Consider the following 43428-nt stretch of genomic DNA (forward strand, 5'->3'; position numbering starts at 1 on the left):
ATGCCAAGCAACTTGAGTCAAAGGCCAGAAAGCATATGCGGCATTTACAGAACAACCGAACCAAAGTGAAAAAGTTCTTCGAGCACCCCTGTGCTGCCTATGCATCTTAATTGCTCTGTTTATTTGCCGGAGTAATATTTACTCTTAAATATTCTGAACGTTGCTGTGGAAGAATTTCAAAATGTACTTGATGTCCTTCCCCCTTTAAAATCCCCTGAGGTCCAGCAATACCTTCCTCTAGTGGCATTGTTTTTACAACCTCTATCTCGGCAATGAAAGATACATCTTTCTTGTAATTATCTGTTATTGCCAATTTATTTCTAGCTACTGATTGAGTAGCAATAGTATCTTGCGACCCCCATCCACCGAGGCCTCTCATATCGTTATCCATCAGCTTAGCTGCTTGATCCGAATCGAGAACCATGTTGTATCTTTCCCCAGGCAGTGCATCACGGTTGACAACCTGTGTCCCTGGCATCCATGCTGGGTCATCTCCCATTTCCTTCATTTTGGCATTAACTGCTTCAGCCGTTCTAACTTTTCTAATGCGAGCATCAATTCCAGCAGCTTGAGTCTCAGCCTTCGTTGTGCTTGCTAAAGCGGTATCATGTTTATGACCGCTATCTGCTTTCTTTGATCGATTGCCACCGCCAAAGTCCTTCCCTCTCGAATTCAACTTCGGATTCTCAACCAGCGCCTTCCAATTCCTCTCCACATACTCCGCAAGCCGCACCCCCAGCTTGCTCGCCCGAAGCTTCGCTCCCACGTCCGACACGCGCTGGGCGGTGATTGCGGCGCCCTTCTCCAGAAGATACAGCACGATCCCTTCCAATACCAGGCGGATGAATACCGCCACCGCCCGGGCCAGGGTGCGGGATGCGTTGTTCACCTTGGTGCTGGTGGAGATGGCTGAGGAGGGAGCGTTCCAGGCCTCTTTTACCCCCTGGGTGGCCAGATCGAATACTTTCGTTATGTGCTGGGCAATGTAGACGGCGAGAAACCCGATCCCCAAGGCGTTAAGGAGCAGCATCCCCAGCTCCGCTCCCGCTGCTGCGCCTGCGGCGGCACCGGGAATGGCGCCGACGCCGCCGGCGAACGAGCCGATCAACGCGCCGACGGCCCCCCCCAGCGCAGCGGAAGCCGCCAAGCCTCCCACCATGAGCACCACACCCGGAAGTATGCCGGAAAGGGCTTCGTCGAGGGCACACCCCGTCTCTTCCTTGATGGCCGGACCGACCCACGACTGCGCCTTGCACAGGGCATCATAGACGCATTTGGCACGACGCAGAGTGTCGGCGCGCTGATGGTCTTGGGGGGTCATGCGCCTTGCGGCGGGTGAGCCATGGGCCGGCACGGCAGTGTGCGCATGACAGCTCATTGTGCTGGTGGATTGGCGGAAATAGCCTGGTCCACCACCGCCCGCCGGCGCATCGGGGCTCACGAAGAGCCGTCCTTTGTTGTGCGGGTCAGGCGGCGGCGCCATGTCGACGTGTCTCCTGGATTTGTGGGGTTGAGGTACGATTCACACGATTACTCGATAAAGAGAAATATGGGGTTTGGTGGCAGAGCCGTGGAGTAAATCCACCCTCCCCGTCACCGGGGAGGGCATCACATTAAACATCCACCTACAGCATCTTCTCCAACGCATCGGCCCGGTCGCCCGGGGCGGGGTGGCTGGAGAAGAGGCTCTTGTCGTTGCCGAACATCTTTTCCAGTTTCCGCAGCGCCGTTACCGAGGCTTTGGTGTCGTATTTGTTCGCCTTCATCAGGTTCAGGGCGTACTGGTCGGCGTCCCGTTCCTGGGACTGGGAGAACTGGGCGTTGACGAGGCTCTCGGCCAGATCGCCCAAGGCCGATTCGGACAGGGCGGCCGCGGCGTTGCCGCTGGCGGCCCCCACTTTACGGGCGGCAGAGGCGGCGAAGGCGGTCTGGAGGGCCTTCTTGCTGTGGCCGAGGCTCACATGGCCGATTTCGTGGCCGATGACGTAGCGCACTTCGTCGTCGGTCATGGCGTCCATGAGGCCGCTGTAGACCCGGATGGTGCCGTCGGCCATGGCAAAGGCGTTGATGTCTTTGGTCATGTAGACCTTGTAGTTGGGCTTGACGCCCCCTTCCATCTTGATCCCCTTGGTGAGCTTGTCGAGGCGCTTGGCGTAGGCGCTGGAGGCGGGCGCCACCTTGTGGGACTGGTCGTACTGGCTGCTGGCGTTGGCGGCAACGGCCTTCACGTCGGCGTCGGAAAGGACGGCGGCCTTGGCCAGATCCTGGCCGGCGTCGAGGAGGCCGCTCAGGCTGAAGCCGGCGTGGGCTGTCTGGCCGAGGGCGAGGGTAATGGCTGCGATTACGGCGAGTTTCCGGTACATCAACTATCTCCTTGGCAGGTAATAAAATCTGCCCTCCCCGTTGCCGGGGAGGGCATTGCATCACACAATACTAACTGCTTACTTGGGCACGCTCCAGGAATCTTCGGCCTCGATGCCGTTGGGCTCCCAGGTCCACTTGATCTTGCGGTAGGTGTAGGCCACTTCTTCCATGTGGCGGTAGGGCTCGTTCTCGGCCAGAAGCGTTACGGGCATGTAGGGCTTGATGCTGACCACGATGGCGTCTTCAAGCTTGATGGTGTAGTAGTGCTCCTCGGTCCCCTGCTTGGTGATGCGATAGAACTTGAGGGTGACGTCTTTGAGGTGCTCGCCGGTGCAGAGGGCCTGGTACATCTTGGGGGAGCTCGCGTCGAACTCCTTGACGATGCTCAGGGGGCCGTGGATCCGCTTGCCGGTGGGAAGCCCGGAGTGGGGATCCTTCGGCATGTGGATATCGTGGTTCATGGAGAAGACGAGGATGGTTTTCTCACGCCCCTGCAGTTCGCAGGAACCGTCGATTTTCCCCTGTTTTTCACCGGTGAGGGTGAGATGTGCGGGCATTGCCATTGATTACTTCCTCCTTGTGGTGTGGAATACGCGGCCCGTTATGGGCCGCATGCAAAACAATTCATCAAATTCCATCGCGCCCGGATTTGCGGCAGATTTGCCCTGGACGACCGAGTGCAACCGCAGGCGTAGCAGCGCTACGTCGAGGATTGCACGACAGGGGACAGGGTGAAGATGCCGTGAAGACGGGTGCGAGCCTATTCCTTGTCGAGTTTGCCGACCAGCGACAGCGTAAAGTACGCCCCCATGTACTTGAAGTGGGGGGTGACCTTGAGGCCGACCCGGTACCAGCCGGGCTCGCCGGGGACTTCCTCCACGGTCACCTGGGCCTGGCGCAGGGGCCTTCTGCTCCGCACGCCCGGCATGGGATTGTCCATCTCTGAAACGTACTGGCGGATCCAGAGGTTCAGCTCGTTTTCCAGATCGCCCCGCTCCTTCCAGGTGCCGATGTGCTCCCGCTGGATGACTTTCAGGTAGTGGGCGAGGCGGCTCACGATGAACATGTAGGGGAGCTGGAGCCCCAGTTTGTAGTTGAGCTCGGCCTCTTTCCCCTCCTTGCTGGTGCCGAAGTATTTCGGCTTCTGCACGGAGTTGGCGGAGAAGAAAGCGGCGTTGTCGCTCCCTTTGCGCATGGTGAGGGCGATGAACCCTTCCTCGGCCAGTTCGAACTCGCGCCGCTCGCTGACCAGCACCTCGGTGGGGATTTTGGTCTGGATGGCTCCCATGGCCTCGTACTGGTGGAGCGGCAGGTCGTGCACGGCGCCGCCCCCCTGGGGGCCGATGATGTTGGCGCACCAGCGGAAGTTGGCGAAGCTGTCGGTGAGGCGCGTGGCGAAGGAGAAGGCGGCGTTCCCCCAGCAGTAGCGGTCGTGGCTGTCGGAGACGCTTTCCTCGTAGCTGAAGCTCTTCACCGGCTTGGTGGCCTCGCCGTAGGGGAGCCGCAGCAGGAACCGGGGAAGGGCCAGCCCCACGTAGCGGGCGTCCTCGCTCTCGCGGAACGACTGCCACTTGGTATACTGGGGCCCTTCAAGGATCGACTTGATGTCCTTCAGGTTCGGCAGGGCGGTGAAGTCGTCGCAGCCGAAGAACTGGGGGGCCGCTGCGGCTATGAAGGGGGCGTGGGCCATGCCGGCCACGGCGGCCAGGCTCTGGAGGAGCTTGATGTCCTGGGGGCCGGGTCCGAAGTCGTAGTTGCCGATGATGGCGCCGTAGGGCTTGCCGCCGAACTGGCCGTACTCGGCGGAGTAGACGGTCTTGTAGAGCCCCGCCTTGGCCACCTCGGGGGCGTCCTCGAAGTCGTCCAGGAGCTCGTCCTTGGTGACGTTCAGAATCTCGATCCGGTTGTTCTCCCGGAAATCGGTCCGATCCACCAGGAAGTTGAGGGAGCGCCAGGAGGACTCCAGCTTCTGGAACCGGGCGTGGTGAAGGATCTCGTCCATCTGGAGGGAGAGCTTTTTGTCGATCTCGGCGATCATGTCGTCGAGCACCGCCTTGGAGACCTTCGGGGTTTCGGTCCCCGGCTCCAGGAGCTGGGCGATGAGGGCCTCGACCCCCTTCTTGGTGATGGAGTATGCCTCGTCGGCCGGTTGAAGTTTCGTGGCCTGGACGATCTCCTCCAGGAGCGATACCTCGCCCGTGGCCTGATCCTGAAGCGCTGCCGCGTTGTTTGTTTCAGTACTCATTGCTGTTCCTCCTTACCCTTCGATGCCGATTTCGGCCAGGAGCTTTGCCCGCGCGGCGTCGTCGGTGATCAGTTCCTGGATCTTCTTGCGGAAATCGGGGACGTTGGAGAGGGGCCCTTTGAGAGCCCGCAGGGCCTCGCGCAGCTCCAGCAGCCGCTTCATCTCGGGCACCTGCTCAACGACCGCCTCGGGGCCGAAGTCCTTGAGGGATTCCACCTTCAGGCTCACCGGCAACTCCTCGCCCGCCTCGACCGCAAGCCGGTTGGGGACTGCGATGTTCAGGCTGATCCCTTGGGCCTTCATGACATCGTTGAAGGTCTCCTTGTCAATGGCGATGGGGTCCCGCTTCTCCACGGGGCGCCCGTCGGGGCTACCGGTGAAGTCCCCCATGACGAGCATTTTCAACGGCAGTTCAACCTCTTCGCTAGCTCCGTCAGTGGCCGGACGGTAGACGATGTTGACCCGTTCCTTCGGTGCTACGGATGCTTCTTTCGACATGTCGTTCTCCTTTCGTACGATCGTAACGATGACTGTTTCTCCATCCGTGGAGGCTGCAATCAGCGTAAGGGTCTTGCAAATCTTGTGGGGGCCATTTCTACCCCTTGGCCAGCCGCACCATCTCCACCGGGTCGAGGCGGGCGATGCGGTGAAGGGTATCGGCGGCCTTCTCCTTGAAGCGGGGCTCGGACTGGGAGTCGAAGCCGAGCCAGGCCAGCTTGAGCCCCCTTAGGGCCAGGGCCGGATCGTACTCTTCGAGGCCGAAGTCCCCGATGTCGGCAATCACCTGCTCCAGATGGGGGAGCGCCAGCCGGGCCCGGTTGGTGTTCACCAGAAGCTGGGCCAGGGCGAGGCGCCAGTGGAGCTTCTCCTTGCGGGAAGCGCCGTTGCCGAGCTGCTTCTGGAACCGCCCCACCGCCTCCAGGAGCTTGCCGCTCCGGATGAGGGCCTGGGCCTCCTCCACCTCCCGGGCGATGGCCTCGGCGCGGCTGTTGCTGTCGGTCACGACAGCGCACCCTGCATCGGAAGTCTCCCGCGAGACGATTCCGGCCAGCCACTGGCGGGTCTCCGGATCAGCAAAGGGGGTGCCGTCGGCAAAGGAGAGGATATCGAGCCCCGGCAGCCGCTGGAGGAGCACGGCAGTCTCGCGGCAGATGGTTTCGCGGGCCTCGGTAAAGCGATCGCCGAGACGTGTCATGCCATCGACGGCAAAGCGGTTCAGGTCGAGCCAGAAGATGAATTCGGGCAACCGCACCTCAGCCGCCTTGAGGAGGGCCTCTCCATCGCCGTGGCTGGCCAGTTCCTGGAGCAGGGTCTGAACCTGGCGGTCGGGTGCCGGGATCCGGGTCCGGCCGTCACTGGCCGGAGGCAGGTCCGTCACCATGCTCCAGGCCGCGAGACGCGATAGCCGATATGCCAGGGGGTTGACCGGATCCTGGCGCAGCAGGGCACCGGCCGCCTCACTCACCTGGCGGAGCCCCGCCTCAAGCACCTGCGCGGGGGTGCCGGCAGGTAGAGGCTCTGGAGCGGCTGCCGACACCGGTCGGGATGGTGGGGTAAAGAGGTCGCGGGGGACTTCCTCTAGGAGGGGGCGTGGCGGCTCCGGTACGGCAGACTGGGACTCGTCAACGGCGGCGCTCACCTGCTGTCGGAGTGGAGCAAGGGAGGGGGCACCCTCCAGATTGTCCCGCAGGAAGCGGTCGATGGCGTCAAAGGACTCCCCGATGAGCGAAAGCTGTTCCGGCGGAAGCGAGAGGTCGCCGAACTGGCGCAGGGCCATGTCGGTCCGCTCCAGCCACCACTCGACGGAGCGCTGCCGGCCCCGTGCTCGCGTGGGAAAGAGGTCGTTCCAGAATCGGTCCAATAGATCGCGATAGACCCGAAGCCCAAGGGCAAGGCCATCCCCCTTGCGGGTCTGGATGAGCCCCACCGCCAGATAACTGGCCACAAGGAGGTCCTTTGAACGGGTAGCGAGAATGTCGACCGATAGTCGCACCACCTTTTCCCAATCGATGGTCCCGGCCACGGACGGGGAGGTCAGTTTGTCCACCTCCGCCTGAAGAGTGTCGAAGAGGGGGTCGTAGCGGACATCCTCCCCTACCGGCTGGTCGGGGCGAACCGGCTCGCGCCCGAGGGTTGCTATATCCATGGCATACTCCGTTCCTATGCTGTTCTTCCATCCTCCCGCCTCTGAAGCGGACCAGAGGTGGAGGAAATCCCCCGGTGCCAACGCCCGCCGGTAGAAGGCGAGAAAGGAGCGCTCCAGGGTTCCCCCCATGAAGAGGGCGTTGGGCACCCCCTTCGCTCCCCCCTTGGTCAGCAGATGCCAGAGGCTTACGAGAGTGATCTTGTCGTTGACCGGTCCCCGGTCGAGGGAAACATGGAGCTCGCCCTTGCCGCCATGGGCCGCGGCCAGCCGCTCCAACTCCGGCAGGTCCAGGAACGAAGCGTAGGGGTCCACGGGTGAGCCGAGCCTGTTGAGCCCCTGCCGGCGCGATGCCAGTTCATCCCAGTCGCTGGTGGGGGGACGGATGGTCTGAAGCTCTTGTGCCAGCTTCTTCAGGTCGTCGAAGGTATTCGTTGCCAGGTACTCGATCTGGCACCAGCTCTGCTCGCAGGCGAAGGGGAGAAGATCCCACCGCGCCTCCCACCCTTCCAGCGGTCCGCTCCCCATGATGAGGAGCGGATAGGGACGGCCGAGGCTGTCGCTGGAAACCCGCACCACCCCCACCAAAAGCCCGTCTTTTCCGTATCCCCGCCCCCAGAAGCGCCAGGAGCAGAAGGAAGACGGCTCCTCTACCCGCTCCGCCAGGAGACGATAGCCGCTTTCAACCCATTTCGTGAGTCCCTCCACGAAGGGGGAGTCCACCCCAAGCCGGAAGTAATCCGCCGCGGCCGGGTGCTTGCCGAAGGCTGCCCAGCGCCAGTGTGCCGTAGTGTCAGTTGTGCCGAGCATCAGTCGTGCTCCTTCTCTTCCGTGAGTTGAGGTCTTAAGGCCGTCACCAGCACCGCGCGATCACCCGTGGGGCCGTGGCTCCTGCCATGGCGCTCCCCTGCTTGACCACCTGGCCGCCTCCCATGATCTGGTAGTTCACGCGGATATGTTTGATGCCCATCCGCTCCAGGGCTTCCTTCTCGCCGGGGAACTCCCGGGCGGGGAAGCTCCGGGAGCCGCCGGCAAATTCCCGGAGAAAGTCGGGGAAGGCCTGGGGGCCGCCGTAGCGCTTGGTGAGCACCTGGTCCCCCACCTCGATCTGGAAAATGACATCGCCGCAGGTCTCAGGGGACCAATAGAAGGTCTTGCCCACCGGGAAATTCTGGTTCACGAGGGTCTGAGCACTGCCGGCACACTGGAGCTCCAGCCGCGTACCGTGGGGCTTGATCCGGGCATCGGCGTTGGCGTCGGTGGGGAGCCCCTTGACGGCCACGGTGTAGTTGGGCTGGCGTCCCGCCGCCGAAGCCTGAACCTGGGCGCCCTTAGAGAGGAAGGCGAAGAGGGAGCCCTCCAGCGGTAGCGCCCCCCCGAGGACCTGCCGGGGGGCGTAGCCGGCGGCGGTCCCCCGGATGAAGGGTGCGGCGGGCCCCTTGACGAAGCGCCAGGCAAGGCCGTCGGGGCCGAGGAGCATGGGGCCTGCCTGCTGGGGGGGCATGCCGAGGGTTGCGGCGATCACCTGCTCCTCCCACAGGGTCTGGAGTTGGCAGCCGGCCTCACGCCGGACGTAGCTCCAGAGGTAGTCGAGGGGGCCGGTCACGAGCCTCCAGAAGGCTTCGTCGGGCCCGCCCCCGGCGACTCCGGCCCGAAGCCGGCCTGCAGCGCCCCAGGCGGCCATGAAGGGGGTCTTTCCCGTGGCCGGGTCGTCGCCGAAGGTCTGGGAGGCGAGGAGGAAGGCCTGCTGGCGCGACGAGGCGACTGGCGCAATGGCCGCCAGGGCCGTCTGGTACTCCTGCCACGACTTGGTGGCAAGAAGGGGTGTATCGATACCTCTCGCCACCGCGTCGGGGTGTATTTTTTCTCCGAGGGAGTTAAGGAAGCGCTTGCCCCCCTCGGCCGCCTTCCCCACGGTTCCGGGAACGGCTCCCCCTGCCCGGGCCACCTGGAAGGCGTAGAGTTGGGCCACGAAAGGGGGCACCCCCTCCTTACCCACCAGGGTATCCAGTTCGGCGGACATCCGGTTGATGAGGGCGAAGTAGGGGCTCTGGTCCGTGGCCATCCGGGCGGCCGCCTGCTGCCAGTCGCGGATGGTGCGGAGCCGGTCGGACCCCGACGGGAATGCTGCCGCCAGGCGCTGCCACGCAGCGAGGCAGCTCCCCCGGTACCAGGTTGCGAGGCCCCCCTTTGCCGTGGCCACGATGCGCGGGTCGCCGAGGGCCGTTTCCAGTTCGGCCACGAGACTATCCAGCTCCCCCTTTCCCTTGCGGGTGAAGGAGGCGGGAACCGCCGGCTCTCCCGGAAGCGGTGCGCCCCCTCCCCAGAATTCGGCCAGGGTCACCGCCGGAAGCCCCGACTGCCGGTCAATCCACGGGGCGAGCCAGGCGAGGCTTCCCCCCTTGAGGCCGATGATCTGGCGGAGCCATCCCTGGAGCTGCGCCGTCTCCTTGGCCAGATCGGAGGAATCGGCCCGCCAGGCAAGGTAGTGGAGGTAGAGGGTGCCGAAACGCTTGCGGGCATCGACCCCGGCGCTGGTTTCGGCAGACAGGAAGGAAACCGATGCGGGCTGGGGCATGGCAGTCAGTTCAGCCAGTTTTTTCCCGTTCATCCCCGCATTGAGGATATTAATTCTCCGGGCCAGGTGAATGGCGTACTGGGCGTAGAGTTCGTCGGGGGTTACTGAGGAAAGGCCCGCAACGCCGGCGGCCAGCTGCCGGTCGTAGGGGGCGAGGAAGCCGTCCCTGAACTGGCGGCAGAACTTTTCCTTGAGTGCCCGCTCCACCTTGACGCTCTCCGTGAGGCCGAAGCGGGGGATCCACCAGGCGCGGTTCCGTTCCTCCACCTTGAAAATCCCCTGCCGGAAGGCATCGAGGACCAGGAGATCGTTGACGGAGTTGCCCGCCAGCCGCGGGGTGCGCTCAAACTGGCGGGAGACCTCCCGGATGGTGGTCATGTTCTTCACAAAGGAGAAGGAGAGGAGGCCGCAAAGGGCAACGCCAAAGAGCATCCAGGAGACGAGCCCCAGGTTGCCGGTGAGGGCGCGCCATTCCACGGCCCGTCGGGTCGGCGTCAGGAGCGCCCGGTCGGCGGGGAGTATCCTGGCGAAAAAGTCGTGGAGAAAAAGCCCCTTGCTGGTGCCGGGGAGGGTGGCCCTTTCCCCCGCCAGCCCCAGGGCCTCGGAGAAGCGGGAGTGGGGGTTCCCCTCCTGGCGGCCGCTGGAGAAGAAGAGACCCCGCAGGACCGGGGTTTCCTGGTAGGGATTTTCCCGGAACGCCCCTTCCATGAACGCGCCGAGGGCCTCGCGAAGCGCCGCGAATTCCTCGGGGAAAAGGACAAGACCCGGGTCAGCCTCCCGGGCCTCGGGCTGGTGCAGGAGGAGGAGCCGCAGGGTCCGGAGTCGTTCCACCACGGCGGCAACCGCCTTGTCGGTGAACGATGCCACGTCGGTGGCCAGTTCCTGGTTGACCATCCCCATGGGCTGCTGCAGGGCCTTTTCCGGCAGAAGGCCGGCGAAGCGGTTCATCCCCTCCACCAGATCGCACTTGGTGACAAGCACATAGACCGGGAACCGTACCCCCAATGCCCGCATCAACTCATCGATGCGGCTGCGCATGGTGCGCCCCTCTTCGGCATTCTCCTCACGGCCCGCCGCCAGGAGCCGGTCCGCTGCCACGGTGACGATGAGGCCGTTCAGGGGCTCCTTCTTCCGGTACTTGACGAGAAGCGACAGGAATTTCTGCCACTCGTCCCGGTCCTTCTCACCGTCGACGGGGACCGCATAGCGGCCGGCCGTGTCGATGACGATGGACTCCTCGAAGAACCACCAGTCGCAGTTGCGCGTACCCGACACGCCGGAGGTGCGGCAGACATCGATGAAGGGGGACGAGAGCCGGGCGCTGTTGAGGGAGGTGGTCTTCCCGGAGCCGCTCTCGCCGATGACTAGGTACCAGGGGAGGACATAGAGGGGGTTGCCGTGCTTCTTGAGGTGGGAGTTCCGCAGGGTGCCGATGGCGTCCTTCCACCGCTCCTGGAGCTGGGCCAGGTGCTCCCGCTCTTTACCGGTGAGAGACTTCAGGAGCCCCTTGTCCTGGGCGATCACCTCCTGGACAAAGTTCTGCTCGCGCTTACGCAGCCACATGGCCCGCAGAAGCGCAATGCCGACCCCGATTCCCGCCAGAAGCAACAGGATGCAGAGGGCCACCCACCAGGGCCAGTTAAGCGCAAGCACACTACCAAAAACGAGAAGGACGACCACCGCCGCCCCCCCCGCCACGAGAAACCACTTGAGAAATGTCACGAGCTTCGTTTTCATCTCAGTACGGCACCGTCCTTAGGAAATTCTCCCCCACCCCCGAGAGGGTGAAGCGGTATACGAAGAAGAGGATCACAAACAGCACCGCCGGTCCGGCGAGGCAGGCGGCGGCAAGGGGCGAGAAGCCGGTTCTGCGCCCCATTGGGGCACGGGCGGGCGCATCCCCCGGGTAGGCTTCGGGAAAGAGTTCGGTCCGCTCCAGGGATGGAAGCCCCACGGAGCTCCCCACGAGAAGCTTCAGCTGGGCGGTTTTCGCCTGCTCCAGCTGGTACTCGTCCCCCGGTTTGCAGAACTTGCCGGTGAAACCGAGGGCGAGGCAGAGATAGTAGACCTCCCTCACCTCCCGCTGGTGGAGCCCCAGGGCGTTCAGCCGTGTGAAAAACTCTTCCCCCGCCTCCGTGGTGTTGTAATGGAGGCGTTGAAGCTGTTCCCGGAGCCAGAGGCTCTTTTCGCTCCAGGCCGACGAGAGGACCGCCTCGTCGATCCAGGCGCAGACGGCGAAGCGGGCCAGGTCGTAGTCATCGCGGGAAAGCCCCTCCCGCTTGACCAGCGACTCCCCCGCCGCCAGGAGCAGGTCGATTTCGCGGCGAACCTCAGGGTAGGGGGGCTGACGCACGGCGGCCGTGCGGAGAAAGTGGGTGACGTAGGCCACCAGCTCCATGAAGCAGTCGGTCAGATGCATGCAGGAAACCTCGCGTAGAAACTCTCGTGATCGCGATACTCCGGCTGGCGCGCCGGGGCGCCAGACCGGACAGGGCCAGACCTGCTCTCGCGTTTCGCGTGCAGGGCCAGTGCTCCGTCGCCACCGATTTCCACGTCTCGTTGTGGTGATGTGTTGCAGGATGGGGGGAATGTGTCCTGAGGGGCGATTCCCAGGGGAATCGAAGGGATCCACACTTCGTGCGGAGTCAGGTACCGTCGCCTCCTGCTGATTAGCGCGCAAGAGTAAACAGGGTTACATTAAAAGTCAATAACTACTTGTCGGCAAATTAGTTTCCATTTTACGCCATATTGGCTAACATCTTGAAATCGTTTAAGCAAAAGATACACCTCAGTCATTATCGCCGTACATCAGGCGATCGTACATGAATTCATACTCCCTGAGCTTGTTTCCGAGCTTGCGGAGCTCGGCAGGGGTGTACACCGCTTCTCCCTTGGCCAGCTCCTGTCTCAACCCGTCGATCAGCTCGATGATGGTCATCTTTCGGGCGGGGCACTCTTCGGAGTCGAGGAGACAGAGGTTCTTGCCGCCGGAAGAAGCAGGGCCCGCCGGCGTCTGCTCCACCACCCGGGGTGTGACACAACCGGCAACGAACGTAAGGACGAAGAGGGCGGACAGCAGTATTGTCACGAATCGCTTCATTTCTGCACCCATCTTCCGTTTGCCAGCTGAATCCACCAGCCGGGCCGGGCCACCTCCTGCCGGGTCTGGGCATAAGTGGCTGCGGCCTTGCCAAGGACCTGACCCATGGTGTCGGGAGTTTCGGGCTTTTCGGCCAGCTTGAGAATCGCCCTGGCCATGCCGGTGATGACCGTCTTGCGGCTGGCGTTCTCCGCGTCCACCACTCCCTGCCGGTCGCCGATCCGGGTCGGGTCGCGCACGGTGACGAGACCCTGGTTGGTTTCACCCACGATGCCGCCAGCCCGCAGCTGATCGAGGACTGGAAGCCGCCCCTTCATCTCCTCGTAGGCCTTGACCACCTCGGGCATCCGCGACAGTTCCGCCACCAGGTCGCCGGTCAGGTCCTCGGCGGCCCAGGCCACGGCCGCAAACGAGAAGGGCCACCGTATCCCTTCGAGCCGGCTCTGGGGCTTCTCCCCTGCCCCCGGTTCGACGCCGGCGGGGGAGGGCTCCGGAACGGGCTTCTTTGCCCCCTCCTGCCCCAGATATTTCTCGTCCAGGGTCTGGAAGGCCTTCTTGACCTCCTTTTCGGGGAAGTAGATGTTGACGGTGATAAAGGCGCATGAAGCGACGAATCCCGCAACGACGGCAAGAATCAACGAAAGGGTTTTAGTGCGCATGACTGGGCTCCCGGCTTGTGATGTCGAAGGAACGGCTTTTTCTGTCGGCCACGTGCCGGCACGTTCAAGTAAACCACAGGGGGGAGCTTTTGCAACGGAAGGGGAAATGAACCGGTCAGAGGCGCCCGAAGAAATCCCCAAACGCCGCCACCACCCGGTCGATATCCATGGCGGTCACGTCCCGGTGGGTGACGAGGCGGATGCTCTCCCGTCCGGCGATGAGGATCCCCCGCTCCCGGAGAAAGGTTGCCAGGGCTTCGGCCCGGTCAGGAGGAAGGCAGAGGAAGACCATGTTCGTCTGGACGGCCGCCGGATCGACGGTAAGCCCGCCCATGGCCGCCAGCCCCTCGGCCAGGCGCCGGGCATTGGCATGATCCTCGGCGAGACGTTCCACGTTCGCCGTAAGGGCGACGATCCCCGCAGCGGCCAAGACGCCCGCCTGACGCATGCCGCCGCCAAGCACCTTGCGCCAGCGCCGGGCCTCGGCCACGAGCCCGCCGCTCCCGCACAGGAGCGATCCCACCGGCGCGCCGAGCCCCTTGGAGAGGCAGACCGACACCGAGTCGAAATGGCTCGCGATCTCCCGGGCCTCCACGCCGAGGGCCACGGCAGCGTTGAAGAGCCGCGCCCCGTCCAGGTGAAGAGCGAGACCCCGCTCCCGGGCAAGGAGGCGGGCCCGGCCAAGGTAGCCGAGGGGAAGCACCCTTCCCGCCTGGGTATTCTCCAGACAGAGGAGCCGCGTCCGGGCGAAGTGGGGATCGTCGGGCTTGATGGCTGCGGCCACCCTCACCAGGTCGAGGGTGCCGTCGAGCTCCACGTCCAGGGGCTGGGGCTGGACCCCGCCGAGGACCGCCGCGCCGCCCCCCTCGAAGCGATAGCAATGGGCCGTCTGGCCGGCAATATACTCGTCCCCCCGCCCGCAGTGGGCCATGATGGCCAGGAGATTGGACTGGGTGCCGCTGGCCACGAAGAGGGCCGCCTCGGTGCCGAGCATCTCCGCGGCCAGGGCTTCGAGCCGGTTCACGGTGGGGTCCTCGCCGTAAACGTCGTCCCCCACCTCGGCCGCCGCCATGGCAGCCCGCATGGCCGGACAGGGCCGGGTGACCGTGTCGCTCCGCAGGTCGATGATCTTCACGGGATTCCTTTCCCCCTCATTTTCCGGTCGAAGACCGGATCTCCCGGGCAGGACTCACGAAGGAGATCCCCTGCCCCGACCGGGCGCCGATCATGACGCTCTCCACAATGGGCTCGTTGATCTCCCTGGCCGACTCCCACACAACAATGAAATGGGCGCCGAAGCCGCCGCTCGTATCCCGCTCCTTGAGATAATAACTGGTGGACCCCTGGGGAGGAATGGTCAGGGGGGTGGCCAGGTAGCGTTTAACGAGCCTGCCGCTGGAGTCGTGGTAGTCCACACGGGTGACGGTCACGGGACTCGCCGGATCGGTGTTGCGGATCCCCAAAGTTGCCGCCAGGTTGAAGGGGAGAGCACGATCTCCGGTGTAGACATGGGAATAGACCGGCACGTAGAGGGTCTGCCCCTTGGCGATCTGCACCTCGGCACCGGCCTCCCCTCTGATGCCGGCCGCCGCAATAGCTGCCACGGTTATTCCCGCAAGCCATCTTCTCACTGTCATGGGTCGCTCCTTTCCCTTCACCAGTTACAGCTTCCGCCCCCCCGCTTCTCAAGGTACTGCTGATGGTACTCCTCGGCCCACCAGAAGGTGGAGGCCGCGGCAATTTCGGTGACGATGGGCCGGGCGTAACGGCCGGAACGCTCTTCCCGCTCCTTCGAGGCCCGGGCGGCCTGCTCCTGCTCGGGGGTGTGGAAGAAGATGACCGAGCGGTAATTGGTGCCGATGTCCGGCCCCTGGCGGTTCAGCTGGGTCGGGTCGTGAATCGACCAGAAGGTCCCCAGGAGCTCGTCGTAGGAGACTTGGGCGGGATCGTAGACGACCTCCACCACCTCCGCGTGACCCGTCTCCCTGGAGCAGACCTCCTCGTAGGTGGGGTGCTCCTTCCATCCCCCCATGTACCCCGCCTTGGTGGCGAGAACTCCCTTTACCCGCCGGAACTCGGCCTCCACATGCCAGAAGCACCCGGCGCCAAATGTGGCCTTTTCATGTGTTATTGTCTCTTCCATTGATGTGAACCTCCGTTGCGATGCTGCTATCCTTCGTCTACAAGGGTAGCACAGGGAAATCAGGATGTCTCGGTTGTGGCACGTCTCCTCCGCATTGTTCTCCCCGCGGGCCGAGCCCGTATTTCGTGTCGGTCAATGGGTGAACGGTGAACGAGAAGCCCCGACGGTATTGTGGACCGCCACGACAAGTTCGTCGTGGTAGAGGATTTCCACGGATACTCCTGGAGATAGCCTTAGTTGCTCACAAAAAAAACGCCGCGCACGGGAGAATTTGCGCTATACTTTTGCCTATAAATCGACGCACACTGAGAAGCACTACAGAGCATGGAGGAAGCCATGGGTTCAATGGAACGGCGGCGGCATCCTCGGGTCCCTTTCTCGGCCCCGGCATTTCTGGAAAAGGATTCGCGGATCACCTACGGCGAGGTGCGGGATATCAGCCTCCACGGCCTCTACCTGTCCGTGCGGGGAGACCATGAGCCGGACGAGGAGGCCCTCGTCTCCATTTACTTCCTCAGCGGCAGCTCCACCCTCACCATTACCGTGCCGGGCCGTATCGTCCGCTCTGGTTCGGACGGCATCGGCTTCGCCTCGCCCCACTTGGATCCGCTCCAACTCCTTAGCTACGAATCGGTATTATCCTTCGGCTACGACCCTCCGCAACTCATGGAGGAGTTCCTCTCCCACGCGGACACCCTTGCCCCCGGCAAGGAAGGAGTCGTCACGTAGCCCCCTACCCGTTCCCCTCAATCTCACCATCAACCATACCGCCCTCCGGACCGCAACCACCGGCTGCCACGGCAAGAAACTGCATGATCAGCCGGTAGGTGAGCCCCCACAGGACAGGCTTTCCCTCCGCCGGAAGGAGGATGGCCGGTCGCTCGAAGGCTTCGCCGTCAAAGCTGACCGCGGCGGCCGTGTGGCGGACCGGATCCCGGAGATCGGCAAGGGGGACCCAGAAGACGTCCCGCACCTCGCCCCCCGGCATCAGCGGGGGATTCCCGGCCAGGCCATAGACGAAACAGGATACCCGGATCGGCACGTGCGCACCGGCGATGTCGGCCAGACGCCCCAGACAACGGGCCGCTGCGAGATCAAGGCCGAGCTCCTCCCACGTCTCCCGCTCCGCGGCGGCCCGGGGTCCGGCGTCCCCCGGCTCGATCTTCCCCCCCGGGAACCCCAGGTCACCGGACCAGGGGTCGCCGTCGTGGGATGCCCGCTCGATGAAGAGGACCTCAAGCCCCTCTCCCCCTTCCCGGAGAATGAGCGCCACGGCGGCGGGCGTCAGCCCCGAGGCGGGAATATCGGCGGGGGGATGGTCCGCGAGGCTGGCGGCAAGGTCAGAGAAGGTCAGGGGTAGTCCGTGAAGAGGCATTGCGTTCTTTCCAGGGGGCGGCGCGGCAATTCCCGCGCTCGCGGCTGTTGTATTTTCCAGCGCATTCCTATAGCATAAGCGATTACTAACCAACCAAACAGAGGACACCGTCCATGGAACATACCCCCTTTTCCCTGTCAGGGAGCATCGGCTCGACCCCCCTCGTGGAGATCAGACGGCTGAACCCCAACCCGAAAGTCAGGATTCTCGCCAAGCTCGAAGGGAACAACGTGGGGGGCTCGGTGAAGGACCGCCCTGCCCTCTACATGCTCGCCAAGGCTGAAGAAGCGGGAGAACTCACTGCGGACAGGACCATTCTGGAGCCCACCTCGGGAAACACCGGCATTGCCATCGCCATGCTCGGCGCGGCAAAGGGGTACCGGGTGAAACTCGTCATGCCGGCCTGCGTGAGCCTGGAGCGGCGGGCAGTGCTGGAGGCCTACGGTGCCGAGCTGGTCCTCTCCCCGGCCGAGGAGGCCACCGACGGCGCCATCCGCCTGGCCCACCGGATTCTCGACGGGGAGCCCGACCGCTACTACATGCCGAACCAGTACGCCAACCCCAACAACCCCCTGGCCCACTACGAGACCACCGGTCCGGAGATCCACCGCGACACCGACGGGGTTGTGGACTTCTTCGTGGCTGGGATGGGGACGGGGGGGACCCTCATGGGGGTGAGCCGCTACTTCAGGGAGAAGAGGCCATCCGCGCGCATCGTCGGCGTGGAGCCCCGGCTCGGGCACAAGGTCCAGGGGCTCAAGAACATGCAGGAGGCCATCGTTCCCGCCATCTATAACCCCGCGGCCCTCGACCTGAAGCTCACGGTCCACGACGAGCCCGCCTTCGAAACGGCGCGGGATATGGCGATCCGCGAGGGGCTCTTCGTGGGGATGTCCAGTGGCGCGGCCGTGTACGGCGCCATCCAGGTAGCAAAGGACGCCCCGACCGGGAGCACCATCGTCGTCCTTCTCCCCGACCGGGGGGACCGCTATCTCAGCACTGTACTCTTCCGGTCCGTCTGCGGCAAGTGTCCACCCTAGAACCTCTCACCAACTCTTCAACTCCCTCAAAAACGCCACGAGCGCCCCATTGAAGGCCCCGGGGTGTTCCAGGTTGGCCATGTGTCCCGCCTCGGTGACAATCTTGAGCCGGCAGCCGGGTATGCCGGCGGCGATGGCCCGGACGACCTCCGGCGGCGCGGCCCGGTCCCCCTCGGCCCCGATGGCCAGGGACGGGGTCCCGATGGTGCCGAGAAGCCCGCTGTAGTCCTTCCGCTCCCGCATGGCGAGGAGCCCCCCCGCAAGCCCCCGGGAGTCGGTCCCCACGATCCAACCACCAACCTCCTTCACGAGCTTTGGCCGCTCGGCCAGGGACTCCTCCGCGAAGAGGATCGGCACGAAGGCGTCGGCAATTACCTGAGGGCCGAATTTCATCGTATCCTGGGCCAGCTGGAGCCGGCGGGCCTTCCCCCCTTCGTCGTCGGCCGTGGCGCGGGTGGTGATGAAGACGGCGCCCCCAAGCCGCCCGGCATGACGTTCAACAAGGTTGAAGAGGACGTATCCCCCCATGGACATCCCGCCGATGACCGCCCGCTCGATCCCCAAATGGTCCAGGAGACCCGCGAGGTCGTCGGCAAAGAGTTCCATGGAGTAGGGCCCCTCGGGGGCGTCGCTCTCGCCGAAGCCCCGCAGGTCCAGAGTCACGAGCCGGAACCCCGCCTCCGTCACCGCCTGAATCTGGGGGTGCCACATGCGACGGCAGAGGGGGAAGCCGTGAATGAGAACCACCGCCGGGCCGCTGCCGTGGTCGTCGTATGCCAGGGTGATACCGTTGATGATCGCGTTCATGATGTACCTCCGTGGCCTGATGCCGTTACTCGAACTGGGACCTGAACTCCTCCATCATCCGGCGCAGCTCGACGACTTCGGTGCGCAGGGCCGCCACCTCTTCCTCCAACCGCGCCATCCGCTCATCCTCGACCCGCACCTGAAGCCGCGCCCCCTCCGGGGGCGGAACGAACTCCTCCGCATCCGCGTCGGGGAGGCCGGCGAAGAGATGGGCATGGCGCTGCTCCTTGCGGCCGGGCTGACGGGGAAGGCGGGCGACGAGGGGTTCCTCCCGCTCCATAAGATCCTGCAGGACCTGCTCCACCGCCGCCAGATCGGCAAAGGGACGCATCCGCTCGGCCCGGGTCCGCAGTTCCCCCACGGTCTGGGGGCCGCGCACGAGGAGCTCGGCCAGAATGGCGAGATCGGGCGGCTCCAGGAGAAACTTCTCGGCCAGGCAGTGGCAGTATTTCATGGCCCGCACCCCTTCGGCCGACTGCCGGGCAAACCCCTTCATGCGGAGCGAGTCCAGGGCGCGGACCACGTCGGCCTCCTCCAGGGACATGACGGGGTCCCGGTTCGACTTCTGGTTGCACGCCGCCGTCAGGGCGTTGAGGGTGAGGGGATAGTACTCGGGAGTCGCCAGCTCCTTCTCGACGAGACAGCCGAGGACGCGGATTTCGCTGGGGTTCAAGACGGATTCCATGGAAGATCTCCTTTCCGGTCTGGTGCCGGTTGCGGTCTGCCCAAACCATACAGGGTCCGGCGGCCGCAGGTCAAGGGGGTCATGCGCCCTCGGCAGAGGGAAGCTCCGCGATTCCCGCCGGTTAGTGCTTGAATGCTGCAACTTTTTCGAGTTTAATAGAATCTTTGCCTGAACCTGCCACGAGAGGAGCGTTGCAACGGATGTCATTCACCGGAGATCTGGAACACCTGTCCATCGTCGATGTCATTCAGCTCCTGCACGCGACGCGCAAGTCGGGCACCCTCACGGTCAAGGGGCGCAAGGGGGAGAGCCAGCTCGTCTTCAGCGACGGCTACATCGTCAGCGCTAACCATTACGACAACAGCCTCCGGATCGGCAATATCCTGGTGGAAGCCGGGGTCATCACCGCCGACACCCTTGAGAAGGCCCTCGACGAGCAACGGAGCGCCGGAGAGAACCGCCTTCCCCTGGTCGCCACCCTGCTCGAAGGGGGGAGAGTCCGGAAGGAGGACGCCTACCGGGGGCTGGAGGCACTTATCGAGCTGACAGTGGTCGAGATCCTCACCTGGAAACGGGGGACGTTCAACCTGGACGTCTCCAACGTCACGGTGTCGGATGAATACCGCTATTTCCCCGAGAAACTGCACGAGGAGATCACGCTCCACACCGAGAACGTCCTGATGGACGCCCTGCGGATTTTTGACGAGAAAATGCGCGACGGGCTCCTGGTGGAGGAGGAGTTGACGGAAGAGCTCCCGACGGACGAGGCGTCCGACGACGGAACCGGCCTGACCATCTCCGCCGCCGACTTGGGGCTTGCCGATGTGGACAAGCTGGAAAAGACGATTCCCCGGGTCTTTGCGGGGCTGGAGGATCGCACCCCCCACCTGAAGATCCAGGAACTGGGCGCCGATCTCTCGGAGAAGGAGCAGGAGGAACTCCTCGCCTTCCTCGGAAGCTACTCCGGCCACGCCGACGAAGCGGGGGGAGGCGGGGAGGAAATCACCCCGTCGGTCATCCTCTTCAGCGCCGACGAGCTCATGACCTACTGCGTCACCACCGTCTGCCGGCAGGAAGGGATCTTCGTCTTCGCCACCAACGAAGAGCAGGACCTGGACCCGATCATCGAGCAGCTTCTGGCCAGGAACAGCCTCCCGGTCCTCGTCTTCGACGCCCCCCAAAGCGCCGGGGTACGCTTTTCACCCCACAAGCTCGAAGGTCTGCGGCAGCAGAAAAAAAAGGCCCACCCCCGCGTCGCCATCATTCAGCTCGTCTCCCCCCTCGACTATGTTTTCTCCCTCGACTCCCTCAAGGAGGGGGTCAGGGCCGTCCTTCCCCGCCCCGTTCGCGAAGAGCGGGGGGAGACGTTTCTCGAAGACACCCTCCGGTTCCTGGAAACCTTCCCTGCATACCTGCGGGCCTTCGGCCGCGAGCAGGGGGGCGCGCCTGTCGCCCGGATCGCGCAGGGCCTCGCGGCCCTGCGGCAGCTCAGCGAGCCGCCGGAGATTGCCCTGTCGCTCCTTCAGTCGGTTGCCGGGGTGTTCGAGCGAGCCATCACCCTCATCGTCCGCGACACGGAGCTGATTGCGGAGCGGGGGATAGGGGTAAGGGGAGATCGGCGCGACGGGGCGACGCCACCCCTCAGGTTCAGGGTCCCCCTCGACCGTCACTCCCTTTTCGGCGCAGTAATCGAAAAAGGGAGTGTATTTTTCGGAAAAACTGACGATGAGATAGTGCGGGAGCATCTTTTCCCGGCCATCGACGCCCCGCTCCACGGAACGGTATTCCTCCTCCCCCTCAGGAGCTTCGGGAAGACCGTCTCCCTAACCTACGGGGACTTTGGTCACCGGGAGCCATCGCCGGTCCAGGTGGAGCTCCTGGAACTTCTGGCCGGGGAGGCGGGGCTCGTGCTGGAAAACGCCCTGTACCGCCGAAAGCGTGAAAAACCGTCGGCATGATCGGGTGCGACGTTAGCGAGGTATTTTCATGGACATGAACCTTCTGAACCAGATACTGGGGATCGCCTTCGAGAAGCGGGTGTCGGACCTCCACTTCGAGGTGGACAATCCCCCCTTCTTCCGGGCCCGGGGGCAACTCCTCCGCTCCAAGCTCCCCCGGCTCACCGCCCAGGACACGGAGTTCATCGCCAAGACCGTCATGGAGCAGAACAGGCGCACGCTTCCCGACAACCTGCGGGAGTTGGACGCCTCCTACGCCCTCCCCAACGGCGGGCGGTTCCGGGTCAGCATCTTCCGCCAGCGGGGCGCCATCGGCATCGTCATGCGGGTCATCCCTCCCCACGTGGGGACCTTTCAGGAGCTGAACCTCCCGCCGGTGCTGGGCGAGATCGCCAAGGCCCCCAACGGCCTCATCCTCGTGACCGGCCCCACCGGTAACGGCAAGTCCACGACTCTGGCGTCGATCATCCGGCACCTGAACGAGACCTGCACCTTCAACATCATCACCATCGAGGACCCGGTGGAGTTCCTCTTCACCTCCGACAAGAGCTGTATCATCCAGCGGGAGGTGGGGATCGACACTGAAAACTTCAGCGCGGCGCTCCGGGCTGCGCTCCGCATGGACCCTGACGTCATCATGGTGGGGGAGATGCGGGACCTGGAGACCATCGACTCCTGCATCAAGGCGGCGGAAACGGGACACCTGGTCTTCTCCACCCTCCACACCCAGAGCGCCTCATCCACCATCAACCGTCTCATCGGCCACTTCCCCCCCGACTCCCAGGAGGTGATCCGCCAGCGGCTGGCCGATATCCTGGTGGCCACCGTGTCGCTGCGGCTCATCAAGGACAAGAGCGGCGAGCATATTCTGCCCGTGGTGGAGATCATGCGGGCCACCACCACCATTCAGGCATGCATCCGCGAGGGGCGCCTCGACGAGATCGAAAAGCACATCGAGAACGGCCGTTCCCTCTACCAGATGCAGACCCTCGACCAGCACCTGCTGGATCTGTGCGAGAAAGACGTCATCACCTTCGACCAGGCGAAGCTTATCACCCGCTCCATGGATCTGGAGCGGAAGCTGGCCTTCACCGAGTGATGGGAGAATTTTCACTGGACTGCGGGGTGCCAGACCGCGTACGATGGTGAAATCGGTCATGGGCCGGATATATCACAAGAGTACGGAAGGACTAAGTAATGAAACAGGCACAGAAGGGCGACCGGGTGAAAATCGATTTTACCGGCAAGCTCCAAGATGGAACGGTTTTCGACAGCACCCTCGAGGCAGAGGGGTGCGATAGCGACGAATGCGGATGCGAGACCGACGAATGCTGCGAAGACGAAGACTGCGGCTGCGAAACCGGCCCCATGGAGCTGACCATCGGCGGGGGAGAGTTCTTCGAGCAGGTTGAAGAGGCCCTGATCGGCATGGCTCCCGGCGACAAGAAGACCGTCACGATCCCCGCTGAAGACGCCTTCGGCGAGTACGACGAGGAGAAGGTCTTCTCGGTACCCAAGAGCGACCTCCCCGAAGACCTGATTCCCGAAGTGGGGCAGGAGCTGGTTCTCGCCAACGACGACGAGGAAGAGATCGGGGTCGCCGTGGTGGAGGTGACCGACGACAGTGTCACCTTCGACGCCAACCATCCCCTGGCGGGCGAAGACCTCACCTACGAATTCTCGCTGGTGGAAATCCTCTAGAATCACCCACAATACCTACGCACGGAAACAGCAAAGGCGGCCATCGGCCGCCTTTGTCGTCACAAGCTCGGCACTCCCCTCCCCTCATCCCTGCACGGCCTCCTTGATCCGTTTGCAGACCTTTACCCATGCCTTGTTCTGTTCGGCCTTGCTCAAGGTGTCGATGGGGCGGTCGGGGTTGATGGCCGCCTGGTAGTCGCGGATCTCCGTCTCGTCGTAGGAACTGAAAGAGAGGGGGACCCAGAGGATCGTCAGTCCCCGCTCCCGAGCCGCCGCCAGCAGAGGGGGCAACTCGCTGGAGGCGATGAAGTCGGACTCCAGAAAATTCGGGCTGACGAGAACCACGGCAACCGTGGCATGCTCGAGGGCGGCGGTGATCTCATCTCTCCAGCGCTCACCCGGCTTGATCTTCGTGTCGTCCCAGACGGCAAGAGTCTCGCCGTGAATGTAGGGTTTCAGGTGGGTCTTGAGTCTCGTGAGCCACTCCCCGTCCTTGTGGCTGTAGCTGATAAAGACCTCCCCTCCCCCTGTCTTCGGGGCAATGGGGATGGCCGGCATTGCCACACCGCTCCCTGCAGCGAGGCTTTTTACCAGATAGCGTTCGAAGAGGTTTCCGGTGGTTTCGCCCGGCTTCTTGAGCTCGAACTGCTCCGGCCCCTCGTACTCCGCCACCGCCTGCCGCACGGCATTGAAGGTCCTCTTGTCCACCAGGATGCGCCTGCCGTTGCGCGCGTGGGACATGAGGTTGGCCGCCAGGATGACCCCGACGCCGATGGCGGTGAACTCCTTTGCCCGCTCGCTCCCGACGCAACCGAGAATGACCGTGTCGGTGGCGATCCCGACCCCCACATCGAGAAAACCGAGGGGAGCGTTCGTCTGGGCGTCCCAGGCGTCCCGCATGCCGCCGAAATTGGCCAGCATCGTAAACGCGCACCTGACCGCATTGAGGGCCTGCTCCTCTCCCCGAAAAAAGGCGAGGACACCGTCACCGAGAAACTTGTTGACGATCCCCCGGTGGGCAAAGACGGCCTCGGCGAGCATGGCAAGGAAATCATTGAGGATCCGCTGGGTATCCTCGGGGCTGCCGAAGATCTGGCAGAGCTGGGTGAAGCCGCGCATGTCGGCAAAGAGGATCGTGATGGTTTCCCGGTGGGCGGGACTGTTGAGCTCGTCGATGAGCTCCGTCGGCCCCCGGGTATCGTCACGGGATGCATAGAATCCCATGTGGGCCAGGAGCTCTTCGATGAGCCGCGCGTTACGGATGGCGACGGCGGCCTGGGCGGCGAAATGCTCCAGGAGGACGCGGTCCCGGTCCGTATAGCCGCCGCTGCGCTTGTTGAGAATCTGGACGACCCCCATGGGTCTGCCGGCCACGGTGAGGGGGACGCAGATCATGGAGGCGGTGGGCCGCTTCGTGTCGCCGTCAACCCCCTTGAAGTGGCTCGCGTCGTCTGCCAGGGCGTTCTCCACCAGGGACCTTCCGGTGCTGAAGACCTCCCCCGCCTTGCTGCGCAGGGGAATTCCCTGCTCGGCCGACTCCCCCCACTGCTTCAGGAGGAGGTCGGCGTCATCGCCAACGGCATGGGCAAAGTAGAGCGTGCCCCGCTTCTCGCTGTGGAGGATGACGCTGGCATCGGGGGAGTCGGTCAGGACGCTCGCCTTGTCGAGAATGGTCTTGAGGAGGGTTGTGAGACCCACCTCTGCCGCCAGTTCGCGGCCGCACTCCACAAGGGTCACCAGCTCTTCCTTCTCCAGCAGTTCGGAACCTGTACCCATGAAACCTCCCGATGACATTCCGGCGCCGTACCGTGGACGTAATCCGTTAAACGGGCACACTGCCCGGAATTGTGGAATCAGTATACCTGACGGACACGAAACGGCAATCGGGAGGCCACGATCGAAGGGTTCGTGTTCCCTGCAAATTCATGGTATAGGACCACCTGACACCCCAAAGAGGAGACGCAATGACAGACGGAAGGACCGGAGCTCCCCCCCCGCTCCCCTGGCCAACAGGCCATACCCCCCTGATGCTGGCCCCCATGCAGGGGTTGACCAACCGGGCCCTGCGCGCCCTGCTCATCGACTGGGTGCGGCCCGACACGGTCTTCACCGAGTTCATGCGGGTCAATCCCCGGGGGTCGCGGCAACCGATCAGGGCGGGGGACCTGCGGGAGGTGGCTGCAGCGGAGGAGGGTGTCCCCCTGGTGGTGCAGCTCATTGGCCACGACCGGGAGGCCCTGGTGGACGCAGCCCAGGCTGCCCAGGAAGCCGGGGCCGTCCACATCAACCTGAATCTCGGCTGTCCCTACGGGCGGATGACCTCCGGCCTCACCGGCGGGGGTATGCTGCGGCGCCCCGAAGTGCTGGAAGAGCTCATCCCCGCCCTGCGCCGAGCCATCGCCGGGACTTTTTCCGTCAAGCTGCGGGCCGGCTACGACGATCCCGGCCAGGTCACCGGCCTTCTCCCCCTGTTCGAGGAGACGGGGGTCGATTTTCTCGTGCTCCATCCCCGGACGGTGGTGCAGGAGTACACCGGCCGGGCGGACCATGCCGTCACCGCACGGGTGGTTCAGCAGACCCGCCTGCCGGTCATCGCCAACGGCGATATCCGCACCGCCGCCGACGGCCTGCGGGTTCTGCGGGAGACCGGCGCTGCCGGGCTGATGCTGGGGAGAGGAGCCATTGCCGATCCGCTCCTGTTCGAACGGATCAGGGGAAGGGCCGGCGCGGAGCCCGACCGGAATGAACGGCAGGAAATGCTGCGCCGGTATCTGGGGGAGCTTTTGACGAGCTACTGCGGGGTCTTCTGCGGCGACACGCAGATCCTGGGGAAGATCAAGGGGGTACTTGCCACCATGGACGACCCCGACCTGGCAAAGACCCTCAAGCAGCTCAAGAAAACCAGAACCGTCCGGGCCTTCGCCGCCATCCTGGACGAGATCCCACGAAAAAAGGCAGCGGACTCCCGCTGCCTTTGACACAATTTACCATTATACACGGAAATTTTTTTTATAACAGTCTATGCAGAGTATCTTTCCGACGGTATAGTAAAACCAGGTAGCGCTACCTGCAACAGACTGTCACCGCAAGGAGGGCACCGTTATAGAGGAAGCTACTCCCGAATACAATCTGACGCAACACCTGTCCGGAGGCATCACCGCCCCGGAATGACCCTGAAAAGGGTGAAACAGATGTGATAAAACCGAGGCCCGCCGAACATGGCGGGTCTTTTCTCGTTCGCTGCCGGAAAAACACTCTCCCGCCGACCCGGAAACCTCGCGTCCCCACCGCGCCACTACCCCTTCTCCGAATAATCCCGCGCAAACAGAAACGCCACGATGGCAACGGCCAGCCCCACCACCGGAAAGAGAAAGGCGGCATGGTAGGCCGCGGGAGAGGCTCCCGCTGCCCCGCGCCCGTAGGAGCCGACGATCACCCCCATGAGCTGCTGGGTCACGGCCGCCCCCATCAGGACGAAGAAGTTGATGGAGGTGAGGGCCGTCCCCACGATCCGCACGGAGAACATGGAGCGGATGATGGGGTAGATCATCACGCCGCTGGAGACCGCCAGTCCCACGGCGAAGAACCCGGCCGCCAGAAGTGGTAGGGGGAGCGCCTCGGCCGTCCCCAGAAAGCCGGACATGAGCACCAGGAGCACCACCTGTCCCGTCAGGAGGGTTTTTTTGTAGGATCGGAAGAGACGGCGGGCGATGGTGTCGATCACCATGCTCCCGGCGATGAACCCCAGGGAGGTGAACATGAGCATCTGGCCGGTGGCGGCCCGGGAGAGGTGCATCACCTCCATCAGATAGGGGCCGCCCCACAACCCCTGGAGGGCCAGATAGTTGCCATACCAGAAGAAAGAGATCAGACCCAGGAGCCAGAAATGGGGATTGCCGAAGATCTCCCCCCAGGCACCCAGCATGCCGGCGGGCTTGGCGGCGTCCGCGGCATCCCCCCCATCGGCCACGGGGGGGCGGTCTCTGACCATGCCAAAAACCAGCACCGTCACCACCGCCTGGAGGAGGCCGATCACCAGGAACGAGGAGCGCCAGCCAATGGCAGCCACCGCCAGGGCCAGGGGGGCCGTGGCCGACAGGTTCCCCAGGTTGCCGATGGCCACCATGAAGCCGGAGACCCGGCCGAACTCCTGCTTGGAGAACCAGTGGCTGAAGATGGTGAAGGTGGCCATGAGCACCGAGGCGGTGCCGATACCGATCAGCACCCGGGCCGCCATGGCCATGGCAAGGCTGTCCGCCTGGGAAAAGAGGAGGCCCCCCATGGTGGTCAGCACACCGCAGCCGCTGATGACCAGGCGGCTCCCCAGCCGGTCGATCATGGGTCCCAGCGGCAACTGGGCAACGGCATAGACGTAAAAGAGTATCCCCGAGAGGGAGCCAAGCTGCTGGGGGGTAAGCCGCAGTTCCCGGGAGATGTCCCCGGCAACGACCGCCAGGGAAACCCGGTAGAAATAGACGAGAATATACATCAGCGCCAGCACCGAGAAAATAACCCAGCGCTGGCGGCGGATACTGCTTTTGTTGCTCATGGTTTCTCCATCCCGCAGCCGGCAAGGCTACAGGTACTTTTCCCGCAGGGCGACCTTGTTGGTCTTGCCGACGCTGGTCTTGTCGATGACCTCCACGAGGTGGACCCGGGCGAGGACCACCTGTTTGCTGACGACCCCCTTGTCGGCGTACTCCCGCACATGGTGAAGAAGATCCTTCTCTGTTACCCGGCCTGCTTCTCCGGGCCTGGCGACCACCAGGGCCAGGGGGCGCTCCCCCCACTTCTCGTCGGGCTGACCGATGACCGCCACCTCGGCCACGGCCGGGTGATGGGCGATGATGTCCTCCAACTCCAGGGAGGAGACCCACTCCCCCGCCACCTTGATGACATCCTTGGTCCGGTCAGTGATCCGCACGTACCCCAGCTCATCGCGGACCGCCACGTCGCCGGTATGGAGGTACCCCCCCTCCCAGAGGCGCTCCGAGGCCTTGTGGTCCTTCAGGTACCCCTGGGTCAGCCAGGGGGCACGAACCACGATTTCGCCGCTGCTCACGCCGTCCCGGGGTAACTCCCGAAGATCGGCGCCCACCACCCGCAGATCCACCAGCGGCAGGGCCAGACCGGTTTTGCAGCGGATCGTCGTCTGCTCCTCCGGGGGAAGCTCCAGCATCTCCGGCGTCAGATGGGATATTGAGAGGATGGGGCAGGTTTCGGACATGCCGTAGCCGGTGAAGACGTCGATGCCGCGCCGCAGCGCCTCCAGGCAGAGGACCCGGGACATGGCCGCGCCACCGATGATCACCTTCCACCCCGACAGATCGAGCCGATCGGCGTGGGGATGCTTCAGGAGCATGTGGAGGATGGTGGGAACGCAGTGGGAGAAGGTCACCCTCTCCCGCTCGATGAGCTCCAGCAGGTGGTCCGGCACGTAGCGGCCGGGATAGACCTGCTTTACCCCCAGCATGGTAGCCACGTAAGGAACCCCCCAGGCATGGACGTGGAACATGGGGGTGATGGGCATGTAGACATCGGTGCGACGGAACGTGCCGTGCCCCACCGCCGTACTCAGCACCGTCATGACGCCGAAGGTGTGGAGGACCAACTGGCGGTGGCTGAAGTAGACCCCCTTGGGCATGCCGGTGGTGCCGGTGGTGTAGAAGGTGGTGGCCCGGGTGTTCTCGTCGAAATCGGGGAATGCAAATTCCGACGATGCCGCTGCCAGAAGCGCTTCGTACTCCCCGCAGAAGGGGATGGTGGTTTCAGGCGTCTTCTCTTCGTCGGTAAGGAGCACATACCCCTTCACCGCATCAAGCCTCCCCCTTATCTGCTCCAGGGTCGGGAGGAATTCGCTGTTCACCAGGAGGATATCGTCCTCGGCATGGTCGATGGTGTAGAGGATCTGCTCCGGCGAGAGCCGGACGTTGATGGTATGGAGCACCGCGCCGATCATCGGCACGGCGAAGAAGAGCTCCAGATAGCGGTGGCTGTCCCAGTCCATGACCGCCACGGTGTCGCCGGGCTTCACCCCCAGCCCCGTCAGGGCGTTTGCCAGGCGCCGGACCCGCTCCCGCAGGGTGCGGTAGGTGCCGCGGTAAAGGTTTCGGTAGACGATCTCCTGGTCCGGGTTGTCCACCACGGGGGAGAAGAGGAGGTTCTTGATCAGCAGGGGATAGTCGTAGGCCGAGGGGGTACGGGAAATCAGGGTGTCGGACATGGATGGCTCCTGGGGCTGGCAGAACGCCGAGTATAATAGCAACGTGCCGGGTTATATCATGTTTTCAGTGGGGATGGACGGATTTTCAGCGGCGGTATCCGGTGACAGCACAAGGGAGGGAAACGCCCGGAGCATCTCCCGTACAGCCCCCACCGCCAGGCTGTTGCCGACCAGGTGCCACCGCTTCCGGAGCGCGATTCCGTCAGAGAACCGGAATCCTTCCGGAAACGCCATGAGCCGGGCGATCTCTTCCGGGGAGAAGTGGCGCACGCCGTCGGCGCAGCGCAGATAGGATCCGGCAGAGGTTATGGACCTCCCGTACCCGGCGGTGAAGCAGGTGGCACAGGCGGAGCTGTCGGCAGAATCAATGATGGGAAGCGCCTCGCCGAAACGGGCAACGACGTCGGGAGAAAGGAGCAGCTCGGCGGGCACCCGGTTTGCGAACCTCCGGTCCAGGTAGTCGTCCAGCGGGCGAAGGGAGCGGATTTCGGGAGGGGCGACCGGACGCAATTCATCGCGGGAGGCCACCAGGTAGTACCGGGGACGCCGCGCCGGGATCCCCAGCTCCGTGGGGCAGAGGAGCCGCTCCTGCACCTGGAAGCCGCGGGATGCCAGGACTTCCGTGAGCCGGCCGTGGGCCTCTGAGCCCACAAACCCGGCCACGTTCTCCAGGGCCAGGTGGCGGGGGAGGAGATCGGCCGGAATCCGCCCCAGGAGTTCCAGGATATGGACAAGGCTCCGGGCGCGGGGATCGGTCAGGTCCCGGTGGGCCCCCCGCTCGCAGTAGGGCTGGCAGGGGGGAGAGAGCCACCAGAGGTCGATGCCCCCCGCCGTCAGCTCCCAGGCACTCACCCGTTCCAGATCCACCTGGCGGGCCCCGTGATCGGGGAAGTTGAGCCGGTAGGTGGCCAGGGCCGCCGAATCCTGGTCGAAGGCACCCACCACCCGCACGTTTGCCCCCCTGACCGCGGCGGCGAACCCGCCGATTCCGCAAAAGAGCTCCAACACCCGCAGGGGCGCGACCGTTCCCCCATCAGTCATTGTTGGCACCACATCCCCCACTCCCCTTCCCTTCCTTGACCTGCATCAATGCCACCAACGCCCCGCAGTGCTACCTTCCTCCCTGACGCGCATCCGCGGACGACTGGAGGAAAACCATGACCACGAGTGAAATAATCGTTACGGCAACCATCTGGATCCTGACGGCCATCGGAGGGTTCTTCACCCTGCGGGGCATCCGGCGCCGCCGTCGGGAGGTTGCACGATCATCAAAACATAATGAATGAAAGCCCGGGAGAGCGCAATCCCCTGAGCCACGAACCACACAAACTTCGCATTGCGTTCCTTTTGGCGAGCAGGTAAGCTCTCGGCGAAAGGAGACCCCCCATGAACCTGCTCTATGCCCTCGACCTGCTCGGTACCGCCGCTTTCGCCGCTTCGGGCGCCTGGGCCGGCATCCGCCGCGATATGGACCTCTTCGGCGTGCTCATGCTCGGCCTGGTCACCGCCACAGGGGGCGGCACCCTGCGCGACCTGTTCCTGGGTGACACACCCCCCTTCATCTTCAAGGACGAGACCTACCTCTACCTCTCCATCGCCGTTTCCCTGGCGATCTTTCTCTTTCACCGGCACCTGGAGTTTCTCCAGCACCCCCTCCTCTACTTCGACGCCGTGGGGCTCGGCACCTTCGTGGTCATCGGCACGGGAAAGGCCCTCGCATTCAAGATGGGGTTCGTGGGCTCAGTGATGATGGGGGTGATGACCGCCACCGCCGGGGGGATGATCCGCGACGTTCTCTCCACCCAGGTCCCCCTGGTGCTGCGGAAGGAGGTGTACGCCTCGGCCTGCATCGCCGGCGCTGCCCTCCTCTACCTGCTGGACCGGGTCTCCTTCCCCCGGACCTGGTCGCTTCTCGCAGCCGCCACGACGGTCATCGTCGTGCGCCTCCTCGCCATCCGCTACAACTGGTCGCTCCCCCGGGCCGGGGACGGGGAACGGAGCGCCTGACGCCGCGCAACCGAGAGCCATGAAACCGCGAAACAGGATATCCGTTTCGCGGTTTTTCTTTTTCCCGGTCAGGGGATGACGGGGTTCACCGCTGAATGAAAAGGGCCAGGGCGATCAGAAGCGGGAACAGGCTGAGGCTGGAAAAGAGGGGAGCGTCGGCACGGGACGCCGCAAGGAGAGCCAGGAGGAGGGAGAAGGCGAGAAAAAACGGAGCTGCGCCGCTTCCGACGATGCCGAAGGCCGGCAGCAGGAGCGCCCCCGCCACGAGCGCCCCGATCCAGACCCCGAACACGGGAGAGCGGGCGCCGGCCGTCACGCCGGGAGCGAAGAGCGGGATGCCGGCCCGCCGATAGTCTTCGGCGTGGCGGCACTGGAGGAGCCAGAAGTGGGGGATCTGCCAGAGATAGAGGAGCCCCGCCAGGAGCACGATCCGGTAATCGGCGGGGCTCCCGCCGGTGACCGCCCAGCCGATTACCGGCGGGATCGCCCCGCTCACGGCACCTGCCAGGAGGGCGAGGGAGGTGCGGCGTTTGAGGGGGGTGTACACCCCCAGGTACCAAGCCAAGGCTCCGGCACCGAGAAAGGGGGGGAGAAGGCCGCCCACCCAGCCGAGCAGCAGAAGGCCGGCGGCGATGCAGAGCCCCCCAACGGCCGTGGCTGCCAGGGGCGACAGGTCCCCCTTGGGGAGGGGACGATGCCGGGTCCGCTCCATGAGGCCGTCCAGCTCCCGCTCGATCACCTGATTGAGGGCCGATCCCCCCGCGGCTAGAAGCGCCACACCTCCCCACGTAGCCGCCAGGAGGTGATTCTCCCCTCTCTCCGGGGCGAGGAGGCACCCCGCCGCCGCCGCGATGCCGTTCAGCATCGCGAGCCGGAGTCGAAGCAGCCGGCCGGCCCCCCGGATCACTTGAGCTCCTTCAGAAAGTCCACGATATCCCCGATCTCCTTGTCGGAAAGGGCTGGATAGGGAGGCATGACCGGCGGGTACCCCGTGGCCACGTCGGCCGCCGGTTCGCGGAGGGAGCGCTTCAGGTAGGCCTCGTCCACGGTGGCGGTCCGTTCGGCGCCGCCGGTCACCACCGTCACGTTCCGCCCCCAGATCCCCTTGAAGGTGGGGCCAACCTTTCGCGTCCCGTCCAGGGAATGGCAGCCGAGGCAGCCGTTCTTCTCCAGCAGTTCCCTTCCCCGCCCCGTCCCCTTCTCCACTTCCTCCCGACCCGCGAGCCACGTCTGGAACTCCGCCTCGGGAACTGCCTCAACGGTGGTGATCATGGCCGAGTGGCCGGTACCGCAGTAGACGGAGCAAAAAAGATCATAGGGGCCGGGTTTGTCTGCCATGAACCAGACGTGGTTCTTCATTCCCGGGACTACGTCGCGCTTGACCCGGAACGCGGGGATATAGAAGCCGTGGAGCACGTCCGTGGAGACGAGATTCACCAGAACCGGCTTTCCGACGGGGACGTAGAGTTTCGGGCTGGTCTTGCCGTTGGCGTAGGTGAAGGTCCACGACCACATGCGGGCCGTGGCCGTCACCTCCAGGGCATCCTTCGGCACGTTGCGGAGCGCCAGGTAGCCGGCCCATCCGTAGTAGAACATCGCCATGACGATAATGGTGGGGAGGGCCGTCCAGACAATTTCGAGCCAGATATTGCCCGCCGCCTGGGAGGTGGGCTCCGGTGACCGGGAGCGGCGGTAACGGATGACGAACCCCACCATGGTCGCGGTGATCCCCACGAGGAGCACCAGGCTGATCCCGAAGATGAACATGAAGACCGGGTCTACTGCGCGTGTTGTGGTAAGGAGGTTCGGGTCCACGACAGATCCTTATCGGTAGAGAACGTCGAAAAAGGTCAGGCCGATGAAAATCACCAGGGTAACCAGGGCCAAGAACAGCAGCCAGCGCAGAAGCCTCCCCTCGTAGCGCATGTGCATGAAAAAGGCGATCACCAGCCCCCCCTTGGCGGCGGCGATGGCGAGGGAGCCCCAGACATGGCCTATCCCCGGGGTGTGGCGGGAGACCCAGACCGTCAGGGCGGTGAGGACCAGCAGTGCGACCCAGACTACCGTCAGCGTTCCATAACCTATGATGTGGTTGTCGGCACGTTCGGAAGACATGTCCATCCTTTTCGGTGCCCCCCTACAGGACCAGGTAATAGAGCGGAAAGATGAAGATCCAGACCAGGTCCACCAGGTGCCAGTAAAGGGCACCGTTCTCCAGCCATGCGAAATCCCCGACGTGTATCGTTCCCCGCCCGACCCGCACCGCCACCACCGTCAGCAGCGCCCCACCGATCAGCACATGGAGGCCATGGAGGCCGACGGTCACGTAGTAGAGGCTGTAGAAGACCGATTCCCCCGGCGGCACCGTTGCCAGCAGGGGTGAGCCGGGATAAATGCCGCGGCTGAACTCGGCGCTCCATTCCAGGTATTTGTTGAAGAGGAAAATGGCCCCGCAGAGGACGGTACCCCCCAACAGGTACACGGCCAGCCGGCGCCCGCTCCGCTGGATGGCGGTGACCGCCATGGCCGCCATCAGGCTGCTGGTGATGAGGATGATTGTATTGACCGTGCCGAACCCAAGGTGCATCTCCCGCCCCGCTGCGGCAAACTCGCGGGGGTAACGGGCGAAGTAGGCCCCGTAGAGGAGGAAGAGCCCCCCGAACAGGAGCAGTTCGGTGAAGAGAAAGAGCCACATGCCGAGCTTGGCGCCGGCATGGTCTTTGGGCGGAGTATGGCTCATGGAATCCCCGCCCCCCTGAAATCATAGGGGCCGTGGGTGACCACCGGCTCCTCTGCAAAATTCTCCGTGGGCGGCGGCGTCGGGATGGACCATTCCAGGGTTGCCCCTCCCCATGGATTGCTCCCGACCCGTTCCCCGTGGCGCAGACCGCGGAACAGGTTCACCAGAAGCAGCACCAGCCCGGCGGCCAGGATCCAGCTCCCGATGGTGGATGTCAGGTTGAGGGGGGCGAATTCGGGGAGGTAATCGTAGTAGCGCCGCGGCATCCCCTTCAAACCCAGCACCATCATGGAGAAGTAGAGGATGTTGAAGCCGACGAACATGAGCGCCCAGGCGATCACCGCCGGCTTTTCGGCGTAGCGGCGGCCATAGAACTTGGGGAGCCAGTAGTGCATGGCGCCGAAGAAGGCGAAACCGGAGCCACCGAAGATGACGTAGTGGAAGTGCCCCACCACGAAATGGGTGTCGTGGACATGGATGTCGGTGGCGGCCGCGCCGAGGATCAGCCCCGTCAGTCCGCCGATGGAGAAAAGCAGGATGAAGGAGAGGGCGAAGAGCATGGGAGCCTCCAGGGAGATGGACCCCCTGTAGAGGGTGGATACCCAGTTGAAGACCTTGATGGCCGACGGGATGGCGACGATGAAGGTAAGGAAGGAGAAGACCAGGATCGCGGTATCGCTCATGCCGCTGGTGAACATGTGATGTCCCCAGACCAGGGACCCGGCCGCGGCAATGGCAAGACTGGAAAACACTATCATCCTGTAGCCGAAGATAGGCTTGCGGGCGAAGACCGGAATAATGTCGGATATCACCCCCATGGCCGGCAGGATCATGATGTAGACCGCGGGGTGGGAATAGATCCAGAACAGGTGCTGGTACATGAGGGGGTCGCCGCCGCGGGACGGGTCGAAGAGGCCGGTTCCCAGGATCCGTTCGGCCATGATGAGCACCAGGGTGATGCCGAGGATGGGGGTCGCCAGGATCTGCACCCAGGCGGTGGCATAGAGGGACCAGACAAAGAGCGGCAGCCGGCCCCAGGTCATCCCCTCGGCCCGCAGGCGGTGGATGGTGGTGACGAAATTGACGCCGGTAATGATGGAAGAGAAGCCCACGATGAAGACGCCGAACACCGCCAGGGAGACATTTGTCCCGGTTCTCTCGCTGAAGGGGACGTAGAAGGTCCAGCCGGTGTCGGGGGGGCCGCCGCCGGTGAAGAGCGACGTGAGGATGATCACCGCACCGGCCATGTAGAGCCACCACGAAAAGAGGTTCAGGCGGGGAAAAGCCACGTCCCGGGCGCCGATCTGGATCGGCATGACCAGGTTGCCGAAAGAGCCCTGGAAACCGGGGATGATGAAGAGGAAAACCATCACCACCCCGTGGACGGTGAAGAGGGCGTTGTAGGCCTGGGGGCCCATGATGGTCCGCCCCGGCGCCATCAGCTCGATGCGGATCAGGAGGCCCAGCAGCACTCCGACAAGGAAAAAGCCGAACACCGAATAGAAGTAGAGAAGGCCGATCCGCTTGTGGTCGGTGGAGAAGATCCAGGAGGTGATGCCGCTCCTGCCGGTGTCGTTCCAGAAGCTGCCGGCAGGGGGCGGGGTCAGGTCAGTCGGTTCCATGGTTTCCTCGGGGAGGTCCCAGGCGCTTTTTCCCGGTCAGAAACAGGAAGGCGAGAAAGGCCCCCGTGCATATGATGACGATCGTGGCGCTCACCCGCAGCAGGTTGAAGACGTAGGTCTTCGACTTCGGGTCGAAGGTGAAGCAGTACCCCACCATCTTGCGGATCGTCGTCCCGACCTTTCCGTCCCGGGCCTCCAGCAGGGCCAGGGTGAGGTCCTTGGGAAGAAAGGTCGTGCCGTAGAGGTAGCGGACGATGGTCCCGTCCCGGGTAACAATGATACTCGCCACCGGGTGGATGAAATCCCTTCCCCGGCGCTCGAACCGGAACCCGGCCGCATCGGTCAGCCGGCGGATGTTTTCAGGCTCTCCGGTCAGAAAGCGCCACCCGTCCTCCGGGAAAGGAGCGTTCATGGAGTTCAGGTAGGTCCGCTTGTACCGGCCGGCCAGCGCCGGCGTTTCGGTTTCGTCGAAGCTGACCGAGATGACCCGGTACTCCTCTCCCGGCTTCCGGCGAACCTCCGGCAGGACACTGGCCAGCCCCCCCTGGAGGAAATTGCAAACGTTGGTGCAGCTGTAGTAGACGGGAAGGATGATGGTCGGGACGGTCACCAGGTCTTTCAGGCGGACCGGCGAGCCGGTTTCGTCCCGGAACGTGAGGTCGAGGGGAATCTTCTCCCCCAGCCGTTCGGAGAGGCCAACCGTTGCGGCGTCACCCACTCCTGCATCCGTGCCGGAGCGGCCGTGCTCGTGGAGTTGCTCCTCCGTGTGGGCCGCCACAGGGACGGACATAAGAGAGAACGCCACCAGCAATGAAGCGAGGAAGGAGCGAACGCCGGACCATCGTACACCGCGTAACCATTCCATGGGTCACCACCCTGTGACCGTGATGTCGTGCCCCTATACCTTACCGCCCTTCGCGTCGTTCGCAACCGGCCCGGCAGGGGCACCCTACAAAAAAACGGCGGCCAGGGGCCGCCGTTCGGGGGAAATGTCACAGAAAAGTGCCGGCGTGGGCAACGCCGGGCATTCTCAGACCAGGTCGAAATTGTTCTGGTAGGCCATGAGGGTGTTGATCATGAGGGCGGCAACCGTCATCCGGCCGACGCCGCCGGGAACCGGGGTGATCCAGGAGCACTTCTTCTTCACGTTCTCGAAGTCCACATCCCCCACGATCTTGCCATCCTCCAGGCGGTTGATACCCACATCGATGACGACAACCCCCTCCTTCACCATGTCCTCGGTGACAAAGCCGGGGATGCCGACGGCCACGATGACGATGTCGGCCCGGCGCGTCTCGTCCAGCAGGAGCTCCCGGGGAGTCTCGATATGGGTCAGGGTCACGGTGGCGTTGCCGATGTCGAAGTCGTTGGAAAGCATGATGGAGATGGGCTTCCCCACGATGTTCGACCGGCCGATGACCACGCAGTGCTTCCCCCAGACCGGGATCTCGTAGAACTGGAGGAGCTTGCAGATGCCGTAGGCGGTGGCGGGGCGGAACGCCTTCTGCCCCAGGGTCATGCGGCCGAAGTTCGTGGGGTGGAACCCGTCGATGTCCTTCTCGGGGTCAATGGCGTTGATTATGTGCTGCTGGTTGATGTGCCGGGGAAGGGGCAGCTGTACGATGAGGCCGTCGGTGGTCTGGTCGGCGTTGATCTCGCGGATCTTCTCCAGGAGCTCCGCCTCCTTGATGGTATCCGGGAACCGCAGGAGCGTCCCCTCGAACCCGGCGCTCTCGCACGACCTGATCTTGGACTTCACGTAGGACTCGCTGGGGGCGTGCTCCCCCACGAGAATGACCGTCATGTGCGGTTTCCTGAGGCCTGACTCTTCATATCCCGCCACCTTCCTGGCTATGTCGGCAACCAGGCTCTCGGCGCACTTTTTTCCGTCCAGTAGTTTCATGGCAATACGTTTCCTCTTGTCGGCAGATTTTCACTCCCCCATTTCCGTATACAAATCAGGAAGTTCAAGACATATTTTCTTGTAGCACACAATCCATGATGTCACAACAGGCGACACCCCAAAGGGATGGTTCAGGGGAGCTCCAGGGGGGGCTCCGCCAGGGTCGCCACCTGCTCCCGCAGCTCGATGATGTGGTCGTTCCAGTAGCGGGGGGTGTTGAACCAGGGAAAGGTGGCGGGAAAGATGGGGTCTTCCCAGCGGCGGGCGACCCAGGCGCTGTAGTGGAGAATCCGCAGGGCCCGCAGGGGTTCCATCAGCCGCAACTCCCGGGGGTCGAAATCGTTGAACTCCGTGTACCCTTCCAGCAGCGCGCCCAGCTGGGCGAGCTTGCGAGGGCGGTCGCCGGAGAGCATCATCCAGAGGTCCTGCACCGCCGGGGCCATGCGGGCGTCGTCGAAGTCCACGAAGTGGGGGGCTTCGTCGCGCCAGAGGATGTTCCCGGCGTGGCAGTCGCCGTGGGTCCGCAGGTAGCGGACCGGCCCTGCCTCAGCGATCAGTGCGTCAACGGCCTCCAGGAGCAGGCCGGTCACCGCCGTGTAGCTCTCCCGAAGCTCGGGGGGGATAAAGCTGTCGCGGATCAGTGCCACACTCTCGTGGCCGAAGCTCCGGCTGTCGAGGGTGGGGCGGTGCGTGAAGGGGCTTACGGCGCCGATGCGGTGCATCCGCCCCAGCATCCTCCCCAGAATAAGGAGGTTGTCAAGGTTGTCGAACTCCGGGGCCCGCCCCCCCTGGCGGGGGTAGAGGGCAAAGCGGAAGCCGTTGTGGAAGAAAAGGCTTTGGCCGTCGGCGTTGCGCCAGGGGGCCACCACGGGGAGCTCATGCTCGGCCAGCTCGGCGCAGAAATCGTGCTCCTCCATGATCTGGTCGTCGGTCCAGCGGCCGGGACGGTAGAACTTGGCCACCAGGGGCTCCCCCTCTTCGACCCCCACCTGGTAGACCCGGTTCTCGTAGCTGTTCAGGGCCAGGGTGCGGCAGTCGCACGCAAACCCCTGGCTCTCCACGGCGTCCATGATGAAAGCTGGGGTCAGGGTGCTGAAGGGGTGGGTGCGGTGGGGCATGGGTTTGTTACTCCCGCTGACGTTTCGGAAAATACTGCACACCGGACAAGCCGTTGAAATGCTCGTCCTGGGTCCAGAGGACCCCATGATGGAGACGGGCCGTGGCAAGGATGATGCTGTCCGCCATGGGGAGCGCCAGCTCAAGGCTCGTTTTTGCCGCAACCATCGCCAGGGACGACGAAAGCTCAACGACTCTTCCCTGCTGCATCAGCGCCGCGGCCTGCAGCGCGGCATCTTCTCCACGCTGGCGACAGACGACCTTGAACACCTCGTAAATGGTGATGGAAGGCACGACGAGCGACGCCTTGTCCGCGAGGGGAACCGCAAACTCGCCGGCATTGGGTCCGTCCGCGAAAAATTCGAGCCAACCGGATGAGTCGACAACGTTCATAGGCGATCCGGCTCCCGCTCGACCGAGGTCTCTATGCCCTTCAGGAATCCCCGCATCTCGGATATCTCCTTCTCCGGAATCAGCTCGATACGGTTGCCATAGGCGACAACCTGCATCTTCTGGCCAGGAGTAAGGTGAAGCTTCTCCCGGACTTCGCGCGGGATTACAACCTGGAATTTTGGAGAAATCTTTACGGCCTCCATCTCACCCTCCCCATCGATGACGATTTGTACAACGATACCCCCATCGATATCCGCCGTCAAGGAAACAGGATCCTCCTGTTTCACCTTCCGGCAAAAAACGGAGCGTGATTGGAAGTGAAAAGGGGCGGGTCGCGGCGCAGAATTGCCGTCACGGCGGGGTGGCGGGTGAACTCCCGGTCCAGGAATCGCCGCACCTCTCTGCGGCCCCATCCCCGGGGGTGACGGAACCCGGTGTAGAGGGGGAGGTCCCCCCCGTAGAACGGTTCGGTCCCGTGTTCAACCGCTTCGTCGCCGAAGGCGGGCATGTTGAAGACCGCCAGGTTGAGGAAGGTGATGGCCTCCCGGTGGCGGACCACGAACTCCAGGGTCCGCCGGGCATCCTCCTCCGCCTCGGCCGGGGTGCCGAAAAGGAGGTAACCGTAGACGGCGATTCCCGCCAGCCGCAGGTTTTCCAGCACCCGCGCCGCCGTTCCCAGGTCGATTCCCTTGTGGAGCCGGTCCAGGACCCCCTGATCCCCCGACTCCAGCCCCAGCTTGAGCATGACGCACCCCGAGCGCTTCAGGGCCCGACAGAAATCCGGGTCGGCCAGGTTTGCGTCGATCCGGGCGAAGCCGTACCATGGCGCGCCGGGCGGGGTGTCCGCAAGACCGCGCAGGAGGAGAGGACTGACGGCGTTGTCCAGGAGATGAATGAGGGACGGCCGGTAACGGTCAGCCAGGGTCCGCAACTCGGTCAGGGCCTGGGAGGCCGGAACGGGACGGTACGGGTTACCCTCGGCCCGTTCCGGGCAGAAGGAGCAGCGGTTCCACCAGCAGCCGCTGGCGGCGCTGTAGGGGAGGATGAGGCCGGGGGATAGGTAGTCGTCAAGCGGCAGGAGATCGTAGGCTGGCAACGCCGGCTGCCGGGGCTTCGCCGTAGCGCCGAGGAGGGCAAAGAGGGGTTCTTCCCCCGGCCCGGCCACCAGATGGTCCACAAGTCCGCCGAAGGGGTTCTGCCAGCCGGGGCGCTGCATCCATGAGGTCACGAGTCCGCCGCCGAGCACCATCGTCAGGCCCGGATACCGCTGCCGTATGAAGCCGATCAGGGCAAAGGTGCTGACCGCCTGGCTCAGGTAGTTGAGGGAAAGGCCCACGACCCGAACGCCCTCCAGCACTTCGGGAAGACGCCTGCTGAACCAGGGATGGAAGGGGTTTCGCTCCGGCTCCTCCGCCGCCCGGAGCAGGTCGGCGCTGGAGACCGGCAAGAGGTGCACCTGCTGATAGTCCGCAAGCCCCACCGTGGCGCCCTTCTCTTTCCCCGCCACGGCCAGGAGGCGGTTCAGGTCCCTGACCGCCCGGCCGTAGCGGTCAGGGGAGCGGTAGGTCTGCAGGTCCCGCAGCGCGGCCAGGTGGCCGGCCCGCCCCTTCACGGCCCGGCGGGTCCAGGTGTCGGACGCAAGCGACGGCTGTTCCATGAGCCAGAGAAGTCCTTCCAGGTTGGCGTCGAGCACCCGGCACGGGAGGCCATGGGACTGGAGCGCCCCGGCGAGTCGGGCGATGCCGGCCGGCGGCTCGCTGGGTTTGGCAACGGGGGGGTGAATGAGGAGCATGGTGTCCATTATGGGGGAAAGCGGAACAGAGCAGCAAGGAGTATCGCTATGGAGAGCCCGGCCCCTGCCTTGACAGACAGCGCTCACGGGGTACGATGTTCACACACTGAACCGGAGGTGAACATGATGAAAACACACGTCTTAGTCTCCTTCCTGATTCTTGCGGCCTGCGCCGCGCCGGCCATGGCAGAAAACCGGCAAGGGGCCGTCACCCTCACGCCATTTTATGGCATGCTCGCCTTTTCGCACCAAGCGAAGCACCTCGACACCGACTTCACGGCGGGACTCCGGGGTGGGTATAACATTACGCGGAACGTCAGTACCGAACTGCTGTTCGCCTATACGGAAACGGTCTATGACCCGGCGGTCATCTATGCCACCGTCTACCGCTACGGTGCCGACATGGTCTACAACTTCAGGCCCGAACACCCGCTGGTCCCCTTTGTGGCGGCCGGCCTCGGTGGCATCACCGAGGATTATGCAAAGGAGAGACACGATCAGACTCATCTCTACCTGGGCTATGGATTCGGACTCAAGTACTCGCTGACCGACTGGCTGGCCCTGCGGAGTGACTTTCACCACAGCTTTGTCCTTGACGGGCTCACCAGCAATTTCGAGCTTTCGGCAGGCCTCCATTTCCAGTTTGGGGGCAACTGACCGCCTTCATGCGTTCCGGCTCACGAAAAAAGGGAAGGGGAATCATGAACAGAACGGTATTCATCACTGGGGCGTCGGCGGGGTTCGGCGCGGCCTGCGCCCGGCTCTACGCGGCGCAAGGGGATCGGCTGGTGCTGGCGGCACGGAGGGAAGAACCGCTCCAGGCGCTCCGGAAAGAACTGGCCCGGCAGACGGCGGTGCATGCCATCGCCCTCGACGTACGGCGGCGGAAAGCGGTGCAGGAGGCGGTGGAGAGGCTCCCGGCGGAGTTCCGGGAGGTGGATATTCTTGTCAACAACGCGGGGCTGGCCCTGGGTCTGGAGCCGGCCCACGAGATGAGCCTTGACGACTGGGACATCATGGTCGACACGAACATCAAGGGGCTTCTCTACTGCACCCGCTTCATCCTGCCGGGGATGGTGGCCCGCAACCGGGGCCACATCGTCAACATCGGCTCCACGGCCGGGGCCTGGCCCTATCCCGGCGGCAACGTCTACGGCGGCACCAAGGCGTTCGTGGAGCAGTTTTCCCGGAACCTGCGGGCCGACCTCCTGGGGAAACAGGTGCGGGTCACCTGCCTGGCACCAGGGATGGCTGAAACCGAATTCTCCATGGTCCGCTTCAAGGGGGATGCAGCGAAGGCCGCCCAGGTTTACGCCGACACCCAGGCCCTGACGGCCGCGGACGTTGCCGGCATCGTCACCTGGGTGACGGGGCTTCCCCCCCACGTGAACGTGAATACCCTGGAGGTGATGTCAATCAACCAGTCGTGGGGACACCTGGCCGTCCACCGGGAGGCACAGGGCCGGGAGTGAGAATGCCCCCTACTTCTTCAGGACCTTTTCCGACTCGATCTGTCGGAAGATATCATGGAGAGACTCTGCGTAGATTTCCTCACGCTTCCCTTCCAGCCACCGCCCCCAAGCAACGCCCTACATCCGGTTATACAGGACACCCCCGAGACTCCGGTAGAGTTCCAGCACGACGCGCCCCTCATCCCCCATGACCCCCCGGACAACCTCGATCCCCCGCTGCTCCAGGTAGCGGTATGACTCCGGAAAAACCGGGCCTTCGTCGAATCCGATTTCCCGAGCGTCTTCGGCGGCAGCAGCGCACACCAGCCTCTCCACCCCACTCCAGAGAATTCCCCCAAGGCACATGGCGCAGGGCTCACAGGAGGTGAAGAGTTCGTACCTCCCCCGGGCGGCCAGGGTAAAGCTTTCAAGCTTCGCTTCGGCCAGCATGATTGCCACCATTTCGGCATGCAGCACAGAGTTTATGGCGGCAACCACGAGGTTCACCCCCACACTGACCAGTTCGCCGCTTGCTCGATTGAATATCGCCGCACCGAACGGACCTCCGATCCCCTGCTCCACGTTACGGCGGGCAAGGCCGACGGTAAAGGCCATTTTCTCGGCATCCCCCGTAAACACACGGGAGCTGTCCACGCTTGTACGAGCCCACTCGGGCAACGGCAACGGCACCTGCAGCATCCGTGATCACCCCTTTCTGCCCGTAAGGCTCTCCGTCATGGCAAAACTGTATCGCCGATTTGTGCGAAAACAAGAAAGGCGGCCGATTGGCCGCCTTTTGAATTAATTGAAGTACTCTTACGATTATTTTTTCTTTTTGGTTGCCCTGGGTGCTCGGGGGGGTTTCGCCTCGACAGGAGCCACAACGGGGGGCAAATACGAGCCCGGGGCGGCTGGCTCCAACGTACTGTAGTGAGATGCGGCAATTTTCCTGCTTTTTCCGTCGCTGAACTGGATCATCGCCAAGGTTGATGTTACTTCCAGAACCTTGCCGGCGCCCCATCCCAGCCCACCGGTGTGACTTACAATGTTACCGACTTTAATAATCATTGATTCGTACCACTTTCTTTTTGTTGAGGTGAATGAGTCATTAGTATCGACTCAATAACCTGCCATTAAAGAAAAAAACACCTAAAACCACCAATAGAACTTCTACTTGCCGTTAGATTATACAATAATGCTCTGGATTAGCAAGAAATATTGACATTTTTCGGCCACTACCATAATATTACCACGGCAATTAAATAGTGCATAAAAAGCCGGTTTGTGATATCGTTCGGGCATGGAAAAGATCGATGCACGAACACTGAATCAAGAAGCGCAGGAGGCCTTGCGGAACCAGATCATAAGGCTGCGCAGGGCTGG

42 protein-coding genes are annotated in these 43428 nt (G+C 63.7%); 10 read left to right on the top strand and 32 right to left on the bottom strand.

The features are described from left to right. Nucleotides 1-106 precede the first annotated feature (106 nt). From RCH91_RS14970 to msrA, 13 genes are all read right to left on the bottom strand, one after another. Nucleotides 107-1483 carry a DUF6861 domain-containing protein gene (locus tag RCH91_RS14970; protein ID WP_306535780.1) on the bottom strand — a complete coding sequence of 459 codons (1377 nt, stop codon included), beginning with the start codon at nucleotides 1481-1483 and terminating at the stop codon, nucleotides 107-109. A gap of 142 nt (nucleotides 1484-1625) precedes the next feature. Beyond that, the gene (locus RCH91_RS14975) at nucleotides 1626-2363 is read right to left on the bottom strand and encodes a M48 family metalloprotease (protein ID WP_306535781.1); all 738 of its coding nucleotides are present in this window, start codon (nucleotides 2361-2363) and stop codon (nucleotides 1626-1628) included. Between the two features lie 78 nt (nucleotides 2364-2441). Beyond that, the gene (locus RCH91_RS14980) at nucleotides 2442-2927 is read right to left on the bottom strand and encodes an Hcp family type VI secretion system effector (RefSeq protein ID WP_306535782.1); all 486 of its coding nucleotides are present in this window, start codon (nucleotides 2925-2927) and stop codon (nucleotides 2442-2444) included. Between the two features lie 197 nt (nucleotides 2928-3124). After that, nucleotides 3125-4609, bottom strand: a complete 1485-nt coding sequence (gene tssC, locus RCH91_RS14985) for a type VI secretion system contractile sheath large subunit (RefSeq protein ID WP_306535783.1) — start codon at nucleotides 4607-4609, stop codon at nucleotides 3125-3127. 12 nt (nucleotides 4610-4621) lie between these two features. Beyond that, a complete protein-coding gene (gene tssB / locus RCH91_RS14990; RefSeq protein ID WP_306535785.1) occupies nucleotides 4622-5107 on the bottom strand; it encodes a type VI secretion system contractile sheath small subunit in 486 nt (161 codons plus the stop codon). Nucleotides 5108-5204: 97 nt separating this feature from the next. After that, a complete protein-coding gene (tssA, locus tag RCH91_RS14995; RefSeq protein ID WP_306535787.1) occupies nucleotides 5205-7562 on the bottom strand; it encodes a type VI secretion system protein TssA in 2358 nt (785 codons plus the stop codon). A 43-nt stretch (nucleotides 7563-7605) separates the two neighbouring features. After that, nucleotides 7606-11067: a type VI secretion protein IcmF/TssM N-terminal domain-containing protein gene (locus tag RCH91_RS15000; RefSeq protein WP_306535789.1), complete on the bottom strand. Its 3462-nt coding sequence runs from the start codon at nucleotides 11065-11067 to the stop codon at nucleotides 7606-7608. 1 nt (nucleotide 11068) lies between these two features. Then, complete coding sequence (locus tag RCH91_RS15005) at nucleotides 11069-11749, bottom strand: DotU family type IV/VI secretion system protein (RefSeq protein WP_306535790.1); 681 nt, start codon at nucleotides 11747-11749, stop codon at nucleotides 11069-11071. A 369-nt stretch (nucleotides 11750-12118) separates the two neighbouring features. After that, complete coding sequence (locus RCH91_RS15010) at nucleotides 12119-12430, bottom strand: hypothetical protein (protein ID WP_306535791.1); 312 nt, start codon at nucleotides 12428-12430, stop codon at nucleotides 12119-12121. After that, a complete protein-coding gene (locus tag RCH91_RS15015; protein ID WP_306535792.1) occupies nucleotides 12427-13089 on the bottom strand; it encodes a YdbL family protein in 663 nt (220 codons plus the stop codon). Before RCH91_RS15015 ends, RCH91_RS15010 begins: the two co-directional genes overlap by 4 nt. 115 nt (nucleotides 13090-13204) lie before the next feature. Then, entirely contained in the window at nucleotides 13205-14224 is a 1020-nt protein-coding gene (ltaE, locus tag RCH91_RS15020) for a low-specificity L-threonine aldolase (RefSeq protein WP_306535793.1), read from the bottom strand. Between the two features lie 16 nt (nucleotides 14225-14240). Continuing rightward, nucleotides 14241-14726 (bottom strand): DUF3124 domain-containing protein, encoded by a 486-nt coding sequence (locus RCH91_RS15025; protein WP_306535794.1) that lies wholly within the window; start codon nucleotides 14724-14726, stop codon nucleotides 14241-14243. A 17-nt stretch (nucleotides 14727-14743) separates the two neighbouring features. Further along, complete coding sequence (gene msrA / locus RCH91_RS15030) at nucleotides 14744-15232, bottom strand: peptide-methionine (S)-S-oxide reductase MsrA (protein ID WP_306535795.1); 489 nt, start codon at nucleotides 15230-15232, stop codon at nucleotides 14744-14746. A gap of 336 nt (nucleotides 15233-15568) precedes the next feature. Here msrA and RCH91_RS15035 point away from each other — a divergent pair, with 336 nt between their 5' ends. After that, nucleotides 15569-15961 carry a PilZ domain-containing protein gene (locus RCH91_RS15035; RefSeq protein WP_306535796.1) on the top strand — a complete coding sequence of 131 codons (393 nt, stop codon included), beginning with the start codon at nucleotides 15569-15571 and terminating at the stop codon, nucleotides 15959-15961. Nucleotides 15962-15965: 4 nt separating this feature from the next. Here the strand turns inward: RCH91_RS15035 and RCH91_RS15040 are convergent, their stop codons facing one another. Beyond that, on the bottom strand, nucleotides 15966-16607 hold the full coding sequence (locus RCH91_RS15040) for a CoA pyrophosphatase (protein WP_306535797.1): 642 nt from the start codon (nucleotides 16605-16607) through the stop codon (nucleotides 15966-15968). A gap of 113 nt (nucleotides 16608-16720) precedes the next feature. Here RCH91_RS15040 and RCH91_RS15045 point away from each other — a divergent pair, with 113 nt between their 5' ends. Beyond that, nucleotides 16721-17647 carry a PLP-dependent cysteine synthase family protein gene (locus tag RCH91_RS15045; protein WP_306535798.1) on the top strand — a complete coding sequence of 309 codons (927 nt, stop codon included), beginning with the start codon at nucleotides 16721-16723 and terminating at the stop codon, nucleotides 17645-17647. A gap of 6 nt (nucleotides 17648-17653) precedes the next feature. Here RCH91_RS15045 and RCH91_RS15050 read toward each other — a convergent pair whose 3' ends face one another. Then, nucleotides 17654-18454: an alpha/beta fold hydrolase gene (locus RCH91_RS15050; protein ID WP_306535799.1), complete on the bottom strand. Its 801-nt coding sequence runs from the start codon at nucleotides 18452-18454 to the stop codon at nucleotides 17654-17656. A 25-nt stretch (nucleotides 18455-18479) separates the two neighbouring features. Then, on the bottom strand, nucleotides 18480-19139 hold the full coding sequence (locus RCH91_RS15055; protein WP_306535800.1) for a YceH family protein: 660 nt from the start codon (nucleotides 19137-19139) through the stop codon (nucleotides 18480-18482). A gap of 200 nt (nucleotides 19140-19339) precedes the next feature. Here RCH91_RS15055 and RCH91_RS15060 point away from each other — a divergent pair, with 200 nt between their 5' ends. From RCH91_RS15060 to RCH91_RS15070, 3 genes are all read left to right on the top strand, one after another. Continuing rightward, complete coding sequence (locus tag RCH91_RS15060) at nucleotides 19340-21097, top strand: DUF4388 domain-containing protein (RefSeq protein WP_306535801.1); 1758 nt, start codon at nucleotides 19340-19342, stop codon at nucleotides 21095-21097. Between the two features lie 28 nt (nucleotides 21098-21125). Next, on the top strand, nucleotides 21126-22196 hold the full coding sequence (locus RCH91_RS15065; RefSeq protein ID WP_306535802.1) for a type IV pilus twitching motility protein PilT: 1071 nt from the start codon (nucleotides 21126-21128) through the stop codon (nucleotides 22194-22196). Between the two features lie 98 nt (nucleotides 22197-22294). Beyond that, complete coding sequence (locus RCH91_RS15070; protein ID WP_306535803.1) at nucleotides 22295-22798, top strand: peptidylprolyl isomerase; 504 nt, start codon at nucleotides 22295-22297, stop codon at nucleotides 22796-22798. Between the two features lie 84 nt (nucleotides 22799-22882). Here RCH91_RS15070 and RCH91_RS15075 read toward each other — a convergent pair whose 3' ends face one another. After that, a complete protein-coding gene (locus RCH91_RS15075; RefSeq protein ID WP_306535804.1) occupies nucleotides 22883-24574 on the bottom strand; it encodes a GAF domain-containing protein in 1692 nt (563 codons plus the stop codon). A 251-nt stretch (nucleotides 24575-24825) separates the two neighbouring features. Between RCH91_RS15075 and RCH91_RS15080 the strand changes: the two genes are divergently transcribed. Beyond that, nucleotides 24826-25776 (top strand): tRNA dihydrouridine synthase, encoded by a 951-nt coding sequence (locus tag RCH91_RS15080; protein WP_373694400.1) that lies wholly within the window; start codon nucleotides 24826-24828, stop codon nucleotides 25774-25776. Between the two features lie 317 nt (nucleotides 25777-26093). Here RCH91_RS15080 and RCH91_RS15085 read toward each other — a convergent pair whose 3' ends face one another. From RCH91_RS15085 to RCH91_RS15095, 3 genes are read right to left on the bottom strand one after another with little or no spacing between them, the layout of a single operon-like run. Then, nucleotides 26094-27347, bottom strand: coding sequence for an MFS transporter (locus RCH91_RS15085; protein WP_306535806.1), 1254 nt, complete (start codon nucleotides 27345-27347; stop codon nucleotides 26094-26096). 27 nt (nucleotides 27348-27374) lie between these two features. Then, nucleotides 27375-29021, bottom strand: a complete 1647-nt coding sequence (locus RCH91_RS15090) for a fatty acid--CoA ligase (protein ID WP_306535807.1) — start codon at nucleotides 29019-29021, stop codon at nucleotides 27375-27377. Nucleotides 29022-29072: 51 nt separating this feature from the next. Then, nucleotides 29073-30062: a DNA cytosine methyltransferase gene (locus RCH91_RS15095; RefSeq protein WP_306535824.1), complete on the bottom strand. Its 990-nt coding sequence runs from the start codon at nucleotides 30060-30062 to the stop codon at nucleotides 29073-29075. A gap of 116 nt (nucleotides 30063-30178) precedes the next feature. On the opposite strand from RCH91_RS15095, the gene RCH91_RS15100 reads away from it, so the two are divergent. Beyond that, a complete protein-coding gene (locus tag RCH91_RS15100) occupies nucleotides 30179-30307 on the top strand; it encodes a hypothetical protein (RefSeq protein WP_306535808.1) in 129 nt (42 codons plus the stop codon). Between the two features lie 100 nt (nucleotides 30308-30407). Continuing rightward, complete coding sequence (locus tag RCH91_RS15105; protein ID WP_306535809.1) at nucleotides 30408-31028, top strand: trimeric intracellular cation channel family protein; 621 nt, start codon at nucleotides 30408-30410, stop codon at nucleotides 31026-31028. 85 nt (nucleotides 31029-31113) lie between these two features. Here RCH91_RS15105 and RCH91_RS15110 read toward each other — a convergent pair whose 3' ends face one another. The 11 genes from RCH91_RS15110 to RCH91_RS15160 all read right to left on the bottom strand — a co-directional run bounded on the left by RCH91_RS15110 (nucleotide 31114) and on the right by RCH91_RS15160 (nucleotide 40594). Beyond that, nucleotides 31114-31935 carry a protoheme IX farnesyltransferase gene (locus RCH91_RS15110; RefSeq protein ID WP_306535810.1) on the bottom strand — a complete coding sequence of 274 codons (822 nt, stop codon included), beginning with the start codon at nucleotides 31933-31935 and terminating at the stop codon, nucleotides 31114-31116. Beyond that, nucleotides 31932-32843, bottom strand: coding sequence for a cytochrome c oxidase subunit II (gene coxB, locus RCH91_RS15115; protein ID WP_306535811.1), 912 nt, complete (start codon nucleotides 32841-32843; stop codon nucleotides 31932-31934). The genes RCH91_RS15110 and coxB overlap by 4 nt, the downstream gene beginning before the upstream one ends. Nucleotides 32844-32852: 9 nt before the next feature. Continuing rightward, a complete protein-coding gene (locus tag RCH91_RS15120; protein ID WP_306535812.1) occupies nucleotides 32853-33143 on the bottom strand; it encodes a cytochrome C oxidase subunit IV family protein in 291 nt (96 codons plus the stop codon). 22 nt (nucleotides 33144-33165) lie between these two features. Then, entirely contained in the window at nucleotides 33166-33768 is a 603-nt protein-coding gene (locus RCH91_RS15125; protein WP_306535813.1) for a cytochrome c oxidase subunit 3, read from the bottom strand. Further along, nucleotides 33765-35390: a cytochrome c oxidase subunit I gene (ctaD, locus tag RCH91_RS15130; protein ID WP_306535814.1), complete on the bottom strand. Its 1626-nt coding sequence runs from the start codon at nucleotides 35388-35390 to the stop codon at nucleotides 33765-33767. Before ctaD ends, RCH91_RS15125 begins: the two co-directional genes overlap by 4 nt. Next, nucleotides 35377-36255: an SCO family protein gene (locus RCH91_RS15135; protein ID WP_306535815.1), complete on the bottom strand. Its 879-nt coding sequence runs from the start codon at nucleotides 36253-36255 to the stop codon at nucleotides 35377-35379. The genes ctaD and RCH91_RS15135 overlap by 14 nt, the downstream gene beginning before the upstream one ends. Nucleotides 36256-36420: 165 nt before the next feature. Continuing rightward, nucleotides 36421-37293 carry a bifunctional 5,10-methylenetetrahydrofolate dehydrogenase/5,10-methenyltetrahydrofolate cyclohydrolase gene (locus tag RCH91_RS15140; protein WP_306535816.1) on the bottom strand — a complete coding sequence of 291 codons (873 nt, stop codon included), beginning with the start codon at nucleotides 37291-37293 and terminating at the stop codon, nucleotides 36421-36423. 131 nt (nucleotides 37294-37424) lie between these two features. Next, complete coding sequence (locus RCH91_RS15145) at nucleotides 37425-38411, bottom strand: serine/threonine protein kinase (RefSeq protein WP_306535817.1); 987 nt, start codon at nucleotides 38409-38411, stop codon at nucleotides 37425-37427. Nucleotides 38412-38418: 7 nt separating this feature from the next. Next, nucleotides 38419-38802 (bottom strand): type II toxin-antitoxin system VapC family toxin, encoded by a 384-nt coding sequence (locus RCH91_RS15150; protein ID WP_306535818.1) that lies wholly within the window; start codon nucleotides 38800-38802, stop codon nucleotides 38419-38421. Next, nucleotides 38799-39005: an AbrB/MazE/SpoVT family DNA-binding domain-containing protein gene (locus RCH91_RS15155; RefSeq protein ID WP_373694401.1), complete on the bottom strand. Its 207-nt coding sequence runs from the start codon at nucleotides 39003-39005 to the stop codon at nucleotides 38799-38801. The genes RCH91_RS15150 and RCH91_RS15155 overlap by 4 nt, the downstream gene beginning before the upstream one ends. Nucleotides 39006-39085: 80 nt before the next feature. Further along, nucleotides 39086-40594 (bottom strand): radical SAM protein, encoded by a 1509-nt coding sequence (locus tag RCH91_RS15160; RefSeq protein ID WP_306535820.1) that lies wholly within the window; start codon nucleotides 40592-40594, stop codon nucleotides 39086-39088. A gap of 123 nt (nucleotides 40595-40717) precedes the next feature. On the opposite strand from RCH91_RS15160, the gene RCH91_RS15165 reads away from it, so the two are divergent. Both RCH91_RS15165 and RCH91_RS15170 read left to right on the top strand, forming a co-directional pair. Beyond that, nucleotides 40718-41251, top strand: a complete 534-nt coding sequence (locus tag RCH91_RS15165; protein ID WP_306535821.1) for an outer membrane beta-barrel protein — start codon at nucleotides 40718-40720, stop codon at nucleotides 41249-41251. A gap of 44 nt (nucleotides 41252-41295) precedes the next feature. Next, complete coding sequence (locus RCH91_RS15170) at nucleotides 41296-42066, top strand: SDR family oxidoreductase (RefSeq protein ID WP_306535822.1); 771 nt, start codon at nucleotides 41296-41298, stop codon at nucleotides 42064-42066. Nucleotides 42067-42183: 117 nt separating this feature from the next. Here RCH91_RS15170 and RCH91_RS15175 read toward each other — a convergent pair whose 3' ends face one another. Further along, a complete protein-coding gene (locus tag RCH91_RS15175) occupies nucleotides 42184-42744 on the bottom strand; it encodes a nucleoside deaminase (RefSeq protein WP_373694399.1) in 561 nt (186 codons plus the stop codon). Nucleotides 42745-43428: the final 684 nt, after the last annotated feature.

This window comes from Geobacter sp. (assembly GCF_030834625.1).
Classification (GTDB): Bacteria; Desulfobacterota; Desulfuromonadia; order Geobacterales; family Geobacteraceae; genus Geobacter.

What these genes read in the sequence shown, in the direction of transcription:
- RCH91_RS14970 (WP_306535780.1), bottom strand. Translation starts at nt 1,483, where the DNA reads ATGGCGCCGCCGCCTGACCCGCACAACAAAGGACGGCTCTTCGTGAGC.
- RCH91_RS14975 (WP_306535781.1), bottom strand. Translation starts at nt 2,363, where the DNA reads ATGTACCGGAAACTCGCCGTAATCGCAGCCATTACCCTCGCCCTCGGC.
- RCH91_RS14980 (WP_306535782.1), bottom strand. Translation starts at nt 2,927, where the DNA reads ATGGCAATGCCCGCACATCTCACCCTCACCGGTGAAAAACAGGGGAAA.
- tssC (WP_306535783.1), bottom strand. Translation starts at nt 4,609, where the DNA reads ATGAGTACTGAAACAAACAACGCGGCAGCGCTTCAGGATCAGGCCACG.
- tssB (WP_306535785.1), bottom strand. Translation starts at nt 5,107, where the DNA reads ATGTCGAAAGAAGCATCCGTAGCACCGAAGGAACGGGTCAACATCGTC.
- tssA (WP_306535787.1), bottom strand. Translation starts at nt 7,562, where the DNA reads ATGCTCGGCACAACTGACACTACGGCACACTGGCGCTGGGCAGCCTTC.
- RCH91_RS15000 (WP_306535789.1), bottom strand. Translation starts at nt 11,067, where the DNA reads ATGAAAACGAAGCTCGTGACATTTCTCAAGTGGTTTCTCGTGGCGGGG.
- RCH91_RS15005 (WP_306535790.1), bottom strand. Translation starts at nt 11,749, where the DNA reads ATGCATCTGACCGACTGCTTCATGGAGCTGGTGGCCTACGTCACCCAC.
- RCH91_RS15010 (WP_306535791.1), bottom strand. Translation starts at nt 12,430, where the DNA reads ATGAAGCGATTCGTGACAATACTGCTGTCCGCCCTCTTCGTCCTTACG.
- RCH91_RS15015 (WP_306535792.1), bottom strand. Translation starts at nt 13,089, where the DNA reads ATGCGCACTAAAACCCTTTCGTTGATTCTTGCCGTCGTTGCGGGATTC.
- RCH91_RS15025 (WP_306535794.1), bottom strand. Translation starts at nt 14,726, where the DNA reads ATGACAGTGAGAAGATGGCTTGCGGGAATAACCGTGGCAGCTATTGCG.
- msrA (WP_306535795.1), bottom strand. Translation starts at nt 15,232, where the DNA reads ATGGAAGAGACAATAACACATGAAAAGGCCACATTTGGCGCCGGGTGC.
- RCH91_RS15035 (WP_306535796.1), top strand. Translation starts at nt 15,569, where the DNA reads ATGGGTTCAATGGAACGGCGGCGGCATCCTCGGGTCCCTTTCTCGGCC.
- RCH91_RS15040 (WP_306535797.1), bottom strand. Translation starts at nt 16,607, where the DNA reads ATGCCTCTTCACGGACTACCCCTGACCTTCTCTGACCTTGCCGCCAGC.
- RCH91_RS15045 (WP_306535798.1), top strand. Translation starts at nt 16,721, where the DNA reads ATGGAACATACCCCCTTTTCCCTGTCAGGGAGCATCGGCTCGACCCCC.
- RCH91_RS15050 (WP_306535799.1), bottom strand. Translation starts at nt 18,454, where the DNA reads ATGAACGCGATCATCAACGGTATCACCCTGGCATACGACGACCACGGC.
- RCH91_RS15055 (WP_306535800.1), bottom strand. Translation starts at nt 19,139, where the DNA reads ATGGAATCCGTCTTGAACCCCAGCGAAATCCGCGTCCTCGGCTGTCTC.
- RCH91_RS15060 (WP_306535801.1), top strand. Translation starts at nt 19,340, where the DNA reads ATGTCATTCACCGGAGATCTGGAACACCTGTCCATCGTCGATGTCATT.
- RCH91_RS15065 (WP_306535802.1), top strand. Translation starts at nt 21,126, where the DNA reads ATGGACATGAACCTTCTGAACCAGATACTGGGGATCGCCTTCGAGAAG.
- RCH91_RS15070 (WP_306535803.1), top strand. Translation starts at nt 22,295, where the DNA reads ATGAAACAGGCACAGAAGGGCGACCGGGTGAAAATCGATTTTACCGGC.
- RCH91_RS15075 (WP_306535804.1), bottom strand. Translation starts at nt 24,574, where the DNA reads ATGGGTACAGGTTCCGAACTGCTGGAGAAGGAAGAGCTGGTGACCCTT.
- RCH91_RS15080 (WP_373694400.1), top strand. Translation starts at nt 24,826, where the DNA reads ATGCTGGCCCCCATGCAGGGGTTGACCAACCGGGCCCTGCGCGCCCTG.
- RCH91_RS15085 (WP_306535806.1), bottom strand. Translation starts at nt 27,347, where the DNA reads ATGAGCAACAAAAGCAGTATCCGCCGCCAGCGCTGGGTTATTTTCTCG.
- RCH91_RS15090 (WP_306535807.1), bottom strand. Translation starts at nt 29,021, where the DNA reads ATGTCCGACACCCTGATTTCCCGTACCCCCTCGGCCTACGACTATCCC.
- RCH91_RS15095 (WP_306535824.1), bottom strand. Translation starts at nt 30,062, where the DNA reads ATGACTGATGGGGGAACGGTCGCGCCCCTGCGGGTGTTGGAGCTCTTT.
- RCH91_RS15100 (WP_306535808.1), top strand. Translation starts at nt 30,179, where the DNA reads ATGACCACGAGTGAAATAATCGTTACGGCAACCATCTGGATCCTGACG.
- RCH91_RS15105 (WP_306535809.1), top strand. Translation starts at nt 30,408, where the DNA reads ATGAACCTGCTCTATGCCCTCGACCTGCTCGGTACCGCCGCTTTCGCC.
- RCH91_RS15120 (WP_306535812.1), bottom strand. Translation starts at nt 33,143, where the DNA reads ATGTCTTCCGAACGTGCCGACAACCACATCATAGGTTATGGAACGCTG.
- RCH91_RS15125 (WP_306535813.1), bottom strand. Translation starts at nt 33,768, where the DNA reads ATGAGCCATACTCCGCCCAAAGACCATGCCGGCGCCAAGCTCGGCATG.
- ctaD (WP_306535814.1), bottom strand. Translation starts at nt 35,390, where the DNA reads ATGGAACCGACTGACCTGACCCCGCCCCCTGCCGGCAGCTTCTGGAAC.
- RCH91_RS15135 (WP_306535815.1), bottom strand. Translation starts at nt 36,255, where the DNA reads ATGGAATGGTTACGCGGTGTACGATGGTCCGGCGTTCGCTCCTTCCTC.
- RCH91_RS15140 (WP_306535816.1), bottom strand. Translation starts at nt 37,293, where the DNA reads ATGAAACTACTGGACGGAAAAAAGTGCGCCGAGAGCCTGGTTGCCGAC.
- RCH91_RS15145 (WP_306535817.1), bottom strand. Translation starts at nt 38,411, where the DNA reads ATGCCCCACCGCACCCACCCCTTCAGCACCCTGACCCCAGCTTTCATC.
- RCH91_RS15150 (WP_306535818.1), bottom strand. Translation starts at nt 38,802, where the DNA reads ATGAACGTTGTCGACTCATCCGGTTGGCTCGAATTTTTCGCGGACGGA.
- RCH91_RS15155 (WP_373694401.1), bottom strand. Translation starts at nt 39,005, where the DNA reads ATGGAGGCCGTAAAGATTTCTCCAAAATTCCAGGTTGTAATCCCGCGC.
- RCH91_RS15160 (WP_306535820.1), bottom strand. Translation starts at nt 40,594, where the DNA reads ATGCTCCTCATTCACCCCCCCGTTGCCAAACCCAGCGAGCCGCCGGCC.
- RCH91_RS15165 (WP_306535821.1), top strand. Translation starts at nt 40,718, where the DNA reads ATGATGAAAACACACGTCTTAGTCTCCTTCCTGATTCTTGCGGCCTGC.
- RCH91_RS15170 (WP_306535822.1), top strand. Translation starts at nt 41,296, where the DNA reads ATGAACAGAACGGTATTCATCACTGGGGCGTCGGCGGGGTTCGGCGCG.
- RCH91_RS15175 (WP_373694399.1), bottom strand. Translation starts at nt 42,744, where the DNA reads ATGCTGCAGGTGCCGTTGCCGTTGCCCGAGTGGGCTCGTACAAGCGTG.